The 54613-nt window shown below is 63.9% G+C and carries 57 protein-coding genes and 2 pseudogenes (2 of these 59 running past the window's edge); 31 read left to right on the plus strand and 28 right to left on the minus strand.

All coding sequences use genetic code 11. The annotated features are described in order from the left end of the window. From AC1RMY_RS22115 to AC1RMY_RS22175, 13 genes are all read right to left on the minus strand, one after another. The coding region (locus tag AC1RMY_RS22115; protein ID WP_492868211.1) for a DUF411 domain-containing protein at positions 1 to 424 on the minus strand (424 nt) is incomplete at its 3' end. A 167-nt stretch (positions 425 to 591) separates the two neighbouring features. Beyond that, complete coding sequence (locus tag AC1RMY_RS22120) at positions 592 to 3783, minus strand: efflux RND transporter permease subunit (protein WP_492868213.1); 3192 nt, start codon at positions 3781 to 3783, stop codon at positions 592 to 594. Next, entirely contained in the window at positions 3780 to 5198 is a 1419-nt protein-coding gene (locus tag AC1RMY_RS22125; protein ID WP_492868215.1) for an efflux RND transporter periplasmic adaptor subunit, read from the minus strand. The genes AC1RMY_RS22120 and AC1RMY_RS22125 overlap by 4 nt, the downstream gene beginning before the upstream one ends. After that, on the minus strand, positions 5195 to 5590 hold the full coding sequence (locus AC1RMY_RS22130; protein WP_492868217.1) for a FixH family protein: 396 nt from the start codon (positions 5588 to 5590) through the stop codon (positions 5195 to 5197). The genes AC1RMY_RS22125 and AC1RMY_RS22130 overlap by 4 nt, the downstream gene beginning before the upstream one ends. Positions 5591 to 6160: 570 nt before the next feature. After that, positions 6161 to 6346 carry a cytochrome b gene (locus AC1RMY_RS22135; RefSeq protein WP_492868219.1) on the minus strand — a complete coding sequence of 62 codons (186 nt, stop codon included), beginning with the start codon at positions 6344 to 6346 and terminating at the stop codon, positions 6161 to 6163. 57 nt (positions 6347 to 6403) lie between these two features. After that, entirely contained in the window at positions 6404 to 7651 is a 1248-nt protein-coding gene (locus AC1RMY_RS22140) for a multidrug ABC transporter ATPase (RefSeq protein WP_492868221.1), read from the minus strand. A 257-nt stretch (positions 7652 to 7908) separates the two neighbouring features. Next, complete coding sequence (locus AC1RMY_RS22145) at positions 7909 to 8154, minus strand: hypothetical protein (protein ID WP_492868223.1); 246 nt, start codon at positions 8152 to 8154, stop codon at positions 7909 to 7911. Positions 8155 to 8363: 209 nt separating this feature from the next. After that, on the minus strand, positions 8364 to 8657 hold the full coding sequence (locus AC1RMY_RS22150) for a copper-binding protein (protein ID WP_492868225.1): 294 nt from the start codon (positions 8655 to 8657) through the stop codon (positions 8364 to 8366). A 32-nt stretch (positions 8658 to 8689) separates the two neighbouring features. Next, a complete protein-coding gene (locus tag AC1RMY_RS22155) occupies positions 8690 to 9166 on the minus strand; it encodes a cupredoxin domain-containing protein (RefSeq protein ID WP_492868516.1) in 477 nt (158 codons plus the stop codon). Positions 9167 to 9208: 42 nt separating this feature from the next. Further along, the gene (locus AC1RMY_RS22160; protein ID WP_492868227.1) at positions 9209 to 10642 is read right to left on the minus strand and encodes a multicopper oxidase family protein; all 1434 of its coding nucleotides are present in this window, start codon (positions 10640 to 10642) and stop codon (positions 9209 to 9211) included. 16 nt (positions 10643 to 10658) lie between these two features. Next, positions 10659 to 12095, minus strand: a complete 1437-nt coding sequence (locus tag AC1RMY_RS22165) for a TolC family protein (RefSeq protein WP_492868229.1) — start codon at positions 12093 to 12095, stop codon at positions 10659 to 10661. A gap of 110 nt (positions 12096 to 12205) precedes the next feature. After that, on the minus strand, positions 12206 to 12355 hold the full coding sequence (locus AC1RMY_RS22170; RefSeq protein ID WP_492868231.1) for a hypothetical protein: 150 nt from the start codon (positions 12353 to 12355) through the stop codon (positions 12206 to 12208). A 252-nt stretch (positions 12356 to 12607) separates the two neighbouring features. Further along, the gene (locus AC1RMY_RS22175; RefSeq protein ID WP_492868233.1) at positions 12608 to 13060 is read right to left on the minus strand and encodes a hypothetical protein; all 453 of its coding nucleotides are present in this window, start codon (positions 13058 to 13060) and stop codon (positions 12608 to 12610) included. Between the two features lie 176 nt (positions 13061 to 13236). On the opposite strand from AC1RMY_RS22175, the gene AC1RMY_RS22180 reads away from it, so the two are divergent. Next, complete coding sequence (locus AC1RMY_RS22180) at positions 13237 to 13998, plus strand: response regulator (protein ID WP_492868235.1); 762 nt, start codon at positions 13237 to 13239, stop codon at positions 13996 to 13998. On the opposite strand, the gene AC1RMY_RS22185 is transcribed toward AC1RMY_RS22180, so the two are convergent. After that, complete coding sequence (locus AC1RMY_RS22185; RefSeq protein WP_492868237.1) at positions 13950 to 14255, minus strand: hypothetical protein; 306 nt, start codon at positions 14253 to 14255, stop codon at positions 13950 to 13952. The two genes, AC1RMY_RS22180 and AC1RMY_RS22185, sit on opposite strands and share 49 nt — an antisense overlap. A gap of 57 nt (positions 14256 to 14312) precedes the next feature. Between AC1RMY_RS22185 and AC1RMY_RS22190 the strand changes: the two genes are divergently transcribed. The 3 genes from AC1RMY_RS22190 (at position 14313) to AC1RMY_RS22200 (ending at position 17173) form a co-directional block, all read left to right on the plus strand. Continuing rightward, positions 14313 to 15434 carry an ATP-binding protein gene (locus AC1RMY_RS22190; protein WP_492868238.1) on the plus strand — a complete coding sequence of 374 codons (1122 nt, stop codon included), beginning with the start codon at positions 14313 to 14315 and terminating at the stop codon, positions 15432 to 15434. Positions 15435 to 15460: 26 nt separating this feature from the next. Then, positions 15461 to 15892: a DUF411 domain-containing protein gene (locus AC1RMY_RS22195; protein WP_492868240.1), complete on the plus strand. Its 432-nt coding sequence runs from the start codon at positions 15461 to 15463 to the stop codon at positions 15890 to 15892. Positions 15893 to 16114: 222 nt separating this feature from the next. After that, on the plus strand, positions 16115 to 17173 hold the full coding sequence (locus AC1RMY_RS22200; protein WP_492868241.1) for a L,D-transpeptidase family protein: 1059 nt from the start codon (positions 16115 to 16117) through the stop codon (positions 17171 to 17173). A 166-nt stretch (positions 17174 to 17339) separates the two neighbouring features. On the opposite strand, the gene petA is transcribed toward AC1RMY_RS22200, so the two are convergent. Then, positions 17340 to 17885 (minus strand): ubiquinol-cytochrome c reductase iron-sulfur subunit, encoded by a 546-nt coding sequence (gene petA, locus AC1RMY_RS22205; RefSeq protein WP_492868243.1) that lies wholly within the window; start codon positions 17883 to 17885, stop codon positions 17340 to 17342. A gap of 165 nt (positions 17886 to 18050) precedes the next feature. Between petA and AC1RMY_RS22210 the strand changes: the two genes are divergently transcribed. After that, positions 18051 to 18176 carry a hypothetical protein gene (locus AC1RMY_RS22210; RefSeq protein ID WP_492868244.1) on the plus strand — a complete coding sequence of 42 codons (126 nt, stop codon included), beginning with the start codon at positions 18051 to 18053 and terminating at the stop codon, positions 18174 to 18176. A 312-nt stretch (positions 18177 to 18488) separates the two neighbouring features. Next, positions 18489 to 18706: pseudogene (locus AC1RMY_RS22215) on the plus strand (hypothetical protein); the annotation flags it as partial. Positions 18707 to 18764: 58 nt separating this feature from the next. Here the strand turns inward: AC1RMY_RS22215 and AC1RMY_RS22220 are convergent. Both AC1RMY_RS22220 and AC1RMY_RS22225 read right to left on the minus strand, forming a co-directional pair. Further along, the gene (locus AC1RMY_RS22220; RefSeq protein WP_492868246.1) at positions 18765 to 19355 is read right to left on the minus strand and encodes a mobile mystery protein B; all 591 of its coding nucleotides are present in this window, start codon (positions 19353 to 19355) and stop codon (positions 18765 to 18767) included. Between the two features lie 5 nt (positions 19356 to 19360). After that, complete coding sequence (locus AC1RMY_RS22225) at positions 19361 to 19858, minus strand: mobile mystery protein A (protein WP_492868248.1); 498 nt, start codon at positions 19856 to 19858, stop codon at positions 19361 to 19363. Positions 19859 to 20497: 639 nt separating this feature from the next. On the opposite strand from AC1RMY_RS22225, the gene AC1RMY_RS22230 reads away from it, so the two are divergent. Continuing rightward, positions 20498 to 20680: a hypothetical protein gene (locus tag AC1RMY_RS22230; RefSeq protein WP_492868250.1), complete on the plus strand. Its 183-nt coding sequence runs from the start codon at positions 20498 to 20500 to the stop codon at positions 20678 to 20680. A gap of 230 nt (positions 20681 to 20910) precedes the next feature. Next, the gene (locus tag AC1RMY_RS22235) at positions 20911 to 21879 is read left to right on the plus strand and encodes a DUF3991 and toprim domain-containing protein (protein ID WP_492868251.1); all 969 of its coding nucleotides are present in this window, start codon (positions 20911 to 20913) and stop codon (positions 21877 to 21879) included. Here AC1RMY_RS22235 and AC1RMY_RS22240 read toward each other — a convergent pair. Beyond that, positions 21836 to 22774 (minus strand): IS110 family transposase, encoded by a 939-nt coding sequence (locus AC1RMY_RS22240; RefSeq protein ID WP_492868252.1) that lies wholly within the window; start codon positions 22772 to 22774, stop codon positions 21836 to 21838. The two genes, AC1RMY_RS22235 and AC1RMY_RS22240, sit on opposite strands and share 44 nt — an antisense overlap. Before the next feature lie 376 nt (positions 22775 to 23150). Here AC1RMY_RS22240 and AC1RMY_RS22245 point away from each other — a divergent pair, with 376 nt between their 5' ends. From AC1RMY_RS22245 to AC1RMY_RS22255, 3 genes are all read left to right on the plus strand, one after another. Next, positions 23151 to 23756, plus strand: a complete 606-nt coding sequence (locus AC1RMY_RS22245) for a DUF1419 domain-containing protein (protein WP_492868254.1) — start codon at positions 23151 to 23153, stop codon at positions 23754 to 23756. A gap of 12 nt (positions 23757 to 23768) precedes the next feature. Continuing rightward, positions 23769 to 24167 (plus strand): DUF3085 domain-containing protein, encoded by a 399-nt coding sequence (locus AC1RMY_RS22250; RefSeq protein WP_492868255.1) that lies wholly within the window; start codon positions 23769 to 23771, stop codon positions 24165 to 24167. Positions 24168 to 24273: 106 nt separating this feature from the next. Beyond that, positions 24274 to 29361: a helicase-like domain-containing protein gene (locus AC1RMY_RS22255; RefSeq protein ID WP_492868257.1), complete on the plus strand. Its 5088-nt coding sequence runs from the start codon at positions 24274 to 24276 to the stop codon at positions 29359 to 29361. A gap of 5 nt (positions 29362 to 29366) precedes the next feature. On the opposite strand, the gene AC1RMY_RS22260 is transcribed toward AC1RMY_RS22255, so the two are convergent. Both AC1RMY_RS22260 and AC1RMY_RS22265 read right to left on the minus strand, forming a co-directional pair. Continuing rightward, a complete protein-coding gene (locus AC1RMY_RS22260; RefSeq protein WP_492868258.1) occupies positions 29367 to 29870 on the minus strand; it encodes an RES family NAD+ phosphorylase in 504 nt (167 codons plus the stop codon). Positions 29871 to 29872: 2 nt separating this feature from the next. Next, the gene (locus tag AC1RMY_RS22265) at positions 29873 to 30223 is read right to left on the minus strand and encodes an antitoxin Xre/MbcA/ParS toxin-binding domain-containing protein (protein ID WP_492868260.1); all 351 of its coding nucleotides are present in this window, start codon (positions 30221 to 30223) and stop codon (positions 29873 to 29875) included. Between the two features lie 325 nt (positions 30224 to 30548). On the opposite strand from AC1RMY_RS22265, the gene AC1RMY_RS22270 reads away from it, so the two are divergent. From AC1RMY_RS22270 to AC1RMY_RS22315, 10 genes and pseudogenes are all read left to right on the plus strand, one after another. Next, on the plus strand, positions 30549 to 32225 hold the full coding sequence (locus AC1RMY_RS22270; RefSeq protein WP_492868261.1) for a ParB/RepB/Spo0J family partition protein: 1677 nt from the start codon (positions 30549 to 30551) through the stop codon (positions 32223 to 32225). Between the two features lie 87 nt (positions 32226 to 32312). After that, positions 32313 to 32777: a UCP036055 family protein gene (locus tag AC1RMY_RS22275; protein WP_492868263.1), complete on the plus strand. Its 465-nt coding sequence runs from the start codon at positions 32313 to 32315 to the stop codon at positions 32775 to 32777. Next, positions 32774 to 33652, plus strand: a complete 879-nt coding sequence (locus AC1RMY_RS22280; protein ID WP_492868264.1) for a DUF7007 domain-containing protein — start codon at positions 32774 to 32776, stop codon at positions 33650 to 33652. Before AC1RMY_RS22275 ends, AC1RMY_RS22280 begins: the two co-directional genes overlap by 4 nt. Further along, positions 33649 to 33828: pseudogene (locus tag AC1RMY_RS22285) on the plus strand (hypothetical protein); the annotation flags it as partial. The gene AC1RMY_RS22280 and the pseudogene AC1RMY_RS22285, both read left to right, overlap by 4 nt. Positions 33829 to 33937: 109 nt before the next feature. After that, a complete protein-coding gene (locus AC1RMY_RS22290) occupies positions 33938 to 34342 on the plus strand; it encodes a hypothetical protein (RefSeq protein WP_492868266.1) in 405 nt (134 codons plus the stop codon). A gap of 30 nt (positions 34343 to 34372) precedes the next feature. Further along, on the plus strand, positions 34373 to 34675 hold the full coding sequence (locus tag AC1RMY_RS22295) for a DUF7673 family protein (protein ID WP_492868268.1): 303 nt from the start codon (positions 34373 to 34375) through the stop codon (positions 34673 to 34675). A 559-nt stretch (positions 34676 to 35234) separates the two neighbouring features. Continuing rightward, positions 35235 to 35822, plus strand: a complete 588-nt coding sequence (locus AC1RMY_RS22300; RefSeq protein WP_492868270.1) for a hypothetical protein — start codon at positions 35235 to 35237, stop codon at positions 35820 to 35822. A 355-nt stretch (positions 35823 to 36177) separates the two neighbouring features. Then, positions 36178 to 37104 (plus strand): ArdC family protein, encoded by a 927-nt coding sequence (locus AC1RMY_RS22305; protein ID WP_492868272.1) that lies wholly within the window; start codon positions 36178 to 36180, stop codon positions 37102 to 37104. Between the two features lie 297 nt (positions 37105 to 37401). Further along, complete coding sequence (locus AC1RMY_RS22310; protein WP_492868274.1) at positions 37402 to 37560, plus strand: hypothetical protein; 159 nt, start codon at positions 37402 to 37404, stop codon at positions 37558 to 37560. A 694-nt stretch (positions 37561 to 38254) separates the two neighbouring features. Further along, positions 38255 to 38566, plus strand: a complete 312-nt coding sequence (locus AC1RMY_RS22315) for a DUF736 domain-containing protein (protein ID WP_492868276.1) — start codon at positions 38255 to 38257, stop codon at positions 38564 to 38566. 48 nt (positions 38567 to 38614) lie between these two features. Here AC1RMY_RS22315 and AC1RMY_RS22320 read toward each other — a convergent pair whose 3' ends face one another. Both AC1RMY_RS22320 and AC1RMY_RS22325 read right to left on the minus strand, forming a co-directional pair. Beyond that, entirely contained in the window at positions 38615 to 38893 is a 279-nt protein-coding gene (locus AC1RMY_RS22320; protein WP_492868278.1) for an HU family DNA-binding protein, read from the minus strand. Positions 38894 to 39047: 154 nt separating this feature from the next. After that, positions 39048 to 39302, minus strand: a complete 255-nt coding sequence (locus tag AC1RMY_RS22325; protein WP_492868280.1) for a WGR domain-containing protein — start codon at positions 39300 to 39302, stop codon at positions 39048 to 39050. A 397-nt stretch (positions 39303 to 39699) separates the two neighbouring features. Here AC1RMY_RS22325 and AC1RMY_RS22330 point away from each other — a divergent pair, with 397 nt between their 5' ends. Next, entirely contained in the window at positions 39700 to 39906 is a 207-nt protein-coding gene (locus tag AC1RMY_RS22330) for a hypothetical protein (RefSeq protein WP_492868282.1), read from the plus strand. A gap of 87 nt (positions 39907 to 39993) precedes the next feature. Here AC1RMY_RS22330 and AC1RMY_RS22335 read toward each other — a convergent pair whose 3' ends face one another. The 4 genes from AC1RMY_RS22335 to AC1RMY_RS22350 form a co-directional block, all read right to left on the minus strand. Beyond that, positions 39994 to 40305, minus strand: a complete 312-nt coding sequence (locus AC1RMY_RS22335; RefSeq protein ID WP_492868284.1) for an XRE family transcriptional regulator — start codon at positions 40303 to 40305, stop codon at positions 39994 to 39996. Between the two features lie 351 nt (positions 40306 to 40656). Beyond that, complete coding sequence (locus AC1RMY_RS22340) at positions 40657 to 41853, minus strand: DUF1173 domain-containing protein (protein WP_492868286.1); 1197 nt, start codon at positions 41851 to 41853, stop codon at positions 40657 to 40659. A gap of 45 nt (positions 41854 to 41898) precedes the next feature. Further along, positions 41899 to 42285, minus strand: coding sequence for a hypothetical protein (locus AC1RMY_RS22345; protein ID WP_492868288.1), 387 nt, complete (start codon positions 42283 to 42285; stop codon positions 41899 to 41901). Beyond that, a complete protein-coding gene (locus AC1RMY_RS22350) occupies positions 42282 to 42968 on the minus strand; it encodes an AAA family ATPase (RefSeq protein ID WP_492868290.1) in 687 nt (228 codons plus the stop codon). The genes AC1RMY_RS22345 and AC1RMY_RS22350 overlap by 4 nt, the downstream gene beginning before the upstream one ends. 736 nt (positions 42969 to 43704) lie before the next feature. Between AC1RMY_RS22350 and AC1RMY_RS22355 the strand changes: the two genes are divergently transcribed. From AC1RMY_RS22355 to AC1RMY_RS22375, 5 genes are all read left to right on the plus strand, one after another. Beyond that, complete coding sequence (locus AC1RMY_RS22355) at positions 43705 to 44136, plus strand: hypothetical protein (protein WP_492868292.1); 432 nt, start codon at positions 43705 to 43707, stop codon at positions 44134 to 44136. Next, positions 44133 to 46427 (plus strand): relaxase/mobilization nuclease domain-containing protein, encoded by a 2295-nt coding sequence (locus AC1RMY_RS22360; RefSeq protein ID WP_492868294.1) that lies wholly within the window; start codon positions 44133 to 44135, stop codon positions 46425 to 46427. Before AC1RMY_RS22355 ends, AC1RMY_RS22360 begins: the two co-directional genes overlap by 4 nt. 169 nt (positions 46428 to 46596) lie before the next feature. Then, a complete protein-coding gene (locus AC1RMY_RS22365) occupies positions 46597 to 47847 on the plus strand; it encodes an ATP-binding protein (protein WP_492868295.1) in 1251 nt (416 codons plus the stop codon). 659 nt (positions 47848 to 48506) lie between these two features. Beyond that, on the plus strand, positions 48507 to 49445 hold the full coding sequence (locus tag AC1RMY_RS22370) for a GHMP family kinase ATP-binding protein (protein WP_492868297.1): 939 nt from the start codon (positions 48507 to 48509) through the stop codon (positions 49443 to 49445). Continuing rightward, positions 49439 to 50491, plus strand: a complete 1053-nt coding sequence (locus AC1RMY_RS22375) for a PLP-dependent cysteine synthase family protein (RefSeq protein ID WP_492868299.1) — start codon at positions 49439 to 49441, stop codon at positions 50489 to 50491. Before AC1RMY_RS22370 ends, AC1RMY_RS22375 begins: the two co-directional genes overlap by 7 nt. On the opposite strand, the gene AC1RMY_RS22380 is transcribed toward AC1RMY_RS22375, so the two are convergent. Then, positions 50488 to 51876 carry a threonine synthase gene (locus AC1RMY_RS22380; RefSeq protein ID WP_492868301.1) on the minus strand — a complete coding sequence of 463 codons (1389 nt, stop codon included), beginning with the start codon at positions 51874 to 51876 and terminating at the stop codon, positions 50488 to 50490. The two genes, AC1RMY_RS22375 and AC1RMY_RS22380, sit on opposite strands and share 4 nt — an antisense overlap. Before the next feature lie 126 nt (positions 51877 to 52002). Between AC1RMY_RS22380 and AC1RMY_RS22385 the strand changes: the two genes are divergently transcribed. From AC1RMY_RS22385 to AC1RMY_RS22400, 4 genes are all read left to right on the plus strand, one after another. Further along, positions 52003 to 52269 carry a helix-turn-helix domain-containing protein gene (locus AC1RMY_RS22385; RefSeq protein WP_492868303.1) on the plus strand — a complete coding sequence of 89 codons (267 nt, stop codon included), beginning with the start codon at positions 52003 to 52005 and terminating at the stop codon, positions 52267 to 52269. 148 nt (positions 52270 to 52417) lie between these two features. Next, on the plus strand, positions 52418 to 53143 hold the full coding sequence (locus AC1RMY_RS22390) for a LuxR family transcriptional regulator (protein ID WP_492868304.1): 726 nt from the start codon (positions 52418 to 52420) through the stop codon (positions 53141 to 53143). Positions 53144 to 53214: 71 nt separating this feature from the next. Next, a complete protein-coding gene (locus AC1RMY_RS22395) occupies positions 53215 to 53838 on the plus strand; it encodes an acyl-homoserine-lactone synthase (RefSeq protein ID WP_492868305.1) in 624 nt (207 codons plus the stop codon). A 256-nt stretch (positions 53839 to 54094) separates the two neighbouring features. After that, positions 54095 to 54613, plus strand: partial view of a GNAT family N-acetyltransferase gene (locus AC1RMY_RS22400; RefSeq protein WP_492868307.1) — the 5' portion only. Its footprint extends 6 nt past the window's final position; the window shows 519 of its 525 coding nt (coding positions 1–519); the start codon lies at positions 54095 to 54097; its stop codon lies off the right edge, out of view. Next, positions 54586 to 54613, minus strand: the final stretch of a protein-coding gene (locus AC1RMY_RS22405) for a succinylglutamate desuccinylase/aspartoacylase family protein (RefSeq protein ID WP_492868308.1). The gene runs 986 nt beyond the window's last position; the window shows 28 of its 1014 coding nt (coding positions 987–1014); its start codon lies off the right edge, out of view — the gene reads right to left on this strand; its stop codon occupies positions 54586 to 54588. The genes AC1RMY_RS22400 and AC1RMY_RS22405 overlap by 34 nt on opposite strands.

A 54613-nucleotide genomic window follows, 5' to 3' on the forward strand; every position in this document is an offset into this window, starting at 1 on the left:
CATAGGTTTGCGGCGCCTGGCCCGGAACCTCCATCCCAGGTGAGCCAACCGGCATGCCCGCGACCGCGATTCCAGTTACCTGCGGGCGCTCGACCAGCAATCGCTTGATCGCCTCGGCCGGAACATGGCCTTCCACGACATAGCCGCCAATCTCGGCCGTGTGGCACGACACCAAGGCATCGGGCACGCCGAGCCGGACCTTGAGAGGTGCGACGTCTGCAATTTCGGTCACTTCGACTGAAAACCCGGCGGCCTTCACGTGCGCGACCCAATTGCCGCAACAACCGCAGCTCGGATCGCGGGTCACGGTCATCTTTGGGAGGGCCTCGGCGGCCATTGACGGGCGCCAGAGTGTGAATGCCGCCACCGACTGCGCGGCACCAATCATCAGCGTGCGACGGGAGGGATGGATATCAATTGCCATGATGGTGTCCTTTGCCTTGGTTGTGTCTCCCTCCGATGAAGCGAGCGCGTGGCGTCCTCATCGGAAGAAGACGTATTTCACGAGTGTGGCGATCGCCAGCACTAGGACGCCGATACCGACTAGAACCGCGGCCCCCATCCCCCATCCCATGCCGCTCATGTCGTGCGTCATTGGCTCCTCCCTTGCTCAACAGCGACGGAGAGGTGTGCCGGCGCGAGGTCTGATGCAGCTTCGTTCGTCGCCGCCGCCATTGGTAGCGCCCAGCCCTTGACCAGGCCGTAGATCGCCGGGATCACCATGAGCGTCAGCACGGTTGAGGAGACCATGCCGCCGATCATCGGCACGGCGATGCGCTGCATCACCTCCGACCCGGTCCCGGTGTTCCAGAGTATCGGCAGCAGTCCGGCCATAATCGCGATCACGGTCATGATCTTGGGCCGAACGCGTTCAACCGCGCCTAGCATAATCGCCTGCTGCAGATCGGTTCGGGTGAACGGTCGCGCTTCCGTCGTGCAGCGCGCCTGCACCTCCTTCAGCGCGTGGTCGAGATAGATCAGCATGATCACGCCGGTCTCGGCCGCGACACCGGCGAGCGCGATGAAACCGACCGCGACGGCCACGGACAGGTTGAAGCCGAGCCACCACAGCAGCCAGATGCCGCCGACCAGCGCGAAGGGCAACGACAGCATGACGATAAAGGTCTCGGTCAGCCTGCGAAAGTTCAGGTAGAGCAGCAGGAAGATGATCGCGAGCGTCACCGGCACGACCAGCTTGAGGCGCGCCTCGGCCCGTTCGAGATACTCGAACTGGCCGCTCCAGGCGATGCGATAGCCCGCCGGCAGTTTGACGCTCTGCGCGATCGCGTCTTTCGCATCGCGGACATAGCCGCCGAGGTCGCGCCCGACGGTGTCGACGAAGATGTAGACCGCCAGTTCGCCGTTCTCGGTCCGGATCGAGGTCGCGCCGCGCTTGCGCTCGATGCTTGCGACCTCGCCTAGCGGCACGCTCGCTCCCGACGGCGTCGAGACCTGAACCTCGCGCGTGATCGCCTGCGGATCGGAGCGCAGGTCGCGGGGATAGCGGATGATGACGCCGTAGCGCTCGCGACCCTCGACCGTCGTCGTCACGGTCTCGCCGCCCATCGCCATCACGACGGCGTTCTGAACATCGCCGACGGAGAGCCCATAGCGGCCTAGCGCGATCCGGTCCGGCATGATGTCGAGGAAATAGCCGCCGATAACGCGCTCGGCATAGGCACTGCTGGTGCCCGGCACGGTCTTCAGCGCGGTCTCGACCTGACGCGAGATCGCCTCCATCTGCGCGAGCTCGGTGCCGAAGACCTTGACGCCGATCGGCGTGCGGATGCCCGTCGCCAGCATGTCGATGCGGGCGCGGATCGGCTGCGTCCAGGCATTGGAGACGCCGGGAAACTGCAACGCCTTGTCCATCTCCGCCTTGAGGCTGTCGAGTGTGACGCCGTCTCGCCACTGCGCCTTGGGCTTCAGGTTGATGATGGTCTCGAACATCTCGGTCGGCGCCGGGTCGGTCGCGGTCTGGGCTCGACCGGCCTTGCCGTAGACCGAGGCGACCTCCGGGAAGGAGCGGATGATCCGGTTCTGGGTCTGGAGCAGTTCGGCCGCCTTGGTCACCGAGAGTCCGGGCAGAGTCGTCGGCATATACATCAGCGTGCCTTCGTCGAGCGACGGCATGAATTCCGAGCCGAGCTGTCGCGCTGGCCAGATGCTGACGCCGAGCGTCACCAGCGCCAGCAGGATCGTCAAGGTCTTGGCCCTGAGCACGCCGCGGATGAGTGGACGGTAGAGCGCGATCAGCGCCCGGTTTATCGGGTTCTTGTGCTCCGGAATGATCCGACCGCGCACGAAGACGACCATCAGAGCCGGCACCAGCGTCACCGAGAGCAATGCCGACGCCGCCATGGCGAAGGTCTTGGTGTAGGCGAGCGGGCCGAACAGCCGCCCCTCCTCGGCCTCCAGCGTGAAGATCGGCAGGAACGAGACGGTAATGACGAGCAGGCTGAAGAACAGCGCCGGCCCGACCTCGCTTGCCGCCTCGATCAGAATCTCGATGCGCGGCTTGTCCGGCGGCGCCCGTTCAAGATGTTTATGGGCGTTCTCGATCATGACGATGGCAGCGTCGATCATGGCGCCGACGGCGATGGCGATGCCGCCCAGGCTCATGATGTTGGAGCCGAGGCCGAGCGCCTTCATTCCCGCGAAGGCCATCAGGATGCCGACGGGCAGCATGATGATCGCCACCAGGGCGCTGCGCAGATGCAGCAGGAAGACGATGCAGACCAGGGCGACGATGATGCTCTCCTCGATCAGCGTGCCCTTCAGCGTCTCGATCGCCCGCTCGATCAGCCCGGAGCGGTCATAGACCGGCACGATCTCGGCTCCGCCCGGCAGGCTGGGTGCGATCTCGGCGAGGCGGGCCTTGGCGCGCTCGATCACGGAGAGCGCATTGGCGCCGAAGCGCTGCAGGATGATGCCGCTCGCGACCTCGCCTTCGCCATTGAGCTCGGTGATGCCGCGCCGCTCGTCCGGCCCGATCTCGACCCGCGCCACATCGGAGAGGCGAAGGGGCACGCCGCGCTCGCTCTTCAGGACGATGTTCTCGATATCGGCTGTCGATTTCAGGTAGCCGCGGCCGCGCACCATGAACTCGAACTCGCTGAGCTCGACCGTGCGCCCGCCGACATCCATGTTGCTGCTGCGGACCGCCTCGCGCAGCGCAGCCAGCGAGACGCCCTGGGCGCGCAGCCGGACGGGATCGACCACGATCGCATATTGCTTGACGAAGCCGCCGACGCTCGCGACCTCGGCCACCCCCTCGGCGCGCGAGGCGGCGAAGCGCACCACCCAATCCTGCAAAGAGCGCAGCTCGGCCAGCGTCATCTCCTTGGCTATGACGGCGTATTGGTAGACCCAGCCGACGCCCGTCGCGTCCGGCCCGAGCGTCGGCGAAACGCCGGCCGGCAAGCGCCGCGCGGCGGCGTTGAGATATTCGAGCACGCGGGAGCGCGCCCAATAGGGATCGGTGCCGTCCTCGAAGATCACATAGACGAAGGAGACGCCGAAGAACGAGAAGCCGCGCACGACGCGCGCCTTCGGCACAGTCAGCATCGAGGTCGTCAGCGGATAGGTGACCTGGTCCTCGATCACCTGCGGCGCCTGGCCGGGATATTCGGTGTAGACGATGACCTGGACGTCGGAGAGGTCGGGTATGGCGTCGAGCGGCAAGGTCTTGAGCGCGTAGACTCCCGCGGCCACGGCGAAGGCAGTGGCGACGAAAACCAGGATCAGGTTGCGCGCCGACCAGTCGATCAATCGGGCGATCATGGCTTGGCCTCCGCAGGGGCGAACCCACTCAAAGCCGCCTTGAGGTTACTCTCGGCATCGATCAGGAAATTCGCCGAGACGACGACGCGATCGCCCTCGGAGACGCCGTCCGTGATCGCGACCATGCCGTCGCCGCGCCGGCCGAGCTTGACCTCGCGTGGCTCGAACCGGCCCTCGCCGCGATCGAGGATGACGATGCGGCGCGTGCCGCTATCGATCACGGCGCTGTCGGGAACCGCGAGCTCAGAGCCTGCGCCGCCGGCGTCGATTTCGACATCGGCATACATGTTCGGTAGCAGGATGCCGTCCGGATTGGCGAGCTCAACGCGGACCTTGGCAGTGCGCGTCGCCTCGGTGATCTGCGGATAGATCAGGCTGACATGGCCTACGAATGCAGTGCCGGGGCGGCCGCGCAGCCGGACCGTCGCCGGCGCGCCGATGCGGATTGCGGGCAGCTCGCGCTCCGGCACGTCGGCCAGAACCCAGATCGTCGAAATGTCGGCGAGCCGGAACAGGGTGGTTCCGGCCGCCATCTTCATACCGTCGCTGACACTTCGCTCCAGCACGATGCCGTCGCGCGGTGCCGACCAGTTGATCGTCGGCGGCACCTTCCGGCTGCGCTCGATCTCGGCAATGATCTCGGGGGGAACACCGAGGTTCTCGAGGCGTTGCCTTGCGCCGCCTTCCGGCACCCCCCGAGCCGCGGCATTGAGCTCGGTGATGAACTGGGCGCCAGCCGTGCTGATGTCAGGCGAGTAGATGCGCGCGAGCCGCGTGCCCTTGGCAACGCGGTCGCCGGTCGTCACCGGCGCGACCTCCTGGACGAAGGCGTCCGCGCGGATCGCCACCACGGAAACCCGCCGCTCGTCCAGCTGCACCGTGCCGGGCACGCGGATCGGCTGCGCGATGGCTAGGCGGCTGACGGGCTCCGAGCGCACGCCGCTGCGCTGGATGCGGCCCGGCGAGAGCTTGACGCCCCCGTCCTCGCCGCCTTCGCCTTCATGGACGGGAATGTAATCCATCCCCATCGAGTCCTTCTTCGGCACCGACGAGGTATCCGGGAGGCCCATGGGATTGCGGTAGTAGAGAATGCGGCCCTTGTCGGGCTTTGCTGCCTGCTCTGCGCCCTCCGGCTTCTCCTCGAAGCTGACGTCCTCGCTGGCATGGACGGCCCTGAACGACCTGCCGTCATCGGTCTGGCGCGGCTCAGTGGAGTACAGCGGACTCCGGTCGGGGTGCTGATAGTAGATCACCGGCCCGGTCCCGGCGCGCTCGTTCGCCGCGAACGAGCCTTCGATGCCGAGCCACGCGCGCAGGCCAGCCACCGCAAGACCGCGATGTCCGGCCCAATAGCCTGCACCTCCCGCCGCCAGAGCGGCGGCGAGAGCCAGGCCCGTGAGGGCGATGCGTTTCATGGCACGGCCTTGAGGATCAGCTTGTTTTCGAGCGTGCCAGTCTCACCCTGGATCTTGGCGCCGAGCGAGAGGCGCCAGCCCCCAGCCATGGTCAGGTTGGTCCTGAAGCGATAGGTGCCGGGCTCGCTCGAAGGCATCGCCTCGATGGGCGACGTCATTGTCCCCATGCCGTCCGGCTCCATGTCGATGCGCTGGGCGAAGATCACGGCGTCCGGAACCGGCTTGCCGGACCGCCTGTCCATCAGCTTGACGGTGATGACGATACCATTGGCCTGCTTGAATTCGCTCTGGGTGAGTTGGAATTCGTAATCCTTGATGTCCGCCAGAGCCGGCAGCGCGCCGGCGGCGAGCGGAAGCGCGGCGATGAGCGCGCGCAAAAAGTGGGTGATCATCGTGGAAATCCTGAGAAAGTCAGGCTGCCGCTCACGCGCGCGCAGCTTCAACGTGGCGTCAGCCACGGCTCACCGACCGCCCGGAGCTTCCGTGCGGCCGAAGCCGACGCCCTGGCGCCGGCGATGTCTCAGGTTCGCGGAGGTCGAGCTGGAGGTTCGCCCGGTCGCGAGATGCGCAACGCTTCATTATGCGCAAGCCCGAGTGTCACGACAACAGGTTGAACAACCATGGCAAAAACTGTTGACTCGCTCGCAAAGCACTTGGCCAAGCAGAAGCTCACTGCCGGACAATTCGTCGTGCAATCCGGCTGTTTGTCTTTCGGATTGGGGCAACACGGCATCTCAGGCGACATTGCCGCCATCGTCTCGCTGTCCATCCGGACGTAGCCAGCCTTTGCCGGCGCCACCAGGGCAGCCAACATCGTGGCCGCGACAAACAGCCCCAGGACCAATACATTCGTGAGAAGTCGAAACTTCATAGCACCTATTCTGACATACGGTCGGATATCGAAAAAGGGCGAGAACTGCGGCTGTTTGACCGGGAGCAAGCAAAATCGCTGCTTCGTGATCTCACCTTCGGCTAGTCAGCATACGGCGCAGGATGTCGTCGCGGCGATAGAGATGATGCCACAGCGCCCCAGCGACATGGATCAGCGCCAGCACCAGCAGCGTCCAACTGAGCAATCGATGCGCGGGCGCGGCGCGGAAGCTAAGAACATCGCAACGGTGCCCGTGTGCCGTAGGCCAGCGCCCCAAAGCCTCGTCGTCCCTCCCTACATTCGTCCCTGTCGGCCACCATCCGAAAAACAGAATTCAGCTCGCCATTCTCTCCCTATGAAGAGACATCTGAGAGCGAATAGGTGCGGGCAAAGCGGGGCTTTGGCCCATGGCTCTGGTCACCTCGCTGAAGCGAGCCTTCGAATCCGACCAATTTTGCATGAAATCAAACAGCTCTCGCAGAGCCGGCGCGATCTCCCGGTAAGCGGCAAGAGCGGCAACAAGTGCACCGAGCGACAACTGCCCCTTCACCACCAGATAACCACCGATGGTAAAGAAAAAGAACGGTGTCAGGTTGGAGGTGTAATTGAAGAGACCCTTGATCCTGCCTTTCAGATCGTTGATTTCCACCCGAATTGTTTCGAGACTTGCGGTCGTCCGCATCTGACGGCGCAGAATCGACAACTCCGTCGGGCTCCCTGAGATCTTCGCGCCCAGCGGGCTTGGATCGGAACCGTCCGACACCATAAGTCCGCCGAGCCTGCGCGTGGAACGAACCCGGTCACGAACCTTCGCGTTCAGCCGCTTCTGCAAAACGGGCAAAAAAGTCAGCTGCAGCGGCAGCATCAGCAACGCTGCCAGCGCCAAGGCCGGATTCTGCATCACCAGAAACAGGATGCTAGTTAGCAGAGCCCCGCCCTGAATGACAGGAACAACCGCAAGACTCCCACCAAAATACCCAATGGGCTCCACCTCTTGGACCACAACCGCAGACAGGTGCGCGCGCTGCTCAGCCGTCATACCTGCTCGTGCCCGACGCCAAACGCCGAGCCGAAGCCTGCGGACTAAGCGTTCGCTCACACGGCCACGGATACGCGTAGCTGCGTACTTGACCATCCCGTTTAGTGTCAGGGCTCCCAAATAACCAGCGCACAGCGCGAACAGAAGCGCCATGCGATCGAGCGAGACGCCCAAGAACGTCATGTCCACGTGGCCGCTATCGCTGGCATCGGCGAGAGCGTGATTGATAATGTGCTTGGGTATCTCAAGCAGAAGCCATGCCGTTGGAAGGGTCATGATCGAAATGATCACGAGCTTCGCTTGTGGCTTCGCCGTGGCGCGGATGATGTATGCTTCAAGCGATCGGGCACGATCGCCGACGCTTGGACGATCGGCGGCGCGCGCAGTTGCTGCTCGCAAACGCGCGCGGCGATGGCGTTCTGCATAGAAACGCCGAAGAAAAAATCGGGCGGCAATCCACAGCGTCCATCCCGGCGCGACAAGAAACAACAGCGCCGCCGCAACATTGATCAGCCAATGACCATGCGGATAATCAAGCCCCATGATCCGGTGGCCCAGGTCATGGATAAACTGAATTGTAGAATTCACGTCTTTTGGACTCAACATTTAGTGCCGGAATGGAACCAGCGTCGGCGCGGCCTGCTTTCGCCTTGGAATTATTAGCGTACTAGCTCGGGGGCGCGCGCAGTGTGCGATACAGATCGTCCACCCTATCAAGCGCGATCATTCGTGACGACTTTGTGGTGATCCTGATCATTCGGCGACCTTTGCCATTGATGGCGTGCTTTACACCCGCGGCTTCATTCCGGATCATCTTTGCTACGAGACGGATCATCTGCCGAGTAGCGCCCATTCGTGCAGACGATCTTGAAGCGCCTGGCGAAGCAGTTCGCCTCGTAGACCTCGCTCTGTCCGATAGGTTCGAGGCGCGTGACCTTGGCGCTGGGGCACGACGCTTCAATAAGCGCGCGTTGCAGATCACCATCGTCCGCTCGCACCTGAAGCGCAAAAAGCGCCAAAGGAAGCATCAGCAAGACCAATCGCATGGCTCGCCTTTCAATCTAATCTTATTGTTTGCATGTTTGGGTGCGAGGCCTCCAATGGGCCCGCAAAAACTATGCTTCCCGACCAACACGGCGCCCGCTGAAGCAACCGTCGGGCGTCGAAGAAGACGGCGGATTGGCTATATCATCCGGGTTGCAGCGAACGGCGATTTGTGCGGCAGGACGGCTTTACGTCCTGCCGCACATTGGGATCACTTGGCCTTTTGCAGCTTGGTCACGGTGATTTGGCCGTTGACGCGGTCGGCGGTGAACTTGACCTTCTCGCCGGCCTTGAGATCCTTCAGCATGGCCGGATCGGCGGCCTTGAACACCATCGTCATGCCTTCCATGTCGAGGTTCTTGATCGGGCCATGGTCGAGGGTGACCTTGCCCTGGGCGGTATCGACCTTCTTGACCGTCGCGTTCACCAATGGCGCGTCCTGAGCCAGAGCGGCGGTGGTGAGGCCGCCGCCAATAATCGCAATCGCGAGGAGTTTACGCATCATCGTCTCCATCAGTGGTTGGGATGTTGCCATCGTCACTTGACGATGATCTTGCCGGTCATGCCCGCCTCGCGGTGACCGGGGATCAGGCAGGAGAAGTCGAACTCACCGGCTTTGGTGAACTGCCAGACGATCTCGCCGGCCTTCTTCGGAGCGAGGCGCTTGGCGTTCGGGTCGTCATGCTCCATGTCGGGGTTCTTCTGCATCTCGACGGCGTGCTTGAGGTTCTCCTCGAGGGTTGCCAAAACGAGTTCGTGGTCGAGCTCGCCATTATTGCGGAGCTGGAATTTCACCTGCTCGCCGCGACGGACCTCGATCCGGTCCGGAATGAACTGCATCTTGCCGTCGCGCTCAGCCATCGAGACCTGCACGATGCGGGCGGGCTTCTTGGCATCGCCCGGCTTGCCATAAGCGGTCTCATCGCCATGACCATGGCCAGCCCCGCCGGGGCCAGCCAGGGCGGCGCCGGCCGAAAGCAGGACTGCCAGGGTTGCAAATTTCAGTCTCGACATCTTCGTCGTCATGCGTCTTCTCCAGAATGGATTGATCGGAGTTCAGTGATTGGAATGCGGGCTCTTGGCGCCGGGCAGTGGTTTTCCGTCCGGCCCGAGCCTAGGTTTGCGCGGATCCTTGACGCGCCAATCGACAGACTGGACGCCGCTGTCAGGCCCCTTTGCGCGCGGGGCCTCGGTGAGCTTTTCGCCCTTGTACTCGAATGCCACCGTTCCTTCGGGATTCTTGTAGGGACCCGGATCCTTGTAGTCGGTCTTGGCGAGCCCCTCGCGCACCTTCACGACCGAGAACATGCCGCCCATCTCGACAGGACCGAACTGGGCGAAGCCCGTCATCATCGGCAAGGTGTTGTTCGGCAGCGGCATCTCCATGGACCCCATCTCACCCATGCCGTTCGAACCCATCGGCATGTAGCCGGGTGCTATCTTGGCGATGCGCTTGGCCAGGTCCTTCTTGCCGACGCCGATATAGGTCTTCACCGAATGGCCCATGGCGTTCATGGTGTGATGCGATTTGTGGCAGTGGATCGCCCAGTCGCCTGGCTCATCGGCGACGAAATCGAAGGCCCGCATCTGGCCGACGGCGCAGTCAATCGAAACCTCGTCCCAGGCCGCAGCCGGATCGACCCAGCCGCCGTCAGTGCAGGAAACTTTGAACTCGTAGCCATGCATGTGGATCGGGTGGTTGGTCATGGTCAGGTTGCCGAAGCGGATGCGGACCTTGTCGTTCTTACCCACCACGAACGGGTCGATGCCCGGAAAGACCCGGCTGTTCCAGCACCACAGGTTGAAATCGAGCATGGTGTTGACCTTCGGCACATAGGAGCCGGCCTCGATGTCGAAGGCGTTGAGCAGGAAGACGAAGTCGCGGTCGACGCGGCGGAAGGCCGGATCCTTGGGATGGACGACGAAGAAGCCCATCATGCCCATCGCCATCTGCACCATCTCGTCGGAATGGGGATGGTACATATAGGTGCCGGAGCGCCTGAGCTGGAACTCGTAGACGAAGGTCTTGCCCGGCGGGATATGCGGCTGCGTCAACCCGCCAACACCGTCCATGCCGTTGGGCAAGCGCTGGCCATGCCAGTGGATCGTCGTGTTTTCGGGCAGCTTGTTGCTGACGAAGATGCGGACCTTGTCGCCCTCGACCGCCTCGATCGTTGGGCCCGGCGACTGGCCGTTATAGCCCCACAGGAACGCCTTCATACCCGGCGCCAGCTCGCGCTCGACCGGCTCGGCGACGAGATGGAACTCCTTCCAGTCGCCGTTCATGCGCCATGGCAGGGTCCAGCCGTTCAGCGTCGCCACCGGCTGGTAGTCCGGGCCGGTGGTGGGGACGAGCGGCGCCTGCGTCGAGGCTTCCGTCATGGTCGGTGCCTCGGGCACCGAAGCGAAGGCCGTGCGGCCGGAGACGGCGCTTGCACCGGCAAGGACGAGGCCGGACGAACCGATGAAGCCTCTGCGTGACATGGTCATGGTGCCGTTCCTTGCTCTAGTGACCTGCGCCGCCGCCATCGCCGCCCGCGGCAGCCGCGACTGCGGCCCCACCGCCGCCAGCGCTGCCGCCGCCGATCACCACATGCTTCAAGTCGGTATGGGCGATCCAGAAGTCGCGCCGGGCATTAATCGCCGCAACATTGGAGAGAATGCGGCCGCGCGCATCGACAAGGAGCTGCGTCACGTCGATCAGCATGCCGCTATAGTGCAGCTGCGACTCGTCCTGGATGATCTTGCGCAGCGGCAGGACGTTGTTCTGGTACTGCCGGGCGATGTCGTAGGTGGCGCGATAGCTGGTATAGGCCTCGCGCGCTTCCGAGCGGATATTGACCGCCTTTTCGGCGAGCCTGTTGGCGGCCTGCATATAGGTCTGCTCGGCCTGGGCGACGCGTGACTGTCCGAAATCAAAGATCGGGATCTCGATTTCGAGTTCGAGCGTGCGACTCCTGCTCGTCTCGCGCTCGACGTCGCCATCCGGCAGAACGCGGCGTCCGCGGTCATAGGTCCGCCGGCCGAGCAGATCGATGTCGTTGACGAAGCGCGTTGCCTGGGTGAGGCCAAGCGACTTTGCCAGCGCGTCGAGATCGCCCCGGGCGACCTGGAGATCGATCCGCTTGCGCAGTGCCTCCGATTCAATGGACTTGGCGGTTTGGATGCGAGGCAGCGGCGTGAGAGTGTTAGGAATCTGAAACTTCAGATCGTTGCCCCAGAGGCCGAGCAGCCGCACGAGGCGTTCCCGCTCCTGGCGCTGCTGCAGCCGGGCCTGGGCGAGCTGGGCGCCGAGCTCGGCGTCGAAGGCGAACTCGCGGGCCTGGTCGAGCTTGTTGATGCCGCCGGACTCGCCGAGACGCTTGAACAGCTCGGAGGCGGCGTCAGTCGAGCTCTTGGCCTGCTCGAAGAAACCCGCCTGCGCATTGGCGGCGACGGCCCGGTAATATTGCCGGCGCGTATCGGCTGCGAGCCTCAGCACAGCTTCCGCCGTGCGCAGCTGCGCCGTCTGGAATTTTTCGCGGGCGATTGCGGCGCGGGCCGGCAAGGTGGCAAGCGCGAAGAGGCTGCCCGCGACCTGACGCTCGATCTCCAGCTCAAACCGTCCCGAAAGCTTGGAGATGCCAAAGCGGGGATTGGGCGGCAGGCTTGCGGCGACCATTTGCGCCTCGGCGATGCCGAGTTCGTTGAAGGCGGCCTGCAGGCCGCGGTTGCTGAGCAGCGCGATCTGCACAGCGGAATCCGCCGTCAGCGGCTTCTTCAGGAGCTGGTCGACCCGCGCCTTGGCGCTGCCGGCCACAGCCTCGTCTCCGATCTTGACCACATCCTTGTTGAGTTCGGTGTAGGCGATGGTCTGTGCCGGGCCGACGCCGCCATCGGCGGAGAAGGTGGCACAACCGCCGAGCAGAGCCGTGACGCCGGCAAGAAGCGCCAGACGGGACATGCGGCTGGCGCCAATCATTACAGGCATAGGCAAAGCGTCCCCCTTGTCAGTCATTCGACGGCGTTGGCTGTCACGCGCCTGGGCTGGTTGGTCTGATTGAAGCATTGACGTCACGGCTGCGGACCGACGCGGCGATTGAGATCGCGCCAGTCCTTGGGCTCAGCCGGGCGCATCGAAGTCAGGCCGGCGCTGACACTCTGATAGGATAGCGCCGGAACGCGGGCGTTCGGATCGGCCGGCTGCGCCAGATGTACTGGCACAGGAGCGACCGAGCAGGCCCCAAGGGCCAGCCCCAAAAGCGCAGCGCTAGCGACAACAATAACGCCCGGACGCTTGGCCGGAAAGCCTCCGACTCGGTTTGCTGCTGCGCATGAGATCGTTGGGTTGCTCCGATAAGGCATCGCCATCCTACTTTCGCCAGCTCTGAGTCGCGACAATACCGGTCGGGTCATCGGTTGTGCGTTACAAATTATTTCAGCACGCCGCGATGCCGCCGCCCCCAAGCGGATCCGTCATTTGATCGCTGTTCCACCGAGTTCCCGATAAAGGGCCTCGACACCGTCGCTGTAGGCGGCTTCCGGAAATCGTTCGCAATAAGCGCGGAGGAATGCCAGTTGCGCCACAATCGGAAAGCGCATGGGAAGAAGCGTCAGTTGTTCATCAACGCCGATCGGCGCGGTAAACAGGATCCCGCTCATAAACCCCTGCGCCCAAGCGAAATACTCGCGCTCCTCGATCGGATTGACAGAAACAGCTTCGGAGAATTGCCGGCAAGTTGATGTTCCGGTTCCGACAATCGCGACTGTCTGCGCGGTAGAAATTGAATTGAATGCGACGCACCCAAATAGCGTCAAAAAAACGCCTGTGCCTATCCGACCGATTCGAGCTCGGCGTTTCATAATCGACTGGATCTCTTTGCCATTCATCAAGATTTTCGGCGCCAGAGAACCTGAAAACCGGCTCATGGCCTACGTCAGATCAAGGACATCACGCAAAACGACGCTGAATTTTCTAGCAGCCGGCGGAGCATCGCGTCCGTTACAAATTGTATCAAAACAGGGTCTGCTGAGAGACGCGCCTTACCTATAAAGTACCCGTCAGGTAAGCGGTTGGCGCTCGGAACGGGTAAGGATCGATAGCCATGGAAAATCGGGACAGTATGCCGACGCCCGAGGATCACGGTCACATCCTTCTCGTCGATGATGATCCGCAGTTGCGCTTGCTCGTTGCAAGGTTTCTCCAAAGATATCGGTATCAGGTGACAGCCGTCCCGGATGGGCGCGTGATGCTCGATATTCTCGCCCGATCCCAGATCGATCTGATTATCTTGGATTATATGCTTCCTGGGAGCTCGGGTATCGAGCTCTGTCGCCACGTTCGGCGGACATCGAAAATTCCAATCGTTATGTTGACAGCACGAAGCGATGAAGATGATCGGATCAGCGGCCTTGAGGTCGGAGCCGATGATTACATTTCAAAGCCGTTTAGCCCTCGTGAGTTACTGGCGCGAATCCGCGCTGTATTACGTAGATCACGCGCGACGAGGGATGATAATCAAATCACCGTAACCGAGATCGTTACTTTTGATAACTGGACTCTGGACCTACGTCGGCGTGAGCTTGTCTCTCCTTCTGGCGTTCTGGTCGACCTTTCGACCGGCGAGTTCGACTTGCTCGTCGCCTTCGTCGAACACGCCAACCGAGTCTTGTCTCGCGAAGCCTTGATGCAATTGGCCAAGACCCGGGCTGGCGACCAGTTCGACCGGACCATCGACGTGCAAATCAGTCGCTTGCGTCGAAAACTCGAACAGGATGAGAGCGGGAGCCCCCTGATCAAGACCGTCCGGGGCGTGGGCTACCTCTTCACGCCCAATGTCAGGATAAGGCAAGGGCAGCCGGCGTGAAACGCATCCTGAAACGCCCCCTGCCCGACACGGTCGCGAGCCGCGCGATCCTGATCCTCGTCGCGGCCCTTTTGGCCTTCCACCTCGTTGGCTATTGGGCTTATCGCGTCGGCGTCGAAAGCCTGGCGACGGCCCAGCGCGATCGCGGTCTTGCCGAGCGCATCGTCTCGATCAAGCGCGCCATCGCCAGTATCCCGCAGGAACCGGAACGCGACCGCGCCGCGCACGATCTGTCGAGCGCCAGCCTTGAGGTGCATTGGAGCAAAGTCAGCCTCGTCCTCGGTTCCGCTCCGATGACGGAACGGACGCAGACCATGGAGGCCAGGCTCAAAGAATTGGTGCCTGATCTCGCCTCGGAATCCTTCCGCGTCGGTTTCGCCGACGATGGCGCGCTCGGTTCCGGCGATGCCGATGCTTATCGTCACATGATGCTGGTCTCGGTCCGGCTTGAGGATGGTTCCTGGGTCAATTTCTCGTCATCGACGTTGGGCGCGGCACAGCATGCCGACTGGAGCGTGCTCGCGGTCACCATCTGCTTCGGCGTCGCTATCGTCGTTGTGGCTGTCTTGCTGCTGCGTTGGGCAACGCGACCGCTGCGCGATCTCGCCGTGGCGGCCGAACGCTTCAGCCTGGACCAGATCCCTCAACAGCTCGACGAGAGCGGTCCGACCGAGGTCCGACGCGCCGCACGCGCCTTCAACACGATGCGTGAACGCATCCAGCGCCTCGTTGCCGAGCGCATGCAGGCACTGGCAGCTGTCTCCCACGATCTGCGCACTCCGATCACGCGCCTGCGCCTACGTTCGGAGCTGCTGGAAGATGAGGCGACCCGCGATCTCATCGACGCCGACCTGTCCGAGATGGAAGGGATGATCGACTCGACGCTGGAATTCCTACGCGGCGGCGTATCGAGCGAAGCGACCCGTCCTATCGATATTGCCTCGATCGTCGAGACCATCGTCGACGAACAAGCCGACCAGGGTAAACGCATCACGCTGAGCGGACTCGGTCACGGCCGCGCACTGGGCCGGCTACTCGCCCTGAAGCGCGCCTTCTGGAACATCATCGGCAATGCCGTGAAATACGCTGATCGGACCAGGGTCGAGATTAGCGAGACGCCGAACAACCTGTTGGTCGTAGTCGATGACGACGGCCCGGGCATTCCCGATGCTGATATGGAGCGGGTCTTCCAGCCCTTCGTACGGCTGGAGGAATCGCGCGGTCGCGAGACCGGCGGCTCGGGGCTGGGCCTGACGATCGCCCGCGCCGTGATCCGTTCTCATGGTGGCGAGATCGTGCTGGCGAACCGGCCCGAAGGCGGGTTGCGGGTGACGATCACCCTGCCGAAGCTGGCTCCTACCACGCGACCAATCGCTGATGCGATGGGAGATCATCACCCTCCCGCTGCCACATCCACCATCGCGGCGCGCTCCTGAAGCGATTGCCCGAACCGGAGACCACGATGAAGACGTTGCCCTTCACTGCCCTCGTTCTCGCCCTGTGGGCTGCTCCCGCCGCAGCGCAGAGTATCCAGGTTCATCTCAGCCCGAGCTGCGGCTGCTGCAAGGCCTGGGTCAAGCACCTCGAACAGGCCGGCTTCTCGCCGCGCGTGATCGAAAGCAGGGACATGGCGGCCAGCAAGCGCGCCATCGGCGTGCCGGAAAAGGTCGAGTCCTGCCACACCGCGATCATCGACGGCTACTTCATCGAGGGACACGTGCCGGCTTCCGATATCCGCCGGCTGCTCAACGAGAAGCCAGCCGCGATCGGCCTGGCCGTTCCCGATATGCCCGTCGGTTCACCGGGGATGGACGTTCCTGGCGTGGCCCCGGAGAAATTCGAGACGCTTCTTGTGGGTGTGGACGGCAAGACCATTGCCTACGCGAGGCACTGAGGCCTGCGCGTTAGGCGCAGCTTATCCTTCCCGCGGAGCCTGGCCGTTCGGTATCATCGAGCCGACTTGGGCGCTGGCGGCGATAAACCGGTCGCGCCTGAAAAAGCGACCACGGCAGCGTGATGGCGCGATTTCCGCCTTTAACCAAGGTGGCTTGAGGTTGTTGAAGCATTAACCGAACTTCTTCACGTCTTATGAGTCCTGATCGCGCAAATTTTCCCGATGACCACCCGCTCTCCCTTCTCGATCCTGCGTCTCGCTTTCGCAATGGTGTTCAGCTCCCTCGTGTTGTCCGGCTGCGTGACAGGCGATGGCGACACCCGTCATCTTCAGCCCTTGCCGGCGCGCCTCGTCGCGGAGATGACCCAGAAAGGCATGAGCCAGAGCGACCCGATCCTGGTGCGCATCTTCAAGAAGGAGAGTGAGCTCGAAGTCTGGAAGCGCGATCGCAGCGGCCAATACGCCCTGTTCAAGACCTATCCGATGTGCCGCTGGTCGGGCCAACTCGGGCCAAAGAAGCGCGAGGGCGACCGGCAGGCCCCGGAAGGGTTCTACACGGTCACGGCCGACCTGATGAATCCGCGCTCGCAGTTCTACCTGTCATTCAACCTCGGTTATCCCAATCCGCTGGAGCGGTCCCAGGGCTATTCGGGCTCGGCGCTGATGGTCCATGGCGCCTGCACCTCCGCCGGATGCTACGCCATGACCGACGAGGGTGTCACCGAGATCTACGGCCTGGCGCGCGAGGCATTTGCTGGCGGGCAGCGCAGCTTTCAGGTGCAGGCGTTGCCGTTCCGGATGACGCCCGAGAACATGGCGCGTCACCGCAACAACGCGCATTTCGCCTTTTGGGAGAACCTGAAGGAGGGCTCGGACCATTTCGAGGCGACGAAGCAGCCGCCGAAGCTCGCCGCATGCGGCAGGCGCTACGTGTTCAACGCCAAGGACGGCTCGGCCTCGATGACGCCCGGAGAACCTTGCCCGGTCTACGAGACTGATCCCGAGGTGCAGCCGCTGGTGTCGCAGCGGCAGGACCGGGACCAGGCGCGCTTCGCCGCCCTGGTCGGGTCGGGCTCGCCCACGATGAGCTACGCCCATCTTGACGGCGGCATGCATAAGAGCTTTCGGAGGATGCTGAAAGATCTCGGTCCGGAGCGGATGCAGTCGATGGTTGCGGGCAAAGTCGAGATCAGCCGCCCCGACGCCGCGCTGGTCGACTCGTTCGATGATGACGAAGCGCTGGGGCGAACGGACACGACCGGTTCGCTGGCCAGGCGATGAGCAGACCGCCCAGCGACTAGCGCTTGAGGTCCCAGATGGCTCATGCCCCTCCGATCGAAGGAAGATCATTCTCTCGGCAAGATCGTGAAGCACAAGCCGCTGCCCGACGATATGCGCACCAAACGCGCAACAAAGAAGCCCGGCCGTTAAGCCGGGCTTTGAGCGATCACCCGATCCGGATCCGGTCTGACGCGAGGAAAGTGTAGGGAGGAACGACGAGGTTCTTCGGCGCCGGTCTGCGGCGTACCCGGCCGAGGGCGTCGTAGACCGAGCCATGGCAAGGACAGAACCAACCGCCATAGTCCCCGCGAGGGTCCCCGGTTCTCTGACCGAGCGGAATGCAGCCGAGATGAGTGCAGACCCCGACGACAACCAGCCAAGTGGGATTCTGCAGCCGTGCCGCGACCGGCTCGGGATCGAGCAGCTCCGACAGATCGTCGTCCTTGTCACTAGCAATCTGATCGGCCGTCCTGCGGGCAATGAAGACTGGTCGCCCGCGCCACTGCACGGTAATACGTTGACCAGGCGCTATGGGCGCTAGGTCGAACTCCGCACTCGCGAGCGCCATCGTGTCAGCGCTCGGCTGCAAGCTGGCGACCAACGGCCAAACGACCGACGCCGTCCCCACCACGCCGAAGGCTACGGCTGTCAGGTCAATAAAATCCCGTCGCGTCGGCGTGGCGCTTGGTATTGTAGAAGAATTGACTGTCATGAAACCACCAAAGTGATTGCATGCCAACTTGGGCACCGCTTTGCGCGCCCCGCGCAAAGAAGCGTTGAGACTGACCAGAGCCTAGCGGCCAATGGTCGTCCTTAATTGTTACACGATTCTCCGATAGCCTCTGTTGAGGGCGGCGCGGTCTTCTCGGTCGGCTCGATGAATTTCATCGGCGCGCTGCCGATCGACGGCTACGACAATGTCGCGGCCCGGCTCGTCACGAATATCGTCCGGCGCTTCGCCAACCCCGAGCCGTTTCCGCCGCCGCATGACGCAAAAGGTTGAGATGCCGCGACCGCTGGAGCGCTGATGAAGGGGACGGTCGAAGAGCAACGTGTCGCATAGCGATCGGCTTCATCGGCGCCAGGCTGATGAGGTACGGCATCGCCTCACTTACAACAATGAGATGATCGTCTCCACAACACCGTGCCCCCGATCGTCATGCTGTGAATCGGCGCGCCGTTTGACCCCCGTTAAGCATCCAATCGGGACCCCTCAAAATTAGTTGCAAGGCACTGAGAAGATTTCAGTAATCTCGTGCGCCGTGGGGTCAACCGGCATGCCGATGATGGGGTCAAAGCGCGTGCCGCTTCACAGGCCCGCAGCGCGGTGCCTTTCGTTGCCGACGACATCATGGAGACCTTTGATGATTTTCGCGCGGAGGAGGCGTTCCGCCTGTTCGAGAAGATGGCGCAGGCCGGCCAGGTGATCTACCTCGCCCACCACCAGCATCTGTGTGTGATCGTCCGAGGTGTCTGCCGGGCGCGCGGCTGCACCGCCTCGACGAGGCCGCGATGGAACGTGAGTTCGCTTGAGGGCTTTCGCGGCTGGTGATGGTCAACGCGATCGGAGCCTGCGCGGCTCGCAGTCGATCTAGGAACGAGCGAAGAGAAGCAACGGCTCTATATCGTGATTATCGGCTGCTCGGAGCGCCTCGACATAACGGGCGCGGGTCGCGCCTGCATCGATCAGGTTCGTGCGCCCCCAGGAGAAAGCGGGTTGGCCGAGCTGGCGAGCAAGGAGGTCGCCGACGAGGCGAGAGAGCCGTCCGTTGCCATTCGGAAAAGGATGGATGGCGACGAGGCGATGGCTGAACCGTACGGCGGTTTCATCGGGCGGAAAGGTCCCATGCTCGACCCAATAGCGCGCATCGTCGACGAGCTGCCTGACATCCATCGCAATGCGATAGGCGTCGACGCCGATGTTCCGCGGGGTCGTGCGATATTGCCCGGCCCAGCGCCAGACGTCGCCGAACATGCGTCTGTGCAATTGGCTCAGGAAGTCCTGATCGAGGACATCGCGCTTGCGCGACATCGCCCAGCGCAGCGCCTCGCCGATGTTGACCTGCTCGGCCTCGTTCAACTCATGTCGCAAAGTGATGTAGGCTGGGATGAGCTGCTCGCGTTCCTCCGCAATCAATGGCGTATTGGCGTCATCGTCCTCTTGGAATAGCGGGTCGGGCATGGCGATCAGTCATCGTCCCAAAGGCTGCGGGGTGAGCCTGAGAGGGTGAGGTCGATCATGCGGCGCTGCTCGTCATCGAGATCCGACTTCAGGAGTGCCTGGTTTTCCAGCCGCATGGTGTGGTCGAGGCGTGCGATGTCTCGTCCCGCTTTCTGGGCGGCGCGGTCGCGCAGAATTTCGTCGAGGGGCTTGGTCGGGACGAAAGCGTAGACGAACGTGCAGTTCATCGCCGCGGCCGCCTCGCGCAGCGTCCTGATTGTCGTAGCGCCAGAGACTTCCGCCTTTTCGATCGCAGGGACGCGGGAGGGAGCGGCCTTCATGCGAGCGGCGAGCTGCCGGGTGCTCATGCCCAGAGCTTCGCGGATGGCCCTCATCCAGCCGCGAGGTGGGGTGACGACGTTAAGATCGCGCAAGGGCGCAACACGTCGCTCTAACTGCTTGCGCGCCAGGGCTGCCTGGTTAGGGTTCATGATTATGTGTCCAACCTGGTAGATAACTAACATTCAAATATGAGCAGATCAAGCTGTGTTGAACATTAATATGTGTTCAATTAGATACGATTTGATCATAAAAATATGAATGACAACTAGGCGGCCTCCTGCAACTCGCACCAGGCCTCGCCTACCTGCTTCCCGGTGTGACAGGCTCAGGCGGATGCCGTGGTGGGCAGGTCGAGCAGGGGTGGCAAGAGCCGTTCAGCTCGGCCATCCAGCACCACTTTGATACGGCTTCTTTGAGTCAATCAGGAATGGACAAAAACGCGGAATCTTAAAGTCCGTGCTCGGGATGTACCGCGATACGGGCGTCGCCCTGAGGGCTGGTTTATTGGCGGCGCTGAAACCCCAGTTGGGCTTCCACCCCTATGGGCGGCATGATCTGGCCTATTCCCCGCAGCGGCTAGCAGCCAACCTCTGGCGGAGCAGTGCGTTCGAGAGCTTGGACCACCGCGACCAGCCCAATCCCGCTCTTTGGTGATGGCGTCCTGGTCCGGTTCCGGATCTTCAACGATCAACCCGCTGGGGGTCGGCTACGCGAGCGTGCCGCCGCTTTCGGCTTCGCCTTCGCGGTGATCGCGATCGGCCCCGGCCCTTTGAAGGAGCCATCGAGCGGGAATTGGCCCGCTCCCGGATGGAGCCTTCACGATGTCGCACGATCTGTCGCTCGCCCAGAACCACGCCTTCCAGCTCGCACGCACGCTGATGGTCGCGGTCACGCTGTTCCGGGTCGATGGCAAATATGGCGTCCTGCCAAGCGACGAGCTCGATGATGGCGAAGTCACCATCATCCACGAGTTCGATCCTCACACGATGGGGCCGGCTCGTTGAGCCGGCCCTTCCCACCGGCGGTGCCGCTCGCGAGCGGGCGGCCGCAAGGGAAGCTGCGCCGCGGCTGGCTGGTGTCATGGCGCTGCGCGCCCTGCAGAATTCACCAGTTGCCAGCCGCGCCCTTGCCACCTTCGCTCTTCGCGGCGGCTGGGGGGTGGCCCCGCGATACGGGGAAAGGAAACCAAAGCAGGAAAGGTCCGGTTGCCGAAGAGGCGCCCGAGAGAGAGGATATGGAGAGGAATGAGATTGAAGAGCTGAGGAATCGCATTGCTTGCCGAGCGGTTCTGGAGAAAGCAGGCTTCGCGATCGACCTGAAGGAAAGCACGCGCCGGGCGGTCAAATACCGTCGTGGTGACGCCATCATCATCGTGATCCACGAGGGCAGGGGATGGTTTGATCCCCTCTCGGATGCCAAAGGCGATGTGTACACCCTCGTCGCGCACCTCGATGGCGTCGGGTTCGGCGAATGCTTCGATCGCGTCGCGGAATTGGTCGGGTTCGTCCCCTCGGAGCCTGTCTGGGTGCGGCCGGCGCGTGAGCGCGCGCGCGATACCGATATCGCGGCTGCCGAACGCTGGCGACGGCGGGGCCGGCCTTGGCCTGACTCCATGACTTGGCGCTATCTGCGGGATGAACGCTGCCTCTCCGAGGCGGTTCTCCGCGCAGCGATCCGGCACGGCCGCCTGCGCGAGGGGCCGCTAGGCAGCATGTGGGCGGCCCATGTCGATGATGCGGGCATCGTCACCGGCTGGGAGGAGCGCGGCCCCGACTGGCGCGGCTTTGCGACCGGAGGCGCGAAGGTTCTGTTCCGCTTCGGTCCTGTCGATGCCCGGCGCCTCTGCGTGACCGAGGCGGCGATCGACGCCATGAGCCTCGCGGCGATCGAGGAGATGCGCCCCGACAGCCTCTATCTCAGCACCGGAGGTGGATGGGCGCCCGCCACGGAAGCAGCCATCCGAGCACTTGCCGCCCGTCCCAATGTGCAGCTCGTCGCCGCAACCGACAACAATGCACAAGGCGAGGTCTATGCCGGCCGCATCGAGGCGATCGCCGTTGCCGCAACCTGCGGCTGCGAACGGCTGGCGCCTGCGCGTGAGGATTGGAACGAAGAACTGCGCTCGACCGTGGGAAGGGGAAAGGAGAGCGACTGTTTGGTCAAGCGCAGCTCCATGGTGAGTTTGTGCGGACGATTGCGTTGATGATCGTGAGCAGTTTGCGCATGCAGGCGGTGATGGCGACCTTTGGAGGTTTGCCGGCCGAGCGCAGACGGGCATTGAACGCTTTGAGTGCCGGGTTGCAGCGGATGGCGGCGAGAGCCGCCATGTAGAGGAGGGTTCGCAGGTCTGCGCGTCCGCCTGCGATGGTGCGCTTGCCGCGCATCTGGCCGCTATCGCGATTGAGCGGGGCGACGCCGACGAGGGCGGCGATCTGGCGGCGCGTCAGTTGGCCGAGTTCGGGCAGCTTGGCGATCAGGGCCGCGCGGAAGACAGGTCCGACGCCCGGCACGGAGGCGAGGAGATCGTCCTCGCCGCGCCAGGCTGGCGACCGGCGCAGGCTGGTGCCGATCTCTCCGTCGAGGGCGGCGATCTCCTTGTCGAGGAAGGCGATATGAGCCTCCAGTGATGGGCGCAGGCTCGGCGTCATCTGGCTGCGCCGGATTTTCTCGCCGGCCCGCATCTCGACGAGTTGGCGCCGCCGCGTCACCTGATCGATCAGCGCCCTGCGCGCGTCGTCGGGAAGCGGTCGGGGCTGGGGCCTCACCGCTTCGGCGAAGAGCGCGATGACGGCCGCATCGAGGCGGTCGGTTTTAGCCAGCCTGCCGGTGGCCCTGGCGAAGTCGCGCACCTGACGGGGATTGACGACCGCGACGAGGATGCCGGCGGCGCACAAGGCCGCCGCCGCCCGTTCCTGCAGGGCGCCGGTCGCCTCCAGCACAGCCAGGCACGGACCCGGGGCGTGCGAAAGACGCACGCAAAGGGCCGCGATTGCGGCCTCGTCGTTCGCCAGCTCGAGCACCTCGCCTCCGGGCCGGATATGGACATCCAGCCGGGCCTTCGAGACATCGATGCCGACATACTGCTCGATCTGGGTCATGCGCCGTGCCCTGCCTTGCCGGTGCGGGCTCGCTGCGCGGCCCCCGCGACTGTCCGGGCGTGAATGACGCTCCGCGGCGGCCCTCGGCTCTCCTACGGTGTCGACCACCGTGGGCAGGGGCGGGCTCACCGCGGAGACCCCGCGAGCCTCGCAAGCAAGGCTCAGATCTCCACTACACACAAGGGCAGGGAAGCAGGAACCCGGCTGCCGCATGCCCGCCGTCCGCGTCAAGGGTGAAGCTTCGCCCGCGTTCCGCGGCCCTTGACCCAGCCGGACGGAGAGGCGGCTGCGGGGGAGGGGTCAGAAGGGCTGAAAGTGACGGCGAAATCGAGAGGATGAGCCGCGCTCCAGCCCGACGAGGCTGAAGGAGCCCGCCATGACCCTCTCCTCATCCATCCGAAAGATCTATCAGGGCGTCGCCGACCGGCGCCAGCTCTTTCGCATGTTCGATCGTCACGCCCAACGCTCGAACCGCTGGCAGGACGATGCCGGTCCGCTCTATGCGGGTGAGTGGTTCGAAATCGCTCAGCACGAGCATGACTACATGCTCGATATCCTGCCGCCGCTGTGGATGCGCGGTGACATGTTCGCCATGCGCGAGTGCCTGACGGGCGCGATCACCAGCATCTTCTTCACGCTGATGATCGATGGCCGACTCCGGTGGTTCCATGGGTACTGCGATCTGTCGGACCCCGCGGCCCCCGATCGGATGAAGGCCGCGATCATCGAGCGCGAATCCCGCCCGGTGAAGGCGATGACGCGCGAGGAGCGCCTCGAGCACATCTGGAGCGCCACGCACGACGACTATCGGGGCTACGCCGATTGGCGCTTCCCCCACAGGCATCAAGGCAGGCGGATCGTCATGATCTGTGCGCCCGGGCGAGACCGCGACTTCAAGCTGCTGGACCAGCTCACCGATACGGAGATCGCCGCGAAGCTACCGGTGCATCTGCGCTACCTCCCAGACGCCATCGCGGCCTGACGGGAGGTGGCGATGTTCACCTTTTCCGTGACGGATGTGCGTGCCGTCATCACGCGTGGACGGATCGACGCCTTCCTCAACGGCGGCTTCCGCAATCCCCACTACGGCCTCGCTCCTGGTAAGGACGAAAAGCCCGGTCTCTGGCTGGTCGGCGACGAGGGCGTATACATCCTGTCGAACGGCAAGCTTGCCGAGGGGCAGCGTCCCCTCGTCGTCTATGCCGCAGAATGCGATCCGAAGACCAATCCCGACTACTGGCACTACAAGCGCCAGCATTTCGGCGGCGATGACGGCATCGATTTTCTCGATGCTGTCGAGCTCGTGAAGCTGATGGCGGCCTCACCTACAGCGACACATCTGACGATCGAGATGACCGACACCAGCATGTCGATCTCCCTGATCCGCCGCTGACCCCGGCCGCTCAGGCTCGCTCCCGAACATCGTCGCGACCAGCCGCCTGCCGGACATCGTTCGACCGGGCCGATGGCGCGCGCCCTTATCGCAAGGAACCATTCCGATGGCGCATGACCCGTTCACCCTCGACCTCTTCGGCAATACGGCCCTGTCCTCAGGGCTCGGTCTCGGCATCACGGCGTTTCCGGCCGGGTCCAACGATAATCCGGACCATGACGATCCGCCGCCATCGACTCCGGCGCCGGCGATGCCGGTGCCAGGGAAAGAACGGCCCACCGGCACGGTACCGCGTCCGCGTGGGGAGGATTTCCACCTCACTGGCGACCGCGGCTTGGCCAGAGGCTGGAAGCAGCGCGCCCGCGACAGCATCGCGGCGATCCGGTTGGCGACCGAGATCGAGAGCAAGGCACGTCCGGCAACGTCGGAGGAACAGGCGCGGCTGATCCGCTTCACCGGCTTCGGCGCTTCCGAGCTTGCCAATGGCGTGTTCCGCCGGCCCGGCGAGACCGGTTTTGCGCAGGGCTGGGACGAGATTGGCGCCGCGCTGCAGGACGCTGTCGACGATGCGGACTATACCTCGCTGGCGCGCTGCACCCAGTACGCTCATTTCACGCCGGAGTTCATCGTCCGAGCGATCTGGGCCGGGCTGCTGCGCCTCGGTTGGCGCGGCGGGCGCGTGCTGGAGCCCGGTATCGGCACGGGGCTCTTCCCAGCGCTCATGCCGGAGGACCTGCGCGACGTCTCGCACATCACCGGTATCGAACTCGACCCTGTCACGGCGCGTATCGTACGACTGCTCCAGCTGCGGGCGAGGATCGTCACCGGAGACTTCGCTCGTGCTGAGCTGCCGGCGCAGTTCGACCTCGCGATCGGCAATCCGCCCTTCTCCGATCGCACCGTGCGATCCGACCGGGCGTTCCGCTCGCTGTCCTTGCGTCTGCACGACTACTTCATCGTGAAGGCGATCGACCGGCTGAAGCCGGGCGGGCTTGCCGCCTTCGTGACCAGTCACGGCACAATGGACAAGGTGGACGCCACCGCACGCGAGCAGATCGCGACGATGGCTGACCTCGTCGGCGCGATCCGATTGCCGGAAGGCAGCTTCCGCGCCGATGCGGGCACCGACGTCGTGGTCGACCTCATCTTTTTCCGGAAGCGCAGGCGCGATGAGCCGGAGGGCGACGTCTCCTGGCTTGATCTCGAAGAGGTCCGGCCGGCGACGGAGGACGAGGGCGCGATCCGGGTCAATCGCTGGTTCGCGCATCGTCAGAATATGGTGCTCGGGACCCATGCCCTGACCTCTGGCCCCTTCGGCGAGAGCTACACCTGCCTGCCGAAGGCCCACGACGATCTCGACGCCATCTTGACCGCCGCCGTCAACCTTCTCCCGGAAGGCCTCTATGACGGCGAGCCGGAGGCGATCGACCTCGACGGCGACGATGTGCCGATCGCCCACGAGCGCCCCGACGACAGGCATGTCCGCGAGGGCAGCTATGTCCTCGACAACCGACAGGGCCTCATGCAGCTCCTCGACGGGCGGCCGGTCGCGGTGACGCTCCGCAAGCGTCGCGGCAGAGACGGCATTCCGGAAAAGCATGCCCGCATCATTCAGAAACTGATCCCGATCCGGGATGCCGTCCGCGAGGTGCTTAAATGCCAGGAACTCGACCGGCCGTGGAAGGATGCGCAGGTCCGGTTGCGCATTGCCTGGTCGAATTTCGTCCGCGCCTTCGGACCGATCAACACCACGGTCGTCTCGACAACCGAGGACCCGGAAACCGGCGAAGTGCGCGAGACTCATCGCCGCCCGAACCTCCAGCCCTTCATCGACGATCCAGATTGCTGGCTGGTCGCGTCGATCGAGGACTACGATCTCGAATCCGACACCGCGAAGGCGGGTCCGATCTTCACCGAGCGCGTGATCGCCCCGCCGGCGCCGCCAATCATCACCAGCGCAACTGACGCGCTCGCCGTCGTGCTCAACGAGCGCGGTCATGTCGATCCCGACCACATCGCCGAGCTGCTGCACGCGCAAGTGGACGACGTCATCGCCGAGCTCGGCAACGCGATTTTCCGCGATCCGGTCGATGGCTCCTGGCAGACGGCCGACGCCTATCTTTCCGGTGCCGTGCGCTCGAAGCTCGCGGCCGCTCAAGCCGCCGCAGCCCTCGACCCTGCTTACGAGCGCAATGTCACGGCGTTGCAGGGCGTGCAGCCTGTCGATCTGCGGCCCTCCGACATCACCGCCCGGCTCGGCGCGCCCTGGATTCCCGCCGCCGATGTCGTCGCCTTCGTGAAGGAGGCGATGGGCGCCGAGATCCGCATCCACCACATGCTGGAACTGGCGTCGTGGACGGTCGAGGCCCGTCAGCTCGGCTGGACGGCCGCCGGCACCTCGGAATGGGGCACCAGTCGCCGCCACGCCGGCGAACTGCTCGGCGATGCGCTGAACAGCCGGGTGCCGCAGATCTTCGATACCGTGAAGGATGGCGACAGCGAGCGCCGCGTCCTCAACACCGTCGATACCGAGGCGGCCAAGGAGACGCTGCAGAAGATCAAGACGGCCTTCCAGACCTGGATCTGGTCCGATCCCGACCGAACCGACCGGCTGGCGCGGGTCTACAATGACCTCTTCAACAACATCGTGCCGCGCGCCTTCGACGGCTCGCATCTGAAGCTGCCGGGCGCCTCGGGCGCCTTTTCTCTTTATGGGCATCAGAAGCGCGGCATCTGGCGCATCATCGCCTCGGGCGCGACCTATCTCGCCCATGCCGTCGGCGCCGGCAAGACCATGACGATGGCCGCCGCGATCATGGAGCAGCGGCGGCTCGGCCTGATCGCCAAGGCCATGCTGGTTGTTCCTGGCCATTGCCTGGCGCAGGCGGCGCGCGAGTTCTTGGCGCTCTATCCGAACGCCCGCATCCTCGTCGCCGACGAGACCAACTTCACCAAGGACAAGCGGCGTCGCTTCCTGTCGCGGGCTGCGACCGCGACGTGGGACGCGATCATCATCACGCACAGCGCCTTCCGGTTCATCGGCGTGCCCTCCACCTTCGAGCAGCAGATGATCCAGGACGAGCTGGAGATCTACGAGCAGCTCCTGACCAGGGTCGAAAGCGACGACCGCGTCTCGCGCAAGCGCCTCGAGCGGCTGAAGGAAGGCCTGAAGGAGCGGCTGGAGGCGCTCTCGACCCGCAAGGACGACCTCCTCACCATCTCCGAGATCGGCGTCGACCAAATCATCGTCGATGAGGCGCAGGAGTTCCGGAAGCTCTCCTTCGCCACGAACATGTCGACGTTGAAGGGCGTCGATCCGTCAGGCTCGCAGCGCGCCTGGGACCTCTATGTGAAGTCCCGCTTTATCGAGACGAAGAACCCGGGCCGGGCGCTGATATTGGCTTCGGGCACGCCGATCACCAACACGCTGGGCGAAATGTTCTCGGTGCAGCGCTATCTCGGCTACGAGGCTCTGTCTCAGCGCGGCCTGCACGAGTTCGACGCCTGGGCCTCGACCTTCGGCGACGTCTCGACCGAGCTCGAACTCCAGCCCTCGGGCAAGTACAAGCCGGTCACCCGTTTCGCTACCTTCGTCAATGTCCCGGAACTGATCGCCATGTTCCGGTCCTTTGCCGACGTGGTGACGCCGGAGGACCTGCGCCAGTACGTCAAGGTTCCGGCGATCTCGACCGGTCGGCGCCAGATCCTCACCGCCAAGCCGACTGCGGCGTTCAAGCTCTACCAGGTCCAGCTCGGCGAGCGCATCAAGGCGATCGAGATGCGCGACCGGCCGCCCGAGCCGGGCGACGACATCCTGCTCTCGGTCATCACCGATGGCCGCCACGCGGCGATCGACCTGCGGCTGGTCGACCCGGACAACGACAACGAGCGCGATAACAAGCTCAACGACCTGATCTCGAATGCCTTCCGCATCTGGCAGGAGACGGCCGGCAAGAGCTATGTCCGGCCGGACGGAAAGCCGTTCGAGCTGCCCGGCGCCGCGCAGATGATCTTCTCCGACCTCGGCACGATCAGCGTCGAGAAGAGCAGGGGCTTCTCGGCCTATCGCTGGATTCGGGGCGAGTTGGTCCGGCTCGGCGTGCCGGCCTCCGAGATCGCCTTCATGCAGGACTTCAGGAAGTCCGAGGCCAAGCAGCGGCTGTTCGGCGATGTCCGCGCCGGCAGGGTCCGTTTTCTGATAGGGAGCTCGGATACGATGGGCACAGGCGTCAATGCGCAGCTTCGCCTGAAGGCGCTCCACCACCTCGATGTTCCCTGGCTGCCGTCGCAGATCGAGCAGCGCGAGGGCCGCATCGTGCGCCAGGGCAACCAGCATGACGAGGTCGATATCTTCGCCTACGCGACCGAAGGCAGCCTCGATGCCACGATGTGGCAGAACAACGAGAGGAAGGCCCGCTTCATTGCAGCAGCACTCTCGGGCGACACATCGATCCGGCGGCTGGAGGACCTCGGTGAGGGCCAGGCGAACCAGTTTGCGATGGCGAAGGCGATCGCTTCCGGCGATCCGCGCCTGATGCAGAAGGCTGGGTTAGAGGCCGACATCGCTCGCCTGGAGCGCTTGCGCGCCGCCCATATCGATGACCAGCATGCCGTTCGCCGACAGATCCGCGATGCCGAACGCGAAATCGAGCTGTCGGCCCGGCGCGTCAGTGAAATCGGCCAGGACATCGAGCGGCTTATGCCGACAGCCGGCGAGGCCTTTGCCATGACTGTGACCGGCAAGTCCTACACAGAGCGCAAGGAAGCTGGTCGCGCGCTGATGAAGGAGATCCTGACCCTGGTGCAGCTCCAGCAGGAGGGCGAGAGCGTCATCGTCTCGATCGGCGGCTTCAACCTCGAATATGCCGGTGAACGGTTTGGCCGCAACGGCTATCGCTACACCACCATGCTGATGCGCACCGGGGCCGACCACGAGATCGAGCTGTCGGTCACGGTCTCGCCGCTCGGTGCGATTGCTCGCCTCGAGCACGCGCTCGGGGATTTTGAGGGTGAGCGGGAGCGTTATCGTCAACGCCTGGCCGATGCCCGGCGCCGCCTTGCCTCCTATCAGTCGCGCGACGGCGGCGAGTTCGCCTTTGCCGGCGAATTGGAGGCGAAGCGCCGGCAGCTCGCGGACATCGAGGCCGACCTTGCGAATGACAGGGAGAGCCCCGGCGACCGGAACGCTGCGTAGGGGCGCTATCGCGATAAGCGGTTCTCGTCGTCGATCAGGACGAGACGGGCCGGAGGTCTGTCGCTCCATTTCCAGAGCACGAGGTTCAGATCCTCGATGGTCGCGCCGGCGGCAAAGCTTCGAACGAGCAGGCCGCTATAGCCCGCGCCAATCAAGCGCCGGGCGAAACCTTGTGTCTTCGCCTCCCCGGTTGCCTTCATCTCGTCTCGCCATGTCATGCCGGCGAGGGTGGCGGCGTTCATGCCCTCGGCCGCAAGCGCGGTTTCGTCGCGGCAATCGAAAATGCTGTCGATCTCGGCATCATAGGCGACGAGCGTTGTCGGCTGCAGGTTGCCGACCTGGTTGGCTTCCCTCAGCGCCGTCATGATCGACAGGGAGGTGTGGAGCGCCGGTATACCCTTCGGATTGAACCGGCCGCCATAGAGCTCGGCGCCGAGCCCCGAGAGCGGTTCACGCGCGTAGATCGGGGTGAGAGCCCGATAGAGCTTTCCATCGTAGCTGAGTGGCACGATCAGGCGTGCACGCCGGCGTCGACAGCGTCGATATAGTCGAGCACGTCATCGGCCCGGCCGCTGCGAACCAGTTGCATCGCCGTCTGGCCGGAGAAGCCGGACAACGGTTCAGAGCGATACCAAGCATAGGCCATCAGCGCGGAGCCGAAGCGCGGTTCGACCTTGTTGATAACCTCGATCATCTCGCGCAGGCGCCGCTGGGTCTTGTCCGAGCGGATCCTGTCCTTGCGCTGGATCGCGTCCTTGCCGAGTCCGGCCGTGCGGGCGATCTCCTCGCTCGTCGTACGCAAAGCTTCCGCGATCCTGCGCGGGGCGAAGATGCCGTCATCAGCATATTGGGCGACGCCCATGGCTCAGGCCTCCATGTCTATGTGCCGATCATTCTGACGCAATATAGTGTCAGAAATAGTGGAATTCAACAGAGGGGAGGAGAGGAGGAATAGCCCGCTCGCAGATCGGCCGGTCCGGCAGCGCTGACGCTCAACCGCGGCCTGCCGCGATCTCGGCCCGTCGTCCTTCGCAGGGCTGAAAGCCCCGCTTGTCCGGCCGGCCAGGGATGCTCGGCCGCAGTTGTGCCGGCCCGTCCGCTCCGCGGGGCCGGGGGGTGTCTTCGGGAAGAAGACGGAAAAGGACCGGCGAGAGCCTGAGTCCGCAATCCCCAAATGGAGCAGTCCCATGCATCTCATGAAGGTCGATCCGCGCGCGCTGAAGGAGAACCCCGACCGTTCGCGCCAGACCAAGTCCACGCCGCAGGCCGATGCCCTGTTGCTGGCGACGATCAAGGCCGTCGGCATCGTCCAGCCGCCGGTCGTCGCGCCGCAAACCGATGGCGGCAACGGCTTCATCATCGATCGCGGCCACCGTCGCGTGAAGCAGGCGATCGCCGCCGGCCTCGAAGAGATTGAGGTCCTCGTCGACGAGGTGGCCAACGATAATGGCGCTATGCGCTCCATGGTCGAGAATATCGCGCGCGAGCCGCTGAACCCCGTCGATCAGTGGCGCGGCATCGAGCGTCTGGTCGCACTCGGCTGGACCGAGGAGGCGATCGCCGTCGCGCTCGCGCTGCCGGTGCGCCAGATCAAGAAGCTCAGGCTGCTGGCGAACGTCCTGCCCGCCATGCTCGACCACATGGCGAAGGGCGACATGCCAAACGAGCAGCAGCTGCGTACCATCGCGGCGGCCGACCTCGAGGAGCAGAAGGAGGTCTGGAAGGTCCAGAAGCCGAAGAAGGGCGATCCGCAGGTCTCGTGGTTTGCCGTCGCCAATGGGCTGTCGAAGAAGCGCATGTATGCGCGCGACGCCAGCTTCGGCGAGGATCTCGCGCAGGCCTACGGCATCCAGTGGGTCGAGGACCTGTTCGCGCCGGCCGACGTTGACTCGCGCTACACCACCAATGTCGAGGGCTTCCTGGGGGCCCAGCAGGAATGGATGACCAGTAACCTCCCCAAGCGCGGCATCATCGCCGACGTGAACAATTGGGGCCAGGTCGCGCTGCCGCCCAAGGCAAGCCAAGTCTACGGCAAGCCGGGCAAGACCGACCGCACGGCCATGTACCTCGACCGCGAGGGCAAGGTGCAGACAATTCATTTCCGTTTGCCCGAGCCGAAGAAGTCGAAGGACGGCAAGGCTGACGAAGGCGGGGATGAGACCGCGCTCGTCGCGAGGCCGCGTCCGGACGTGACGCGCAAGGGCGTCGAGATGATCGGCGACCTGCGCACCGACGCACTGCACGAGGCGCTGGCGCGTGCGCCGATCGAGGATGATACGCTGATGGCGCTGCTCGTCGTTGCTCTCGCCGGACGCAACATCTCGATCCAGTCCGGCGCGTCCAGCGACGTCTATGGCTTCGCCCGCATGGAGCGGCATGCCGTGCGGCTCGTCGGCGAGAAAGGCCAACTCGCCTTCGATATGGATGCGCTGCGGTCCGCCGGGCGCTCGGCGCTGATCGATGCCTTGTCGGCGCGCGAGAACCGCACCGACAGCGGAATCGTCGCCCGCGTCGTCGGCGAGGCCGTCGGAGCGGTCAATTTCCTGCCGAACATGGCCACGGAAGACTTCCTCTCTTGCTTGTCGCGCGCGGCGCTCGAGCGCTCCTGCAAGGACACCTCCGTGCTGCCGCGCCAGAAGGTGAAGGACACGCGCGCCGCGCTCGTCGAGCATTTCAAGGAGGGGCGGTGGATTCATGCCGCCGCTCTCTTCGCGCCCGACGAGGCCAAGCTCGCCGAGTGGCTCAGCAAGAGCGCTGACGTCGAAGTCGACGACGACGGCGATGCCGCTGACCGGCCAAATTCGCTGGCCGATACGGATGAGCTCGACGCCGACGACCAGCCATATCAGGTCGCCGCCGAATAGGCGGCCTCCCCCTACTCCCGATCGACCTTCCGCCGCCGGTCTTTCCGGCGGCGGTTTCGTTTCCACGACCTTTCGAAGGAGGACGCTATGTCCGCGCAACTGATCTACGACCTCGCCCCGCTGGGCTCGATCATCCGCTTCTCCGACGGCACGGCGCAGCCGCCGCAGCGCCATCGCAACAAGCTCGCCGCCTGGGAGAACCGCAACAGCGGCGGGCGACTGATCCGCAAGGAGCCGCGGCGCCAGACGGGCAATGTCACCATCCCCGCCGCCTTCACGCTCCATATCGGCGACTATGGTGCGGCCGGCACTGTGGTCCTGCGTGTCCACCGCACATTCTCGGTCGATAGCGATCTTAGCTTTGTCGTCGTCGAGCGCCCTCCCGTCGGTGCGATCCGTATCCTCAGCCGCGCAGGCGACCGTAGCGAGCTCGTGCATGTCGCCATGGATCGGACCGCCGCGGCGGCGTGGCTGACGTCTCACCGCTATCCCGATGCGGTGCTCGAGGAAGTCACGGCGGACGAGGCTCCAGCTGGGAGGGCGGCGGCATGAGCACGTCCCCGATCGCCGCGCTCCCGTCCGATTTCCCGGAGATTGCCTTCGGACGCAGCATCGAGGGATTCGCTGTCGCCCGTGTCGGCGACAACGCCTTCGCCATGCTCCCGGCCCACGACGGCCGGCACTATCTCGCGACCGGCTGGCGCATCGGCCGGCCGATCGGAAAATGGACCCGCTCAGACTTCTTCGGCCATTCCGGCGAGCTTGTCGACGAGGCGGCCTTCCAGGCAAGGGTCGTCGAGAATGCGGAGCATCAGCGCGAGACGCGCGCGCTCGGTCGCCGGGAGATCCGCTCGGCCGCAAACACACCCTGGGGTCCTTCGCAGGGCGCCACGCTCTATGCCGAGGGCGTGGTCTCCCATTCGACGGCGGGCCATGGTGGATTTCATTTGTCCAGCGAGCGCAACTGCATGGTCCATCCCATGCTCCGCGCCAAGGGTGGCTGGTACGAGGAAGATGCGGCCTGGGCGATCGTCGCGATCACATTCCCGCATTTGTTTACCGGCTTCGAGCGCCGCTGCGCCGAGCGGACGATCAAGGATAGTTGGCCCGATGCCTGGGAGGCGATCTTCGGCATGGTGCTCCAGCCCGGCGAATCCTTCGAGAAGGATCGCCGTGCCTTCGAGCTGGAGCATGCCGGCGACTGGATCGTCATCTCGGCGATCACCTCCGATCATGAGCCAGGGTTTGTCGAGGTCGTAGCCACGCCCGGCGGCAGGCGAGGGGCCGGGACCGAGGAGCGGCGCTTCCTCGTGCCGTCGGCCGAGTACCGGGTCGGCCGCTTCGGCTTCATCATCGATGACGTTCGCCACCGGGTCTATGCCGGCCCGTCGAGCTTCGCCGGCTGGCAGCGGAGGACGGCATCATGACGTCTCTTCTCGAACGGGGCTCCCAACTCCGCCGGATGGAGGAGGCGCGGCGCCAGACACAGCGTCAGCTCGACCTGATCGACCGCCAGATCATCCGCCGGATGACGGCGCTGATTCCGCAACTCGCTCACAAACGGTCCGGCTATCGCCGCGGCAAGCCGCCCGATCCCGGCGCTGCGGCCCAAGAGGCGGCCTGAGCGGGCGATAGCCTGACCGGTCTCTCCGCACCAAAACGTGGTCGCGACAAGGCGACGCGATTGGAAGCCACCAGTGAAGGAGATCACCATGCCGTTGTTCACGGTCGAGACCACCTATCATCTGCCCGTTTACCGCCAGCGCGTCTATGACGCCCCCTCCGCCGAGGCGGCATGCAGCCTCGGCATCGAGGACGAAGGCTGGGGAGACGGTCGGGAGGATGTCGATACCCCCAGCGAGACCTATGTCACTGGCATCTGGGAAGGCGGCGAGGCCAATGCCGGGCCGACGATCCCGGTGCCGGAACGCTTCGGCGAGACGGTGCAGCGCAAGGCCGATCTGTTCGACACCCTGCTGGCTCTGCTGAAAGAGCCTGCGCAGCCGATGGGGCTGTCGCGCCACGACTTCGAGAGATGGCTGCCGCGTGCACTCGCCGCGATCGGAAGTGCCGACGCCATCACGGCCGGCAACGAGGTGCAACGGGAGCGGAGTTGAGCTAGCCTCCCCCATCACAGGAGTCCGGCCATGGACGAGACGACGCGCGCCGCGTTCGAGCGGCTGCTGGAGATCGCCCGCAGCGACACCGGGCAGTCGCGCCGCGTTGCCGATTTCATTCTCGCCTGGTGGAACGCGACTGAGCTCGGCGGTTTCGACATCGCCCACGTCTTTGCGGTCGACATGGCCATAGGACAGGACATGGCGCGGGTCTTTTCCTGGATCGCCGGTCGAGTGGATGCCGAATATCCGGGCAGCTACCGGGCCGAGATCGAGGACGTCATCCGGCAGTGGCGGCCCGACGTCTGGGCGCGCTCGCAGGAGACCGTCTGACCGTCGCTGGTTTCAGGTGGCGAGCCTCCGTCGCAATGGTTGGCGCGTGCATCGGCTTCCTGCTTCCTGTCGATGATTGGCTGACGATCGCACTGCGGCGGTCGAGATGCCGTCGTCGCTGGCGGCCTGGCACCGGAGATTGCGCGACATGCCGCTGGCGCAGGCGGATCTCATCGCGGGGGCCAAGCCGGGGAACGCGGCGATTCGGGGATGAGCGGCGACCGGTCTCATGTGGCCCTTTCCTCGGCTGCTTCTCGGGCTCGGCGAGCTGGCCCTGCCGGCCCCCCTCGGGTCTGGCTGCGGTCGTAAACCGGCTGCCGGCCGCCTCAAGGCCGCTGCGCGCCGCGGTGCGGCCGGAACCGCCGATCTCGGCAGGGCGGGCCGCGTCCCGCGCGAGGGCTCACGAGCCCTGCTTGTCCGCAGGCCGGCCCCGCTCGCTCTGGCGGCCCCGGACCCTGAAGCGTCCGCCTGTCGCCGGGTTTGTCCCGACCGCGTCCGAGGAAGGGCCGGCAGGGGCCGGTCCGGATCCTCGGCAGAAACCGCAGGAAAGGATCCTCACATGGCCAAGACCGCTGCCGCTCCCCGCCAGACCGCGCGCGTCGTCCCGCTCCGCAAGGGCACCACCCTCGAAATGATCCGGCTCTGCTGCCCGGATGCCGGTCAGGCCACACTCATCTCCGAGAGCTTCGGCCTCACCATCCTCGACAGCGACGGCATCCGCGAACGCCACGAGAAGCTGATCGTCGAGACCGCCGATGCGCTCAGCGAAGGGCTCGGCGAGCGGGCGATGCAGATCCATCTCCAGCGGATCGTCGGTGCCTATGTCGGCTCCGCGCACGGCGCCGGCCAGTTCTACAGCCGCGCGGTCTCGGAGGCCCGCGACGCTACGGCCAAGACCGCCTGTGATGCCCGCGACGAGGATATCGACGGCCCGGTCGGCTTCGATGGCGCTGCCCAGCGCAAGCGTGAGTTCGCCGCCGACATGGCGCTCCAGTCCCACGCGCTCCTCATGGCGGCCGAGGGCGCCGTCGCAGCCTATCAGCAGGTCGTCGGCGAGCGCTGGAGGCCCTTCGAGCGACCGGTCGAGAACTCCGGGCGAAGCGTCGACCGCAAGGCGGCCGACCTCCAGATGGCGGCTCTCGGGTGAGCAGCCTCGGGCGAGGCTCCGGCCTCGCCCATCCGACATTGCATAAGGCACTGGCCGGTCCCGCGCGGGCGCCGGCCTTTCTGCACGTCTCGCGGCCTGAAAGCCGAGGCCCGATGAGGGGAGATGGGAGTCGGAGATGGCGCCCACGCGGCCCGTCCCGGCTGTCGGTCCTGCCGGGGCCGGCGGGTTGCGCAACGGCTTTGCCGTCCTCCACTGCCGTTCCGGCCCTAAGAACCACCCCGTTGCGCAAGCGCAACGGGGACCCCGGTGGGTGCGCATCCCCCCTGAATGTCCCGGCGACGGACCTCCGTGACGGCCGCGATGGGCGCGGCCTCCGAAACGGAGGTTCAGGACTATGGGCAAGAAGGAAGAAGGACCGCGCGCGGACATCTATGCACGCATCACCGAGCGCATCGTCGCCGAGCTGGATAAGGGCGTTCGCCCCTGGGTGCGGCCCTGGAGCGCGGGCCATGCGAGCGGGCGGATCACCCGGCCCCTGCGCCACAATGGCGAGCCCTACACCGGAATGAACGTGCTGCTGCTCTGGTCGGAGAGCATGGCTCGGGGCTATTCCGCCCCGATCTGGATGACTTTTCGGCAGGCGATCGAGGTTGGCGCGCAGGTCCGCAAGGGCGAATCCAGCGCGACCGTTATCTATGCGAGCCGGTTCACCCGAACCGAAACCGACGGACACGGCGACGAGGTCGAAAAGAACATTCCCTTCCTGAAGGCCTATGGCGTCTTCAACGTCGAGCAGATCGACGGCTTGCCGGAGCACTATTATCACCGGCCGGCGTCGATCCCCGATCCGGTCGAGCGCATCGAGCACGCCGACCGCTTCTTCGCCAATACCGGCGCGGTGATCCGGCATGGCGGCGCGCAGGCATTCTATTCGCCGTCGACCGACCATATCCAAATGCCGCCATTCGAGACCTTCCGTGACGCTGCTGGCTACGTCGCGGTGCTCAGCCACGAGACCGTGCATTGGACGGCGGACTCCCGCCGCGTCGGCCGCGATCTCACCCGCTACGGAAGGGATCGCACTGAACGCGCGCGGGAAGAGCTGGTCGCCGAGATCGGTTCGGCGCTGCTCTGCGCCGATCTCGGCATCGTGCCGGAACTGGAGCCGCGGCCCGATCACGCCGCCTATGTCGCAAGCTGGCTCAAGGTCCTCTCCGACGACAAGCGGGCAATCTTCCAGGCGGCCGCTCATGCGCAGCGCGCCGTCGCTTATCTGCATGGCCTGCAGTCGGAATCTGAAGCGGCGCGACAAGCCGCCTGATTCCGCACACATCGCATTCGGAAGGGAGAGGCGAGCGCCCTCCCTTCCTCCCTCGCGGACGCGGCAAGGGGAGCCCGGCCGCAGCGTTGAGCCAGGGCCGTCTTTCTCTCAATGACTGGCCAGCATACCGGCAGTCGGGCCGCGTCAAGGACGCGCGGTGCCCCCAATTTTGCCGCTGCTGCGCGACGACAAAATCGGCTCCTCCACACGCCGGCGCCGCCGGTCGCTGCGCGATCCCTGACCCGGCCCTCCAACGTCCGGTCCCCTGCCTCCGTCATCGAGATGAAGGAGGTTCACATGACACAGGTTCTCGACATCTACGCGGAAATCGCTGAGCTGCGCGCCGAGTTGGCGCACTGCATCCTCTCCCGCAAGGAGCGCGCCGAGGCGCTTCGACGCGTCGACGAGCTGCTTGCGGAGGCAGTGCGCCGGCGCTGCGAGAGCGAGGGGGCGTGAGCCCCCTCCTTTTTTGTCGGCGACGGCATCGCCGGCGGAACGCATCCGGGAGGATGGCCGCGCGCTTCGGGGCGCGGCCCCGCTCCGCGGCGTTGCCCTCTCGCCGGTGTGGCCCTGCCGGGCGGGGACCGGTTGATGTGGCCGCGTCGTCCTGCTTGAGCTTGGTGGCAGTGGCCGGCGGCAGAGGCCGGATCGTGCGGTGCGCCCTCGTGACGGCGCCGGGATCTGCGTCGACCGCCTGGCGAAGCCGCGTTCGACATCAGGCCGGAGCAGATTCTGGAGGGTGCCGGCGTCCGAGCCGTTCGCGGTGCGCAAGGCCTCGATGCCGGAGATCGGTATCGGTCTCACGGAGAAGATGGTCTGCGTGGGTCGAGGCCGATCGCAGGCACCTGGCGTCATTCCCCGGCGGTTTGCAAAGGCCACCCCCAAGCGCAAGCCCGATGTGGCAGGTCTGGCCGAGGGGCGCGCGCTGCGCGCTCTCGATCTTGTCCCCGCAACGGCCCGAGCCGGCTTTTTTCCGCCACCGGCCACCCCGAAGGGGACCCCGGCCGGCTTTGCATCGCGAAGCAAAAAAGCCGTCTCCGGCCGCCTTCCACTTCGTTCCAGCCCCGAAAGGGGTGCGGGTCGATCGCCCCCGGCCTCTCGACCGCCATCGGGTCGCGATGGGCGCGGCCGGAAACAAGGGAATGAGACAATGGCCAACATCGGCAGCTTCACCACCAACGGCAACGGCTTCACCGGCTCGATCCGCACCCTCAACCTCAACGTCAAGGCCCGGCTGGTCCGCATCGAGAAGCCCTCCGACAACGGCCCGCACTTCCGCGTCTACGCTGGCAATGTCGAGCTCGGTGCCGCCTGGCAGCGGGTCGCCGAGGAGACTGGCCGCGACTACCTCTCGGTCAAGCTCGACGATCCGTCCTTCCGCGAGGCGATCTACGCCACCCTGGTCGAGGTCGAAGGCGAGGAAGGCCTGCAGCTGATCTGGTCCCGGCCGAAGCGGGATTGACGCCTTAGACGAGAGGGCCCCGCCGCGAGGCGGGGCCTTCGCCCTGTGTCAGCCGTTGAGCGCGTCCTTGACCGCCTTGGCCGGCACGAAGGTCAGCTTTTTCGAAGCCGCGACCTTGATCGTGGCGCCTGTGGCGGGGTTGCGGGCCTCGCGCTCCGGCTTGTCCTTCACCTTGAATTTGCCGAAGCCGGCGATATTCGTCTCGCCGCCGCTGGCGGCGGCCTCAGTGATCAGCTTGAACACACTGTCGACGATGGTCTTCGCCTGCGCTTTGGTCAGACCCTGCTCGCCGGCGATCTTGTCGGCGATCTCGTTCGCTGTAGCCATGAGGAATGGTCTCCTATCGTTCCGTTGCAAGCGCCATGACAACAGAAGCGCGGCGGCAGGAAAGACAGGAAACGGCCTTCTGGTCGTCAATCCACTGTAAATCGACGCGAACCGGGCCAGCGCTCGACGAACAGGCTCCGGATGCGGGCGTTGTTCAGCCGGAACGGCTATCGAGATAACCCTTGCGCCTCTTGCTCCGCTCGAGATGGCTCAGCGCGTTGTCAGCCTCGCCCAACTGATCGAAGGTCTCCATCATCGATTGGCCGCCCGTGCCGATCCGGCCCCAGTTGCGTATGACCGATGCGCCGCCGAACAGGGTGGGCTGGATCGAGAGCACGTAGAAGCGCCGCATGTTCCGCGTCGGGTCGATGCGGCGAAGATGGAGCGGTCCTTGGTCCTTGCTGTGCATGGAGGCAAGGCTCGCTTCCACCGGAAACGGCGTCCAACGACTTCCTTGAATCGGTCGGTGATGACCGATTCATCGCGATAATGGATCGGTCGCACCAGCTCCGGCGCGCCCCATCCCATCGGCGGGCTGACCCTCCCTGTATTATGGTGTCGCCGCCGACGACCCAGGTGACACGACGGCCTCTCGTTGGTGTTTCCCGCGCGAGCTGGAGGGGCTCTCTGGTCGGCCCATGATACGGCCGGCGGAGCCCGCCTCAAGGACGCGTGGTGCCCCCAAAATGCTGACGCATTTCGGCTCCCCCACGCGCCGCCTGCGGCGGTCGGCTGGCGCCGATCCTTGACCCGGTCTCCACCGACGCGTGGCGCGCCTTCGTCCATTCGAGACGAAGGAGGTTCTCATGACCATGCCGGTCGATCAGCAGATTGTCGAACTCAAGGCCGAGCTGGCCAATGCCTGCCTGACGCCGCGGGAGCGCCGCGATGCGCAGCGTGAGCTGGAATTCCTGACCGAGCAGGATCGTGGCGAGGCTGAGGCGGCGTATTTCGCAGAGGTCGAGAGTTGGGCTGTGGTCCACGCTGCCGAGCTGGCCGCACTGCCCTTCTGAGCATCACGATCCGGAATAGCCGGTCTGACGCCTCGCGCGTCGGGCCGGCTTTTCGTGTGTCGCCTGTCGTGCCCTGGTGGGCGTCGGTTATTTTCGCAGGCGTGCCTGAGCCGCGATCCGCTCATCGGCCTTGCTCTTATCCGCCAGCGCCGAGGTCAACTCGTCATAGTCGACGCCATTGCGTTTCAGCGCCCGGCGGGCGTCATCCTCGCTGAATCCCAGCAACTCGAAGACGCTCATGTTCAGGCGTGCTGCGATCCGCTCGATCGTCCGAAGGGTCGGATTCCCCTTGGCCCGGGAGACATCGTAATATGTGCCTTTGCCGATGCCGAGTTTGCTGATGAAGCTAGGCGAGTCGTTGCTCTGCGCTTCCAGCTCCTGCAGGCGCATCGCCAGCATCTCGTTCAGGATGGATTGCTCGCCCTCGCGGGGACGGCGCACATTGACCATGGTGATGACCTGACCTTCGGGGCAGGACAAAATTTTCCGTGCAGCCCCCGCACAGCGTCATCAAACTAATATACTGACCTCCGGTCATCAATACATCGCATTAGAATAGTTCCGTCTGGAACCACGATCGCGGGTTGTGTCGCGGGGCTGAGCGGGCCGTTCGAAGGTCATCCTGGCGCATCCGGCCGATGGCCAGACCGGGCTCTCCTCGCACCATGCCGGCGCTCACCGAACCGCTCTGAGGCGGTTCGGCCGGAGGGAACGATCCCTTGCGCGATAGGCTCCCTTTGGCCCTGAAGCCTATGCCGGTAGTGTGGGCATTGGGCCTTCGCCTGGCGACCAGATCCAGGCCGGAAACGCGCTGGTCTCGATCAGAGCATCGAGCGCCATGCGATAGGCGGCATCGGCCTCGTTCGGCACGATGAACATGGCCAAGGGCGTAGCCGCGTCCTCGTGCAGCACGACGCTCGCCAGCGGCTGGCTCGCCGGGAGATTATAGCGCAACCCCTTCAGGAAGCTGATTTTGCGCCGGGTCAGGGTATCCAGCAGGTTCGCCTCATTGATGCTCTCGAATGGGATCCAGTTCTCGGTGACGATCATCAACGCGACGGCCTCGACCGTCGCGACGCCGGCGATGTCGAGACCGAAGGTCGCGATCGCCACGAGATGCGTGTCCGGGTTCGCATTCCACAGCGAAAGCTCGCTGGCGAACACGACGCCCAAGCGGCGGTGGGTATCCTCGTTCAACAGGAACGGGAATTTTGGCGCATGCTTGATCACCAGACGATGGCCAGAACGGGCAGGAGCGATCTCCTTCACCTCACCGACGACGAGGAGCAGCGGGCGGCCTTTGCCGGCTGCTCCTACGGCTCGCGACATGAAGGCGGACCGGCGCTGGGCGATCTCCGCTTCGCGCTCGGATTGAAACATCTCGGGAATGTAGAGGATGTCCGGTAGCGCCTTGCCCTTGCTGGTCTTGCCCTCGGCGGCCTCGAGCAGGAACTTTCGGATGACGGCCCAGTTGCGCTTGCCGGCCATGCCTGGCCGCCAGCGATTGAACTCGGCCTGATCCCAAAGATAGTGCAGGAGGGCGCGCAGCGTCAGCTTTTTCGCATCACTGCGGACCTCGCCCTGGTCGGGCGTCGCGTTCGGAGCGGGCGGCGCACGGCCGGCCGATTTCGTCAGGCTGAAATCGAGCTTCAGCAGGGTGGTGCCGGTCTCGAAGTCTTCGCTGATTGCCGAGCCCGCGACTGAGCCCAAGCCTGATAGCTCATAGGGCGGTTCATAGGAGGCGCAAGCCGGGTCATGTCGCGCGCCGGTGCCAGGCATGCGCTTCAGGATCAGGCGGCCTCCAGCCCGGGCGATATAGAGTGGCAGCCCTGGATTGCGGCACAAGCACAAGGGCCTGACCTGCCGCGTCTGAGCATCCCCCAGCCTCGCCTGGAAATCTGCGGTATCGGCCGCGATCACCTCGCCCTCGATCGCAATTTGTTTCATCGCACCGCCATCGCACTGTTTCCATTGGCGACTGCAATACGACGATCATGCATCGGGGCGATCGGGCAGGCGACCGAGTTTTTCAAGAAAATCTCGAATGGCCTGGTCGACCAGCCGCAGAGGCTGGACCTGGCGTTCCGCCGCGATCTGTCGGATCGCGAGATCGATGGGGCGAGGCAACCGCAAGGCCAGCGGACGTGAAGCTAACCGATCGCCAAAGCCCTCAAACGGGTCGCGCTGACGAGTTGGCATTGTAGATAGGGGAGGCGTCGCGACGCGATCCACCGGTCGCTCGACAATCACGGGCGAAGCGTCTGCCGGCCGCAACGGTTCCGTGCCATAGTCAGGTGTCACGACCATCGGTTGAGGCGCCGGTATGGTCTCGACCGTCGCCTTGCGCGGCAAGGCGAGACGCGGTTTCGTCTCGCTCACGCATCCCCCTCCTGGCTGGCGGCGAGCAATTCGCGCACGACCTGGTCAGCGTTGTAACGTGCCTTGCGCACGGCTTCGTCCTTGTCGTTCATCTGGTAGAGCGTGCCATGGCCGTTCGTCATGGTGCGGTAGGTGATCCGGCGATAGAGCGCATTCTGGCAGAGTTTGACGCCCTCGCTGTCGAAATACCCCAGCACCTCCCGGATCGGCGCGGTGTTGCGGTCGAGGCTGTCATATTCGTTGATCACCACCCTATAGGGCGGGTCCGCGACCCCGATCTCGGCCGCGCGCTTCTTCATGAAGCCGACCGTGCGAACGATCTGCGAGGCGTCGAACATCGAGACCTTGCACGGCAGGATCACGAGGTCGGCCCGAAACGCTGCCTCCGTGATCCGCGTATCGGCGAAACCCGGTGTGTCGATGATGACCGCGTCGCGCTCGTCGAATTCGGTCAGGCGCTTCAGCACGGCTGATTCGGTCGTTGCATGGACGATGTCGATGCCAGCTGGGTCGTGTCCGCGCGCCCGCGATGACGCATGCCATTGATAAGCGGAGCCCTGCGGGTCAGCATCGACCAGTCCGATCGCATAACCCTGCTGCGCCAACTCGCCAGCGAGCAGGATCGACATCGTCGTCTTGCCGCTGCCGCCTTTCGGGGTCGCCACCGCGAAAATGCTGGCCATGTTCGTGCCCTCGACCACTTGCCGACGATATGCGTTACTAACGGATTGAAACGCTGCTTCAGTCATTAGTCAGTATATTGACTAGTTCTGTCAAGGCGCGACTGCGATGGTCCGCCATCGCGTCGGTCACGAAGCACTGTGACGCCGACTGCGTTGCTGCATCGCTCGCGACCTCTGGCGGTCATGGATCGGAGCGGCGCGGGACTGTCGCAATCATCGGGCCATGGAATGCCGTAGCCGCGAAAGGACGGACGGCCGCTGTGGTTCTGTGCGGCGATGCGGTAGCGCAGCATTGCGCTTGTGACGAAGCGTCGCTTTCGGGCAATCCATACCTATGGGCCCAATTGAGTGCGAGACATCGTTGACGCCGCAGTCCGTGCACCGTGAGCTCGTGGACGCATGCGATGCAGAAGGAACGCTCTGACGGAACGTAGCAGTGCGGAGCGCGGTGAATGCGCGATCGACGCAATACGTTATCTCGTCACCACCGCATGCGTGATCGTCGGCGGTTGCCCTATGATCGAGGCAAACGTGGGCTTATCCGATGCAACTACGGCGCCGCCGCTTTGGTGCCGAGGGCATGGCGCTCCGGGAGTTTGCTCGGGGAGGAGCAGCGTAAAAGTTAAGTCAGTATTCCGACTATTGATTGACAAGATACCGGTTTGTGGGCCAAGCCAGAGGCGACTGCGAGACGCAGCCGGGGCGCTAACGCGCCGTCGACCGGGAAGGGACGGAGATGGCCCGTTCTGCTGCCACGCCGAGACGCAAGCCCAGGCTCCGGACCGAGCTGTCCGAGGCGGATGAGCGGCGCCTGCAGGAGGCGGTGGAGCTGTTCGGTTTGCCAAAGGCGGAGGTCGTGCGCCGCCTGATCCGAGCATCCGTTCAGGCCGGGCCGGCGCTATCGGTCCAGAACATGGAGGCGGTCGTCGCGCTGGCGGCCGAGGTCAGGCAGATTGGCCGCACCCTGGCGCAGATGCTGAGGACGATGCGTCAGGGCAGGGGGACCGACCTCGCCGTGGCGGAGCAGGTCTGGAACGAGCTCTACGGCACGATTGCCGCCATCGACGAAGAGTTGACCGCCATGACGGTGACGCACGGCGCACGGCTCAGAGAGCTTGCGCGGCTGTCCGCGGTCGACGCGGTCGCGACCGAAGGCGCCATCGCATGAGCCGGGCCGCCGTGATCCAGCGCTGGACGGAAACGTTTCGTGGCGCTCGCGAGACCGTTGCCCATCGGCAGGCACAGCGGCAACAGCCAGCCCTGATGCCGAGGCAGGCAGGCGAGCGCGGCGAGGATCTCGTCCTGCCCCAGGCGTTAGCGACGTTGGGCACACGCCCCATCTTGCATGGCGTCACCATCACTGGAGGGCGCGATGCCGAACGTGAGCGCCGCCTTGACAGTGTCAGGCCGAAGGGCGGCAGTGGCGCATTGCCGGCGCGACAGGCGCGTCCCGCCCGGATCGAGGGCGGCGCTCTCAGCCGGGCCCGTCGCCTGGCGGCTGGCTATCAGCCGGCCGTGGTGAAGGTGATCTCCTATGCCCATGGAGCAGCACGAGCGACCGCGACCGGGCAATACGTACAGCGCGAGGAGGTCGCGCTCGAAACCCATGACGGGCGCATCCTGGCCGATCGCGAAGCGGTCGCCGATGAGATCAAGGAGTGGTCCAAGGCTTTCGAGACCCGGAAGGAGAGCCAGGATGTCGTCGCGATCAGGCTGAGGCTGCATGGCGTGCGCGATACGCCGGCCGGCCGAGAAACCTACGAACGCGCGATCGCCTCAGGTTTTGCGGGCCACCGGCACGCTTTTCGGCTCGAGCCGACATCCGACGGAGAATTGGACGCGCGGCTGGTGGTCGTGATGGCAGGCGCTGCAAAAGAGCGCTTCAGGGTGCGCGACGAGCAAATCGGCCCTGAACAGGATGGCTTTAGCCAGAAACGTCTGGACGCCAGATCGGAAGCGGCCATCAAGGCGCGGATCGAAGCGGCTATCGGCCATCCGCAGCACGCCATGAGCGTAGAGCCCGGTGCCACACGGCATGGGCGCGACGGGGTCGCCTACCAGCTCAGGCAGCACATCGCGAAACATGGTGCACTGACCGACGACCGTGGTCAGTCAGTCCCCGACGCGTCAGGTGCACGCGAGACCGCGCGGGATTGGGGACCGTCGCTACGGTCGCAGTCGCCACGTGACACGATGCATCTGATGATCTCGGCCAAGGCCGGGACCGACGTCGCGGCGTTGACCAATGCGGTGCGGGAGTTCCTGCATGACCGCTTCGCCGACCACAAGTTCATGTTCGGCATCCATACCGACAAGGAGGCGCAGGGGCATATTCACGCCCACGCCGTCATCACTGTGAAGAACGAGAACGGCCAGAAGATCCATCCGAACAGAGATGACTTTCGGACCTGGCGTGAGGTCTATGCCGAGCATGCGCGCGCCCAGGGTCTCAAGATCGTGGCGACGTCGGCGATAGAGCGGGCTTCGTCCCAGAGCTATGGTGCCAAGGATAAGGCGATCGTCGATGTGGCCGACCGCCCGCGCCCAGTGCAAGAGGCCCTTGATCGCGCCTATGCGGGGGATCCCAGCAATCACGGACTTATCGAGAAAGCGCGGCAGCGCATTGCGACGGCTCGCGAGAATCCGATCAAGCTGCCGCTGAGCAACGCGGACCGCCAGGCTGTCAGCGATGGCTTGAAGGCCTGGTCGGCGGTTGCGCAAGAGGCGTCACGGAGCGCTGTCGCGTCGGAGATGGTCCAGCGGTTGACGATGGCGCAAACGCTGGGTGGCATCATCCACACCCTTGAGAAGCGCATGCAGCATTGGTTGAGCAAGGAGGACAAGCCTGTGGCGATTACATCAGAGCAGATGGCGAAGGATCTTCGTGCGATGAACGACGCGGTCTCGCGCACGACCGATCTTCTCGATGGCGCGACAAAGGACCAGTTCCGCGAGACCTCGGCGCGCTATCTCGAAACCCTGGCGATGCGGGTGGATTTTCAGCGGATGCAGGAACGAGGGGTTCAGGAGCTGTCGCGCGGAGATATCGAGCGACTGGCCGGCGCCTCGGCAGACCGGCTGATCGAGCGCGCCGAGGCGGTCAGGCTGAAGGAGGAGCGTGAGGCTGCGGACGCGCAGCGGCTATCGGATCGCGCGATCGAGGTCGAACGCCGGCAGGAGGGCAGGGCCGGGCTCGATCCGCAATCGCAGCGCGATCTCGTTTCAGAGCGCGCGATCGTTGTCGGCACGCAGCAAGCTGCCGCACGGGAGGCGCGTGAGGCCGCCGCAGCCGTTGAAGCGGCTCGGGTTCTCACGGAATCGCCTGGCCAGCCTCTGCCGAATGCGCTCATCCAGACAGACGCTCTGGCGAAGTTGAAGGCCGAGCAGGAAAAGCTATTGCGTGACGTTGATGCGGATCGTGCAGCGTCAGAATCCGTCAGAGGGCAGCGAATTAGGTAACATGAATGCGAAGAGAGCGGATTCGCGTCATCGCCACTGCATGAGTTGATGCCTTTCGTAGCCACGAGCCACATGGGCACGTGGGGGCGATAGCGATCGCAGACGGTCTGTCTCCAATCAGATGCTCAACGGCTTTCAATTGGTCGGCGCCTAGATTACGATTGGTCGCATGACCATTGACCCCTTATCGCATGATCATATCACACGGCGCGCCGAGGCGCGGGTTACCGTGGCGATCGCGGACACGCGTGTCGTTCTCGTCGTCGGGCCAAGGCAGGCAGGGAAGACAACCCTTGTCCGCAGGTTTGCGACCGAGACCCGGCCCTTTGTGACGTTGGATGATGCACAAACCCTGAATGCTGCCCGCACCGATCCCGTGGGTTTTATTCGTTCGTTGCCTTCTGCCATCATCGACGAAGTGCAGCGTGCGCCGGCGCTGATGCTTGCGATCAAGGAGACGGTCGATCGCGACACGTCGCCCGGCCGCTATCTTCTGACCGGGTCCGCGAACGTCATGGCGTTGCCGAGCATCGGCGACTCGCTTGCCGGTCGTATCGAGATCATCCAGCTCTTGCCGTTGTCCCAGGCCGAGTTGACCGGCAATTCTGGCAGTTTCGTGGATCGCATGTTCGAGGGCGACCGGCCAATTGCAGGACAAGCACCGGCTTACGGCAAGGCGCTCGTCGATCGTGTCCTGGCCGGCGGCTATCCCGAGCCGCTTCGACGGTCAGCCGCGCGGCAGAGGATCTGGTTTCGCGACTATCTGAAGCTGGTGCTCGATCGCGGTGTTCGGGATACAGCAGACATCGAGCAACTGGGAAAACTGCCGATACTGGTCGCAATGCTAGCCGAGCACTCGGGTCAACTCGTCAATCTCAATGCACTGTCGACGCCGCTGGAATTGTCGCGGCCAACAATTCGAAAGTACATCACCATTCTTGAGCACTTGTTTCTTCTGCAGACAATTCGGCCCTGGTATTCGAATCGGTTGTCGCGCTTGATCAAGACGCCCAAAATGCATTTTATCGACAGCGGACTGTTGAGCGCGCTGAGAGATGCCAACGCCGAGGCGTTCCAGCTTGATCGAACAGCATTCGGTCCTTTGCTCGAAACCTTCGTGACGTCTGAGATTTTGAAGCTTTTGTCCTGGAGCGATCGATCCATTCACCTCTCGCATTTCCGGACCAAGGATTTCGACGAAGTGGATCTGGTTCTTGAAGACAGCAGGGGTCGGATCGTCGGGATCGAGGTCAAGGCATCCGCAACCCTGCGATCGAAAGACTTTTCCGGCCTTATGAAATTGCAGAATGCAGCTGGCGACAAGTTCATTCGTGGTCTGGTTCTCCACGACCACGATCGGGTCACGCCGCATAGTGAAAAAATCCAGGGTGCGCCGATATCAGTGCTCTGGGACATGTGACTCGCATAATTTAGATTATGGAACATGACGGCGCTTCGGTAGCTGTGCTTTCGGCACCGGACAGCCGTTTCATTCATCGACTTAACTGCGGTTTGATCGTTGCATTTCATGTTCCTCATCTGATCGCTAACAACAATGGTAGTAGTCGGCGAGTGGCTGTGCACAGCGATGGGCCGGCGCCCTTTAACTGCGCTGTAGCCGGCCCATTCCTGTGTATGGGCACGGGCCGCTCAAGCTTACCTCTCCAGCTATTCCACGGACGCTGTCCGGGACGGTCAATATCGGACCTTTGAACGTTCCCCGCGTCTGGGCGACAATCTGGTGCGACCTACTGAAAGCCTCTCTTGGGACGTCAACGCGAAGAAGGCATCTGCGAGCGCTCGGCTCGGTAGACGTTCTGGCGAAGCCTAAACGGCGTTCCAGTGGGTCAGGTGTAGAGATCGGGAGGTTGGTCATAGGCGCCGTGGTACCGACTGAAGGTCAAGCCCGGCGGCACCGAACCACGCTCGCATACCAGCAGTACGCTTTTGGCATCTTTCGTGGGCTGAGCAATAGACCCGGGCCGCGGGCCGGCATTTGTCAATGCCGGAATTTGATGAGGGCTGATTGGCACCGCCGAAGTCACCACTACCCCAGATGCTGATCGCAGGGAGTGGATCGTGGCTGCAGTCTCCGAAACCGCATCGATTGCCAAACCGTTGCCGAGGATCGGCGTCGGGGCTGCAAACGGTCACCATGGAGAGCTGCTGCAAGGAGTCTTCGAACACCGGAACGGGCAACTTCACCGCGGCCTAGTCACCCTCCCGCTCGCCACATTGGTATCGAAGGCGACGTTCACCTGTGCAGCTACACGCGACCTCACCGTGCGTCCAGGCGACAAGGTCAAGGCGGGCTTGGCTGCACGCGAGACGCTGAACCATCTGAACGTTGCTGAAGGAGGTTTTCTCAATATCGAGAGCAGTATTCCAATTGGTCATGGTTACGGCTCCTCCACTGCGGACGTCGTCGCCTCCATCCGCGCTGTGGCGGCTGCCCATGCTGTTCAGCTACAACCCTCTCGTGTCAGCCAACTGGCGGTCGCCGCCGAACGCGCTAGCGATGCTATCGCCTTCGACGGCCACGCCGTCCTCTTTGCGCAGCGAGAGGGTACCGTCCTGGAGGATTTCGGCGGCTCATTGCCGCCTCTGCTGTTGGTCGGCTTCAAGTCGACTGGAGGACGGCCTATCGATACGCTGGATATGCCGCCAGCACGCTACGACAGTGTCGAGATTCAACAGTTCCGTGTCCTGCGCGCGCTAGTCGCCTATGCGGTTCGCTATCAGGATCCGAACTGCCTTGGGCGTGCGGCGACAGCTAGCGCGCTGCTCAGCCAGCGACGGCTGCCCAAACAGCATCTCGAACGAGTCATCGAAATCGCGGAAGGGGCTGGCGCGTGCGGCGTCCAGGTGGCGCATAGCGGCTCACTGCTCGGCATCCTCTTCGACCACGCCGGCAAGAACTTGCGACAGCGCGCGGAAAGCGTCGCGGCATCAGTGCAAAGATGCGGCTTCTGCGACGTCGAGTTTCACCAAATCAACGACGACGGCGCGAAATGGTAGCCTTGGACGATGACTATTTCCGCGCGCTCGAGCTCCCTCGCATGGCCGCGCTATCACCAAACCTGATCGCGGCAGCTTTCCCGCTGATGAAGCTCATGCCGGCGCGCTACATCCTGGACCGCGCAGTCGCCGATGGCGCCCTCGAGGCCGGGATGCGCATCGTCGAGACGACATCCGGCACATTCGGCATGGCTCTTGCGCTGCTGGCGGCGGCACGAGGATATCGGCTTACACTGGTCTCCGCCTCAAGCCTTGTAGACACGAAGTATAAGGCGCGCCTCGATGGTTTAGGCGCGCAGATGATTATCACGGAGGACCACGCCGGCAATGGTGATCAACTGACGCGCCTGAAGCGGCTCAAGCAAATTCGCCGCGAGGAGCCCGACTGCTTTTGGCCACGGCAATACGACAATCTCGGGAACCCGCTCGCCTATGCAAGGCTGGCCGAGCTGCTCGTGCGGACGGTCGGCCAGATCGACTGTCTTGTTGGCTGTGTCGGGAGCGGCGGCTCGCTTTGCGGGACGGGAACGTTCCTACGCGCGGTCTTTCCGCATCTCCTTGTCATCGCGGTCGACACTCACCGAAGCATTCTCTTTGGACAACCTGCCGGCAAGCGGTTGTTGCGCGGTCTGGGCAACAGCATCGTGCCGGGCAATCTCCGGCATGACCTCATCGATGAGGTCCACTGGGTCGGGGCATACCCGGCGTTCCGCGAGGCTCGCCGCCTGCTGCGTGAGCATGGCATCTTCCAGGGGCCGACCAGCGGAGCCGCGGCCCTCGTTGGCAGATGGGTTGCGAGCACTCGGCCCGGAGCCCGGGTCGCGGTCATCATGGCGGACGACGGTCACCGATACGCGGAAACGGTCTTCGATGACGCGTGGCTCGGCTCGTTACCGGGCTGGTCTTGCTCGCCGCCTTCCGAGCCCCGCGAGCTCATGATCATCGAGCCTGGGTCCGAGGCCGACTGGATGCGGTTCAAGTGGGCCAGACGCAACCTCGACCAGATCGTCCATGATGAATTCAAGAATGAGGGACCCTCTCCCTAATCCGTGGGCCGTCTACCTTTGCCGCCCATCAGCGTGGCGGCATTGTCGCCAAGCCAATCCCAGGCATCGTCCGTCGATCGAAAGATCGTGCAATCTTTAGTTCGGCCGACCGATCGATCCAGGTCCTTCAACCCGCTGGCGGTGGCAACTGCTACCACGTGATCATCGGGGGCTATGACACCTTCTTCACGCAATCGCGCAATCGCAAGAAGTGGCGTGACCGACGCCAGTTCGGCGAAAATCCCTTCGTCGTGGGCGAGGCGCTCCTGCATCTCCACAAGCCCGTCATTGTTCACCGGCACGGCACGGCCGGAGGACTCGCGCAATGCTTTCAGGGCCTGATAGGTGCTGCGTGGCGCACCGATCGAAATAGCAAGGCTTTCGAATGCCGGGCTGCGTTCTTCGAGCCTGTCGCTACCGGTGGCGAGCGCCTGCGCCAGCGACCCATGCACCTCGGCCGCAACCATCCTGGGCAGTCGCGAGATCGCGCCTTGCGCAAACAGTTCCTGAAATCCCGTCCAGATACCAAACAGCGCGTCGCCGTAGCAGACGGGCAAAACACACCAGTCAGGGGCGATACCACCTGACTGCTCGACGATCTCGTAAGCGATGGTCTTGTAGCCCTCGATACCAAGGGGGTGGCTGCCAACGACGGGCGCGCGATAGGGCGATGTGATGAACCAGCCATAGCGTGTCGCGGCTTCACCAAGCAGGGTCCAGCGATCCATCTTGTTGGCGAGCGGCAGAACGGTTGCACCGTATTTCCTGATCTGCGCCAGCATAGCGTTGGCCGAGCCGCCAAACGTAGCGACAATACACTGCAGCCCAGCGCGTGCGGCGTATGCGGCCAGTGAGGCTCCAGCATTGCCGGATGAGGCCGTCGCCACCACCTTTGCCCCTTGAGCGCGCGCCACCGACACCGCAACAGTCGAGAACCTGTCCTTGTGCGACCATGTCGGATTTCGGCCTTCGTCCTTGATGAAAAGGTTCCGGACTCCCAACGCACGACCGATCCGGGCGGCTTCAATCAAAGGCGTCTGCCCCTCCCCGAGCGAAACGGCGTCCTCCAGCGAGCATGGCAGCGCATGGGCATAGCGCCACATTGATCGCGGCGCGTTTGGTGCGACCGAGAGCGGATCAACGGGCGAGGCGTAAACCGGCTTGAGATTGACCGGCGCAGCGTCGCGGCAAGCCGGACAGCCCCTGGAATCTATCTTGATGCTGGCCGGGTAGGAAGCGCCGCAGCGGATGCAGCTGAGCCCGACGAGGCTCGCAGCACCCGACGCTGCGTGATCCTTCGGATGCTTGCTCTCCAGCTTAGGTCGATGTTTGGAGGCCGGGTCCGAGCCGCCTGCGGGAAGCCTGCTAACAGGTTGGCCGGCCATCGCAATTCCTTTGTACAGGATCGTTCAGTTGCCAACCGGTTCAAACAGGCGACCACACCTCTGTCAACGCGGAATGTTCACTATAGTGTGTCGCACCATAGTGCTCAACGCCGCAGCTTTCGCGGGATGAAACTTCGCGCTGTGTTTGGTCTGAACGTGCAGCGACTCCGAAGGGAAAGAGAGCTCTCGCAGGAGCAGCTATCTTTCGTTTCGGGGCGCACGCGGGCTTATATCAGCAGCGTGGAAGCCGGACGGCGTAACGCTACGCTCGATACGTTGGAAATCCTGGCGAAAGCGTTGGACGTTGAACCGCAGGATCTGATCACCGCAAGAGCAGCGGAGCGGCGCACTGGCCGTTCAGCCAAGCGGTCGAAGCCTCATACAACGGACTGACCTGCAGTTCTTCCATCTGCACCATGACGCCCGAAAATAGTCAGCCGGCCTGACTCCTACATTAGACAATCGGCGTTCACGGCATTGAGGTCGGCCCCGAACACGCTTAAGTTGAATCTGGCATTGCAAGACCTGCCGAGGTCTATCGATGAAGAACGCCACCGTTTTGGATCTTTTCGCGACGATATCCGAAATCGACGTCGCATACTCATCTGAACGCGCCGTCGAAATATTCAAGGGGTTTCTACGGCGTTACGGCCTGCACAGTTTTCTGATCGCCAGATTGCCTGTCCCTCACGACAGCGAATGGCATCGTGCGATCCTGCATGACGGATGGACGAGTGAGTGGTTCGCTCGCTACGAGTCCGAAGGGCACTTCCATTACGATCCTTGCGCCGCGCGCAGCCGCCTCACCGCGGAGCCATTCCTCTGGCATCAATTGCCTATCGACAGTTTGACACCGCGTGGCCGTCTCGTCATGGACGAGGCAGCTGAATTCGGTATGAAGGATGGAATTTGTGTTCCGATCCATGTTCCGCTTGCTGGCCCAGCCCTGGTGACGGCAGGGAGCGACCGCGTCGAGGTGCCACCCGGCGCGATGCCTCTGATCGAAACACTGTGCGTCCATTTATTTCGCAAAGTAAGCGTGGAGAGCAAATCGGATAACGACGAGGGATCGCCCTTGACGCCGAGGGAGCGCGAACTGCTGCAGTGGAGCGCGCAAGGCAAAACGACAGAGGATATATCTTGCATTCTCGGGATAACGACGAACACCGTCGAGAGTCACCAGCGCAACATCCGCGACAAGCTCGACGCAATCAACGTCGCCCACGCCATCGTAAAGGCTTTGCGCAGGTATGAAATTCAGATCTAGCAATACCGGAATTCCGGCATACAGTTTCCAGTAGCGGCGACCTACCCTCTCCTGCACCGCCAGGAGGAGCAATGACCGCAATTCATGTAGTAACCTGTATTAACAGGGCAAAATACAGAATTGAGCTGGAACGATACTTTCGTATCCGCTACGATATTTATGTCAAACGGCGGCAATGGCGTGCGTTGGCGCGCCCCGTCAATATAGAGATGGATGCGTTCGACACTGAGCATGCCATCTACTTGCTGGCGCTCGACAGCATCGGCAAGATCGTCGGCGGGTCGCGCCTTGTCCCGACGCTGCAGCCCCACCTGCTCGGCAATGTGTTTCCTGGGCTGGCGTCGGCCGGGCCGCCGCGGGCGCCAGACATCTTCGAATGGACGCGCTTCTTCATCGGCCCCGCCCTACGCAGCAGCAGCAGGTCGTCTCCGATTGCCGGCGTCGTCTTGTGCGGCGTGCTGGAGGTTGCTCTCAAACTCGGCATTCGGCAAATCAGCGTCGTATGTGAATCACATTGGCCAAAGCGTCTGCGGGCATTTGGGTGGAGCATAGCTGAGCTGGGAGATGTCCTGCAGCACGAGGACGGCGACATCATCGCGCTGCTAATCGACGTCACGCCAGAAGCGATCGCAAGCACCCGCCGCGCCTATGGCATCCGGGAGCCAATACTCGCCAACGTCACGATGCCAGGCTGACCCCTCGCGAATGCGTCGCGCGCAGCTGACCATACTGGTCCTGCGGCTTGGTCCGCTTATCGTGCTACGTGAACTATTTCCGGGATCCAGACTTTTCCTGCCCGTCGGCCATGGTGTCATCTGCACGATCCGGTCAGCCAGATACGCTTTCGTCCCCGATTGGCAGCACCTTAAGTCAATCCCCGGATTCCGTCAGGCTGAGCTGGAAGAATGGATGCAAGACTGACCACGGCTTTGACGGTCCGGAGTGCGTCAGATGGCAGTCTCGTTGCGTGTGCTCGGTCTCCACGATGAGGATGTCGTCGCCGGCATCGCGGTTGATCCCGACAAGGAATCCTATTCCGGCGGGCCAATCGGCGACATCTTTGACCAATTGCGAGCCTCGCCGCCACGCCAGACGCCTTTTGCGCTTTTCGATGGCGACACGGTCGTGGGCTTCATCGTTGCGCGGGAAGACGCCGCTTTGCCCGCCTGGGCGGAGAAAGGCTGTATGACCCTGAACAATCTGCGGATCGACACGCTCCTCCAGGGGCGCGGCTATGGCAAGGCGGCAATCCGCCTCGCCGCACAATGGATCGCGCGGGAACGGCCGACCATCACACATGTCATGTCGAGCGTGAACGTCGCCAATCTCGCCGCCTTCAACTTGAACCTGGCCTGCGGATTGACGCCCACGGGACGGATCGTCGAAGGTCGGATCGGTCGCCAGAGGATCATGATCGCTCCGATCGAGCGCCTTTGCAGCGATCAGCCGGGATCGACGTCGACGAGGAGC

The organism is Allobosea sp. GW822-FHT03F07 (genome assembly GCF_058801345.1).

What these genes read in the sequence shown, in the direction of transcription:
- AC1RMY_RS22275 (WP_492868263.1), top strand. Translation starts at nt 32,313, where the DNA reads ATGTCCGCGCAACTGATCTACGACCTCGCCCCGCTGGGCTCGATCATC.
- AC1RMY_RS22160 (WP_492868227.1), bottom strand. Translation starts at nt 10,642, where the DNA reads ATGACCATGTCACGCAGAGGCTTCATCGGTTCGTCCGGCCTCGTCCTT.
- AC1RMY_RS22150 (WP_492868225.1), bottom strand. Translation starts at nt 8,657, where the DNA reads ATGATGCGTAAACTCCTCGCGATTGCGATTATTGGCGGCGGCCTCACC.
- AC1RMY_RS22365 (WP_492868295.1), top strand. Translation starts at nt 46,597, where the DNA reads ATGACCATTGACCCCTTATCGCATGATCATATCACACGGCGCGCCGAG.
- AC1RMY_RS22300 (WP_492868270.1), top strand. Translation starts at nt 35,235, where the DNA reads ATGGCCAAGACCGCTGCCGCTCCCCGCCAGACCGCGCGCGTCGTCCCG.
- AC1RMY_RS22125 (WP_492868215.1), bottom strand. Translation starts at nt 5,198, where the DNA reads ATGAAACGCATCGCCCTCACGGGCCTGGCTCTCGCCGCCGCTCTGGCG.
- AC1RMY_RS22335 (WP_492868284.1), bottom strand. Translation starts at nt 40,305, where the DNA reads ATGCTGGCGATGCGCCTGCAGGAGCTGGAAGCGCAGAGCAACGACTCG.
- AC1RMY_RS22315 (WP_492868276.1), top strand. Translation starts at nt 38,255, where the DNA reads ATGGCCAACATCGGCAGCTTCACCACCAACGGCAACGGCTTCACCGGC.
- AC1RMY_RS22155 (WP_492868516.1), bottom strand. Translation starts at nt 9,166, where the DNA reads ATGTCGAGACTGAAATTTGCAACCCTGGCAGTCCTGCTTTCGGCCGGC.
- AC1RMY_RS22240 (WP_492868252.1), bottom strand. Translation starts at nt 22,774, where the DNA reads ATGACCCAGATCGAGCAGTATGTCGGCATCGATGTCTCGAAGGCCCGG.
- AC1RMY_RS22390 (WP_492868304.1), top strand. Translation starts at nt 52,418, where the DNA reads ATGAAGAACGCCACCGTTTTGGATCTTTTCGCGACGATATCCGAAATC.
- AC1RMY_RS22145 (WP_492868223.1), bottom strand. Translation starts at nt 8,154, where the DNA reads ATGCGATTGGTCTTGCTGATGCTTCCTTTGGCGCTTTTTGCGCTTCAG.
- AC1RMY_RS22305 (WP_492868272.1), top strand. Translation starts at nt 36,178, where the DNA reads ATGGGCAAGAAGGAAGAAGGACCGCGCGCGGACATCTATGCACGCATC.
- AC1RMY_RS22280 (WP_492868264.1), top strand. Translation starts at nt 32,774, where the DNA reads ATGAGCACGTCCCCGATCGCCGCGCTCCCGTCCGATTTCCCGGAGATT.
- AC1RMY_RS22235 (WP_492868251.1), top strand. Translation starts at nt 20,911, where the DNA reads ATGGAGAGGAATGAGATTGAAGAGCTGAGGAATCGCATTGCTTGCCGA.
- AC1RMY_RS22290 (WP_492868266.1), top strand. Translation starts at nt 33,938, where the DNA reads ATGCCGTTGTTCACGGTCGAGACCACCTATCATCTGCCCGTTTACCGC.
- petA (WP_492868243.1), bottom strand. Translation starts at nt 17,885, where the DNA reads ATGACAGTCAATTCTTCTACAATACCAAGCGCCACGCCGACGCGACGG.
- AC1RMY_RS22330 (WP_492868282.1), top strand. Translation starts at nt 39,700, where the DNA reads ATGACCATGCCGGTCGATCAGCAGATTGTCGAACTCAAGGCCGAGCTG.
- AC1RMY_RS22255 (WP_492868257.1), top strand. Translation starts at nt 24,274, where the DNA reads ATGGCGCATGACCCGTTCACCCTCGACCTCTTCGGCAATACGGCCCTG.
- AC1RMY_RS22295 (WP_492868268.1), top strand. Translation starts at nt 34,373, where the DNA reads ATGGACGAGACGACGCGCGCCGCGTTCGAGCGGCTGCTGGAGATCGCC.
- AC1RMY_RS22270 (WP_492868261.1), top strand. Translation starts at nt 30,549, where the DNA reads ATGCATCTCATGAAGGTCGATCCGCGCGCGCTGAAGGAGAACCCCGAC.
- AC1RMY_RS22380 (WP_492868301.1), bottom strand. Translation starts at nt 51,876, where the DNA reads ATGGCCGGCCAACCTGTTAGCAGGCTTCCCGCAGGCGGCTCGGACCCG.
- AC1RMY_RS22195 (WP_492868240.1), top strand. Translation starts at nt 15,461, where the DNA reads ATGAAGACGTTGCCCTTCACTGCCCTCGTTCTCGCCCTGTGGGCTGCT.
- AC1RMY_RS22180 (WP_492868235.1), top strand. Translation starts at nt 13,237, where the DNA reads ATGGAAAATCGGGACAGTATGCCGACGCCCGAGGATCACGGTCACATC.
- AC1RMY_RS22220 (WP_492868246.1), bottom strand. Translation starts at nt 19,355, where the DNA reads ATGCCCGACCCGCTATTCCAAGAGGACGATGACGCCAATACGCCATTG.
- AC1RMY_RS22185 (WP_492868237.1), bottom strand. Translation starts at nt 14,255, where the DNA reads ATGCACCTCAAGGCTGGCGCTCGACAGATCGTGCGCGGCGCGGTCGCG.
- AC1RMY_RS22395 (WP_492868305.1), top strand. Translation starts at nt 53,215, where the DNA reads ATGACCGCAATTCATGTAGTAACCTGTATTAACAGGGCAAAATACAGA.
- AC1RMY_RS22325 (WP_492868280.1), bottom strand. Translation starts at nt 39,302, where the DNA reads ATGCACAGCAAGGACCAAGGACCGCTCCATCTTCGCCGCATCGACCCG.
- AC1RMY_RS22245 (WP_492868254.1), top strand. Translation starts at nt 23,151, where the DNA reads ATGACCCTCTCCTCATCCATCCGAAAGATCTATCAGGGCGTCGCCGAC.
- AC1RMY_RS22225 (WP_492868248.1), bottom strand. Translation starts at nt 19,858, where the DNA reads ATGTTAGTTATCTACCAGGTTGGACACATAATCATGAACCCTAACCAG.
- AC1RMY_RS22250 (WP_492868255.1), top strand. Translation starts at nt 23,769, where the DNA reads ATGTTCACCTTTTCCGTGACGGATGTGCGTGCCGTCATCACGCGTGGA.
- AC1RMY_RS22265 (WP_492868260.1), bottom strand. Translation starts at nt 30,223, where the DNA reads ATGGGCGTCGCCCAATATGCTGATGACGGCATCTTCGCCCCGCGCAGG.
- AC1RMY_RS22375 (WP_492868299.1), top strand. Translation starts at nt 49,439, where the DNA reads ATGGTAGCCTTGGACGATGACTATTTCCGCGCGCTCGAGCTCCCTCGC.
- AC1RMY_RS22350 (WP_492868290.1), bottom strand. Translation starts at nt 42,968, where the DNA reads ATGGCCAGCATTTTCGCGGTGGCGACCCCGAAAGGCGGCAGCGGCAAG.
- AC1RMY_RS22190 (WP_492868238.1), top strand. Translation starts at nt 14,313, where the DNA reads ATGGAGGCCAGGCTCAAAGAATTGGTGCCTGATCTCGCCTCGGAATCC.
- AC1RMY_RS22320 (WP_492868278.1), bottom strand. Translation starts at nt 38,893, where the DNA reads ATGGCTACAGCGAACGAGATCGCCGACAAGATCGCCGGCGAGCAGGGT.
- AC1RMY_RS22210 (WP_492868244.1), top strand. Translation starts at nt 18,051, where the DNA reads ATGAATTTCATCGGCGCGCTGCCGATCGACGGCTACGACAATGTCGCG.
- AC1RMY_RS22130 (WP_492868217.1), bottom strand. Translation starts at nt 5,590, where the DNA reads ATGATCACCCACTTTTTGCGCGCGCTCATCGCCGCGCTTCCGCTCGCC.
- AC1RMY_RS22340 (WP_492868286.1), bottom strand. Translation starts at nt 41,853, where the DNA reads ATGAAACAAATTGCGATCGAGGGCGAGGTGATCGCGGCCGATACCGCA.
- AC1RMY_RS22140 (WP_492868221.1), bottom strand. Translation starts at nt 7,651, where the DNA reads ATGGGGCTTGATTATCCGCATGGTCATTGGCTGATCAATGTTGCGGCG.
- AC1RMY_RS22175 (WP_492868233.1), bottom strand. Translation starts at nt 13,060, where the DNA reads ATGAGCCGGTTTTCAGGTTCTCTGGCGCCGAAAATCTTGATGAATGGC.
- AC1RMY_RS22360 (WP_492868294.1), top strand. Translation starts at nt 44,133, where the DNA reads ATGAGCCGGGCCGCCGTGATCCAGCGCTGGACGGAAACGTTTCGTGGC.
- AC1RMY_RS22230 (WP_492868250.1), top strand. Translation starts at nt 20,498, where the DNA reads ATGTCGCACGATCTGTCGCTCGCCCAGAACCACGCCTTCCAGCTCGCA.
- AC1RMY_RS22355 (WP_492868292.1), top strand. Translation starts at nt 43,705, where the DNA reads ATGGCCCGTTCTGCTGCCACGCCGAGACGCAAGCCCAGGCTCCGGACC.
- AC1RMY_RS22165 (WP_492868229.1), bottom strand. Translation starts at nt 12,095, where the DNA reads ATGTCCCGTCTGGCGCTTCTTGCCGGCGTCACGGCTCTGCTCGGCGGT.
- AC1RMY_RS22200 (WP_492868241.1), top strand. Translation starts at nt 16,115, where the DNA reads ATGACCACCCGCTCTCCCTTCTCGATCCTGCGTCTCGCTTTCGCAATG.
- AC1RMY_RS22120 (WP_492868213.1), bottom strand. Translation starts at nt 3,783, where the DNA reads ATGATCGCCCGATTGATCGACTGGTCGGCGCGCAACCTGATCCTGGTT.
- AC1RMY_RS22310 (WP_492868274.1), top strand. Translation starts at nt 37,402, where the DNA reads ATGACACAGGTTCTCGACATCTACGCGGAAATCGCTGAGCTGCGCGCC.
- AC1RMY_RS22385 (WP_492868303.1), top strand. Translation starts at nt 52,003, where the DNA reads ATGAAACTTCGCGCTGTGTTTGGTCTGAACGTGCAGCGACTCCGAAGG.